At 68.8% G+C, this 55,139-nt stretch carries 51 protein-coding genes (2 of these 51 cut by a window edge); 34 read left to right on the forward strand and 17 right to left on the reverse strand.

All coding sequences use genetic code 11. The features are described from left to right. The 5 genes in view from PFX98_RS12210 to PFX98_RS12230 are tightly spaced (at most 20 nt apart) and all read left to right on the forward strand, a layout consistent with a single transcriptional unit that may run on beyond the window. Positions 1–231 carry the 3' end of a xanthine dehydrogenase family protein molybdopterin-binding subunit gene (locus PFX98_RS12210; RefSeq protein WP_285235480.1) on the forward strand. The gene continues 1,947 nt to the left of window position 1, outside the view, so 231 of the gene's 2,178 nt are visible here — the last part of the coding sequence; its start codon lies off the left edge, out of view; its stop codon occupies positions 229–231. A 20-nt stretch (positions 232–251) separates the two neighbouring features. Further along, complete coding sequence (locus PFX98_RS12215) at positions 252–1,211, forward strand: dihydrodipicolinate synthase family protein (RefSeq protein WP_285235481.1); 960 nt, start codon at positions 252–254, stop codon at positions 1,209–1,211. Positions 1,212–1,216: 5 nt separating this feature from the next. After that, positions 1,217–1,678 carry a (2Fe-2S)-binding protein gene (locus tag PFX98_RS12220; protein ID WP_285235482.1) on the forward strand — a complete coding sequence of 154 codons (462 nt, stop codon included), beginning with the start codon at positions 1,217–1,219 and terminating at the stop codon, positions 1,676–1,678. Further along, positions 1,671–2,486 carry an FAD binding domain-containing protein gene (locus PFX98_RS12225; protein WP_285235483.1) on the forward strand — a complete coding sequence of 272 codons (816 nt, stop codon included), beginning with the start codon at positions 1,671–1,673 and terminating at the stop codon, positions 2,484–2,486. Before PFX98_RS12220 ends, PFX98_RS12225 begins: the two co-directional genes overlap by 8 nt. Then, positions 2,483–3,307, forward strand: a complete 825-nt coding sequence (locus tag PFX98_RS12230) for an aspartate dehydrogenase (RefSeq protein ID WP_285235484.1) — start codon at positions 2,483–2,485, stop codon at positions 3,305–3,307. The genes PFX98_RS12225 and PFX98_RS12230 overlap by 4 nt, the downstream gene beginning before the upstream one ends. On the opposite strand, the gene PFX98_RS12235 is transcribed toward PFX98_RS12230, so the two are convergent. After that, complete coding sequence (locus PFX98_RS12235) at positions 3,276–4,289, reverse strand: LysR family transcriptional regulator (RefSeq protein WP_285235485.1); 1,014 nt, start codon at positions 4,287–4,289, stop codon at positions 3,276–3,278. The two genes, PFX98_RS12230 and PFX98_RS12235, sit on opposite strands and share 32 nt — an antisense overlap. Positions 4,290–4,618: 329 nt before the next feature. Here PFX98_RS12235 and PFX98_RS12240 point away from each other — a divergent pair, with 329 nt between their 5' ends. Both PFX98_RS12240 and PFX98_RS12245 read left to right on the forward strand, forming a co-directional pair. Further along, entirely contained in the window at positions 4,619–5,215 is a 597-nt protein-coding gene (locus PFX98_RS12240) for a 3-hydroxyanthranilate 3,4-dioxygenase (RefSeq protein ID WP_285235486.1), read from the forward strand. A 2-nt stretch (positions 5,216–5,217) separates the two neighbouring features. Continuing rightward, positions 5,218–5,784 (forward strand): SRPBCC family protein, encoded by a 567-nt coding sequence (locus tag PFX98_RS12245; protein WP_285235487.1) that lies wholly within the window; start codon positions 5,218–5,220, stop codon positions 5,782–5,784. On the opposite strand, the gene PFX98_RS12250 is transcribed toward PFX98_RS12245, so the two are convergent. After that, on the reverse strand, positions 5,775–6,629 hold the full coding sequence (locus tag PFX98_RS12250) for an AraC family transcriptional regulator (RefSeq protein WP_285235488.1): 855 nt from the start codon (positions 6,627–6,629) through the stop codon (positions 5,775–5,777). The genes PFX98_RS12245 and PFX98_RS12250 overlap by 10 nt on opposite strands. A 122-nt stretch (positions 6,630–6,751) precedes the next feature. On the opposite strand from PFX98_RS12250, the gene PFX98_RS12255 reads away from it, so the two are divergent. After that, positions 6,752–7,504 (forward strand): hypothetical protein, encoded by a 753-nt coding sequence (locus PFX98_RS12255; protein ID WP_285235489.1) that lies wholly within the window; start codon positions 6,752–6,754, stop codon positions 7,502–7,504. Positions 7,505–7,507: 3 nt separating this feature from the next. Here the strand turns inward: PFX98_RS12255 and PFX98_RS12260 are convergent, their stop codons facing one another. Both PFX98_RS12260 and PFX98_RS12265 read right to left on the reverse strand, forming a co-directional pair. Further along, entirely contained in the window at positions 7,508–8,188 is a 681-nt protein-coding gene (locus PFX98_RS12260) for an anti-sigma factor (RefSeq protein WP_285235490.1), read from the reverse strand. Next, complete coding sequence (locus tag PFX98_RS12265; protein ID WP_285235491.1) at positions 8,188–8,838, reverse strand: sigma-70 family RNA polymerase sigma factor; 651 nt, start codon at positions 8,836–8,838, stop codon at positions 8,188–8,190. Before PFX98_RS12265 ends, PFX98_RS12260 begins: the two co-directional genes overlap by 1 nt. Positions 8,839–8,975: 137 nt before the next feature. Between PFX98_RS12265 and PFX98_RS12270 the strand changes: the two genes are divergently transcribed. The 4 genes from PFX98_RS12270 to PFX98_RS12285 are packed head-to-tail and all read left to right on the forward strand — an operon-like array spanning position 8,976 to position 13,098. Beyond that, entirely contained in the window at positions 8,976–10,502 is a 1,527-nt protein-coding gene (locus tag PFX98_RS12270; RefSeq protein ID WP_285235492.1) for a DUF4331 domain-containing protein, read from the forward strand. 10 nt (positions 10,503–10,512) lie between these two features. Next, a complete protein-coding gene (locus tag PFX98_RS12275; RefSeq protein ID WP_285235493.1) occupies positions 10,513–10,779 on the forward strand; it encodes a hypothetical protein in 267 nt (88 codons plus the stop codon). Between the two features lie 7 nt (positions 10,780–10,786). Beyond that, a complete protein-coding gene (locus tag PFX98_RS12280) occupies positions 10,787–11,971 on the forward strand; it encodes a hypothetical protein (RefSeq protein WP_285235494.1) in 1,185 nt (394 codons plus the stop codon). Beyond that, positions 11,968–13,098: a HupE/UreJ family protein gene (locus PFX98_RS12285; protein ID WP_285235495.1), complete on the forward strand. Its 1,131-nt coding sequence runs from the start codon at positions 11,968–11,970 to the stop codon at positions 13,096–13,098. The genes PFX98_RS12280 and PFX98_RS12285 overlap by 4 nt, the downstream gene beginning before the upstream one ends. Here the strand turns inward: PFX98_RS12285 and PFX98_RS12290 are convergent. After that, positions 13,095–14,501, reverse strand: coding sequence for an aminotransferase-like domain-containing protein (locus PFX98_RS12290; RefSeq protein WP_285235496.1), 1,407 nt, complete (start codon positions 14,499–14,501; stop codon positions 13,095–13,097). The two genes, PFX98_RS12285 and PFX98_RS12290, sit on opposite strands and share 4 nt — an antisense overlap. A gap of 199 nt (positions 14,502–14,700) precedes the next feature. Here PFX98_RS12290 and PFX98_RS12295 point away from each other — a divergent pair, with 199 nt between their 5' ends. After that, positions 14,701–15,933, forward strand: coding sequence for an MFS transporter (locus tag PFX98_RS12295; protein WP_285235497.1), 1,233 nt, complete (start codon positions 14,701–14,703; stop codon positions 15,931–15,933). Positions 15,934–15,940: 7 nt separating this feature from the next. Here the strand turns inward: PFX98_RS12295 and cphA are convergent, their stop codons facing one another. Both cphA and PFX98_RS12305 read right to left on the reverse strand, forming a co-directional pair. Further along, positions 15,941–18,520: a cyanophycin synthetase gene (gene cphA, locus PFX98_RS12300; RefSeq protein ID WP_285235498.1), complete on the reverse strand. Its 2,580-nt coding sequence runs from the start codon at positions 18,518–18,520 to the stop codon at positions 15,941–15,943. Positions 18,521–18,546: 26 nt separating this feature from the next. Beyond that, entirely contained in the window at positions 18,547–20,718 is a 2,172-nt protein-coding gene (locus PFX98_RS12305; protein WP_285235499.1) for a cyanophycin synthetase, read from the reverse strand. Between the two features lie 205 nt (positions 20,719–20,923). Between PFX98_RS12305 and PFX98_RS12310 the strand changes: the two genes are divergently transcribed. From PFX98_RS12310 to PFX98_RS12350, 9 genes are all read left to right on the forward strand, one after another. Further along, positions 20,924–23,209 carry a cyanophycin metabolism-associated ABC transporter gene (locus PFX98_RS12310; protein WP_285235500.1) on the forward strand — a complete coding sequence of 762 codons (2,286 nt, stop codon included), beginning with the start codon at positions 20,924–20,926 and terminating at the stop codon, positions 23,207–23,209. A 2-nt stretch (positions 23,210–23,211) separates the two neighbouring features. Continuing rightward, complete coding sequence (locus PFX98_RS12315) at positions 23,212–23,688, forward strand: cyanophycin metabolism-associated DUF1854 family protein (RefSeq protein ID WP_425334686.1); 477 nt, start codon at positions 23,212–23,214, stop codon at positions 23,686–23,688. A gap of 98 nt (positions 23,689–23,786) precedes the next feature. Continuing rightward, positions 23,787–24,239 carry a PaaI family thioesterase gene (locus PFX98_RS12320; protein ID WP_285235502.1) on the forward strand — a complete coding sequence of 151 codons (453 nt, stop codon included), beginning with the start codon at positions 23,787–23,789 and terminating at the stop codon, positions 24,237–24,239. Positions 24,240–24,260: 21 nt separating this feature from the next. After that, positions 24,261–25,439 (forward strand): isovaleryl-CoA dehydrogenase, encoded by a 1,179-nt coding sequence (locus PFX98_RS12325; RefSeq protein ID WP_285235503.1) that lies wholly within the window; start codon positions 24,261–24,263, stop codon positions 25,437–25,439. Between the two features lie 35 nt (positions 25,440–25,474). Then, entirely contained in the window at positions 25,475–26,155 is a 681-nt protein-coding gene (gene can, locus PFX98_RS12330; RefSeq protein WP_285235504.1) for a carbonate dehydratase, read from the forward strand. Between the two features lie 19 nt (positions 26,156–26,174). Next, positions 26,175–27,980: a bifunctional isocitrate dehydrogenase kinase/phosphatase gene (aceK, locus tag PFX98_RS12335; protein ID WP_285235505.1), complete on the forward strand. Its 1,806-nt coding sequence runs from the start codon at positions 26,175–26,177 to the stop codon at positions 27,978–27,980. A gap of 23 nt (positions 27,981–28,003) precedes the next feature. After that, positions 28,004–29,182: an acetyl-CoA C-acyltransferase gene (locus tag PFX98_RS12340; protein ID WP_285235506.1), complete on the forward strand. Its 1,179-nt coding sequence runs from the start codon at positions 28,004–28,006 to the stop codon at positions 29,180–29,182. Next, positions 29,182–29,850 (forward strand): SDR family oxidoreductase, encoded by a 669-nt coding sequence (locus PFX98_RS12345; protein WP_285235507.1) that lies wholly within the window; start codon positions 29,182–29,184, stop codon positions 29,848–29,850. Before PFX98_RS12340 ends, PFX98_RS12345 begins: the two co-directional genes overlap by 1 nt. Positions 29,851–29,859: 9 nt before the next feature. Further along, complete coding sequence (locus PFX98_RS12350; protein WP_285235508.1) at positions 29,860–30,990, forward strand: acyl-CoA dehydrogenase family protein; 1,131 nt, start codon at positions 29,860–29,862, stop codon at positions 30,988–30,990. Positions 30,991–31,018: 28 nt separating this feature from the next. Here the strand turns inward: PFX98_RS12350 and PFX98_RS12355 are convergent, their stop codons facing one another. Together PFX98_RS12355 and PFX98_RS12360 are read right to left on the reverse strand one after the other, a co-directional pair. Then, positions 31,019–32,134, reverse strand: a complete 1,116-nt coding sequence (locus PFX98_RS12355; RefSeq protein WP_285235509.1) for a DNRLRE domain-containing protein — start codon at positions 32,132–32,134, stop codon at positions 31,019–31,021. Beyond that, positions 32,131–32,841, reverse strand: a complete 711-nt coding sequence (locus PFX98_RS12360; RefSeq protein ID WP_285235510.1) for a DVUA0089 family protein — start codon at positions 32,839–32,841, stop codon at positions 32,131–32,133. The genes PFX98_RS12355 and PFX98_RS12360 overlap by 4 nt, the downstream gene beginning before the upstream one ends. A gap of 181 nt (positions 32,842–33,022) precedes the next feature. Between PFX98_RS12360 and PFX98_RS12365 the strand changes: the two genes are divergently transcribed. Then, entirely contained in the window at positions 33,023–33,664 is a 642-nt protein-coding gene (locus tag PFX98_RS12365; RefSeq protein WP_285230808.1) for a 2-hydroxychromene-2-carboxylate isomerase, read from the forward strand. On the opposite strand, the gene PFX98_RS12370 is transcribed toward PFX98_RS12365, so the two are convergent. Further along, the gene (locus PFX98_RS12370) at positions 33,651–34,898 is read right to left on the reverse strand and encodes an MFS transporter (protein WP_285230809.1); all 1,248 of its coding nucleotides are present in this window, start codon (positions 34,896–34,898) and stop codon (positions 33,651–33,653) included. The two genes, PFX98_RS12365 and PFX98_RS12370, sit on opposite strands and share 14 nt — an antisense overlap. 59 nt (positions 34,899–34,957) lie before the next feature. On the opposite strand from PFX98_RS12370, the gene PFX98_RS12375 reads away from it, so the two are divergent. Further along, positions 34,958–35,956: a GlxA family transcriptional regulator gene (locus PFX98_RS12375; protein WP_285230810.1), complete on the forward strand. Its 999-nt coding sequence runs from the start codon at positions 34,958–34,960 to the stop codon at positions 35,954–35,956. Here PFX98_RS12375 and PFX98_RS12380 read toward each other — a convergent pair. After that, positions 35,953–39,516, reverse strand: coding sequence for an indolepyruvate ferredoxin oxidoreductase family protein (locus tag PFX98_RS12380; protein ID WP_285230811.1), 3,564 nt, complete (start codon positions 39,514–39,516; stop codon positions 35,953–35,955). The genes PFX98_RS12375 and PFX98_RS12380 overlap by 4 nt on opposite strands. 121 nt (positions 39,517–39,637) lie before the next feature. On the opposite strand from PFX98_RS12380, the gene PFX98_RS12385 reads away from it, so the two are divergent. The 5 genes from PFX98_RS12385 to infA all read left to right on the forward strand — a co-directional run bounded on the left by PFX98_RS12385 (position 39,638) and on the right by infA (position 43,153). Further along, the gene (locus PFX98_RS12385) at positions 39,638–40,108 is read left to right on the forward strand and encodes an Lrp/AsnC family transcriptional regulator (protein WP_285230812.1); all 471 of its coding nucleotides are present in this window, start codon (positions 39,638–39,640) and stop codon (positions 40,106–40,108) included. A 133-nt stretch (positions 40,109–40,241) separates the two neighbouring features. Next, positions 40,242–40,733, forward strand: coding sequence for a hypothetical protein (locus PFX98_RS12390; protein ID WP_285230813.1), 492 nt, complete (start codon positions 40,242–40,244; stop codon positions 40,731–40,733). A gap of 92 nt (positions 40,734–40,825) precedes the next feature. Beyond that, positions 40,826–41,995 carry a GGDEF domain-containing protein gene (locus PFX98_RS12395; protein WP_285230814.1) on the forward strand — a complete coding sequence of 390 codons (1,170 nt, stop codon included), beginning with the start codon at positions 40,826–40,828 and terminating at the stop codon, positions 41,993–41,995. Continuing rightward, positions 41,995–42,693 (forward strand): CBS domain-containing protein, encoded by a 699-nt coding sequence (locus PFX98_RS12400; RefSeq protein ID WP_285230815.1) that lies wholly within the window; start codon positions 41,995–41,997, stop codon positions 42,691–42,693. The genes PFX98_RS12395 and PFX98_RS12400 overlap by 1 nt, the downstream gene beginning before the upstream one ends. 199 nt (positions 42,694–42,892) lie before the next feature. Continuing rightward, positions 42,893–43,153 carry a translation initiation factor IF-1 gene (gene infA / locus PFX98_RS12405; RefSeq protein ID WP_285230816.1) on the forward strand — a complete coding sequence of 87 codons (261 nt, stop codon included), beginning with the start codon at positions 42,893–42,895 and terminating at the stop codon, positions 43,151–43,153. 12 nt (positions 43,154–43,165) lie between these two features. Here the strand turns inward: infA and PFX98_RS12410 are convergent, their stop codons facing one another. After that, on the reverse strand, positions 43,166–43,987 hold the full coding sequence (locus tag PFX98_RS12410) for a M90 family metallopeptidase (RefSeq protein ID WP_285230817.1): 822 nt from the start codon (positions 43,985–43,987) through the stop codon (positions 43,166–43,168). A 215-nt stretch (positions 43,988–44,202) separates the two neighbouring features. Here PFX98_RS12410 and PFX98_RS12415 point away from each other — a divergent pair, with 215 nt between their 5' ends. Continuing rightward, complete coding sequence (locus tag PFX98_RS12415; protein WP_285230818.1) at positions 44,203–45,246, forward strand: HD domain-containing phosphohydrolase; 1,044 nt, start codon at positions 44,203–44,205, stop codon at positions 45,244–45,246. A 35-nt stretch (positions 45,247–45,281) separates the two neighbouring features. Continuing rightward, positions 45,282–46,430: a YbfB/YjiJ family MFS transporter gene (locus PFX98_RS12420; protein WP_285230819.1), complete on the forward strand. Its 1,149-nt coding sequence runs from the start codon at positions 45,282–45,284 to the stop codon at positions 46,428–46,430. A 14-nt stretch (positions 46,431–46,444) separates the two neighbouring features. Here PFX98_RS12420 and PFX98_RS12425 read toward each other — a convergent pair whose 3' ends face one another. The 5 genes from PFX98_RS12425 to PFX98_RS12445 are packed head-to-tail and all read right to left on the reverse strand — an operon-like array spanning position 46,445 to position 51,761. Further along, positions 46,445–48,583 (reverse strand): 3-hydroxyacyl-CoA dehydrogenase NAD-binding domain-containing protein, encoded by a 2,139-nt coding sequence (locus PFX98_RS12425; RefSeq protein ID WP_285230820.1) that lies wholly within the window; start codon positions 48,581–48,583, stop codon positions 46,445–46,447. 5 nt (positions 48,584–48,588) lie between these two features. Beyond that, positions 48,589–49,794 (reverse strand): acetyl-CoA C-acetyltransferase, encoded by a 1,206-nt coding sequence (locus PFX98_RS12430; protein WP_285230821.1) that lies wholly within the window; start codon positions 49,792–49,794, stop codon positions 48,589–48,591. A gap of 19 nt (positions 49,795–49,813) precedes the next feature. Beyond that, positions 49,814–51,004 carry an acyl-CoA dehydrogenase family protein gene (locus PFX98_RS12435; RefSeq protein ID WP_285230822.1) on the reverse strand — a complete coding sequence of 397 codons (1,191 nt, stop codon included), beginning with the start codon at positions 51,002–51,004 and terminating at the stop codon, positions 49,814–49,816. Further along, a complete protein-coding gene (locus PFX98_RS12440) occupies positions 51,001–51,450 on the reverse strand; it encodes a MerR family transcriptional regulator (RefSeq protein ID WP_285230823.1) in 450 nt (149 codons plus the stop codon). Before PFX98_RS12440 ends, PFX98_RS12435 begins: the two co-directional genes overlap by 4 nt. Positions 51,451–51,461: 11 nt before the next feature. Continuing rightward, complete coding sequence (locus PFX98_RS12445; RefSeq protein WP_285230824.1) at positions 51,462–51,761, reverse strand: SCP2 sterol-binding domain-containing protein; 300 nt, start codon at positions 51,759–51,761, stop codon at positions 51,462–51,464. A 151-nt stretch (positions 51,762–51,912) separates the two neighbouring features. On the opposite strand from PFX98_RS12445, the gene PFX98_RS12450 reads away from it, so the two are divergent. The 3 genes in view from PFX98_RS12450 to PFX98_RS12460 are tightly spaced (at most 19 nt apart) and all read left to right on the forward strand, a layout consistent with a single transcriptional unit that may run on beyond the window. After that, positions 51,913–52,800 carry an SDR family oxidoreductase gene (locus PFX98_RS12450; RefSeq protein ID WP_285230825.1) on the forward strand — a complete coding sequence of 296 codons (888 nt, stop codon included), beginning with the start codon at positions 51,913–51,915 and terminating at the stop codon, positions 52,798–52,800. Continuing rightward, complete coding sequence (locus tag PFX98_RS12455; RefSeq protein WP_285230826.1) at positions 52,797–54,407, forward strand: acyl-CoA carboxylase subunit beta; 1,611 nt, start codon at positions 52,797–52,799, stop codon at positions 54,405–54,407. The genes PFX98_RS12450 and PFX98_RS12455 overlap by 4 nt, the downstream gene beginning before the upstream one ends. 19 nt (positions 54,408–54,426) lie before the next feature. Beyond that, positions 54,427–55,139, forward strand: the 5' portion of a protein-coding gene (locus tag PFX98_RS12460; protein ID WP_285230827.1) for an acyl-CoA dehydrogenase family protein. It continues 436 nt past the right edge of the window; only the first 713 of its 1,149 coding nucleotides appear in the window; its start codon is at positions 54,427–54,429; the stop codon falls past the right edge of the window.

Below are 55,139 nucleotides of genomic sequence, written 5' to 3' on the forward strand. Positions count from 1 at the left end.
GAGGACATGCCGCCACGCATCACGCTGGAGAGCCTGCCCACCCGCAGCGCCGCCAACGAGCTGGGCGCCAAGGGCGTGGGCGAGGCCGGCTGCATCGGCCTGCCGGCGGCCCTGCTGAATGCCGCGCATGACGCGCTCGCGCCACTGGGGGTGAGCCAGCTGGATTTCCCCTTGAGCGCCGCCGCGCTCTGGCGCGCGATGAATTCCTCCTCTTCTTCTTATTCTTCTTGACCGAACCGAGAGCTATCCCCATGGACTACAGCAAGCAAGACGCCAAGGCCTATGCCAAGGCGCATTTCACCGGCGTCTGGGCCGCCACGCTCACGCCCTTCAACGCCGACGGCTCGATGGACGAGGCCGGCTTTCGCGCCAACCTCGCGCATTGGTGCGGCACGCTGAAGCTGGGCGGCCTGTTCGTGTGCGGCAAGCAGGGCGAGTTCTTCTCGATGTCGCTTGCCGAGCGCAAGCGCAGCTTTGAGCTGGCCGCCGAGGTCGCCAAGGCCTGCGGCTCGCGCACGGTGATGTCCTGCTCGGACACCAACCTCGATACCGTGCTGGAGCTCGGCCGCCACGCCCAGGCCGTGGGCGCCGACTGGATCGTGGTGCACAGCCCGGTGCTGCATTTCGGCGCCGACACCGACGAGACCATCTATGAGTACTACCGCCACATCAGCGAGCAGCTGGACATTGGCATCGCGATGTGGAACCACCCCGATTGCGGCTACCTGATGAGCCCTGAGCTGTGCGCCCGCATTGCCGAGCTGCCGAACATCGTGGCCATCAAGTACAGCGTGCCGCGCCCCATGTACAGCGAGCTCAGCCGCCTGGTGGGCGACAAGATCCAGGTCAGCACCGCCAGCGAGGAAGAGTGGCTGGACAATATCGAGGAGCTGGGCTGGCGCCTCTACCTCTGCTCTACGCCGCCGCTGCTGCTGCAGACCGCGGCCGACCAACGCATCAACGAGTACACGCGCCTGGCCTTCGAGGGCCGTTTCAGCGAGGCACGCCGCCTGCGCGACAGCCTGGAGCCGGTGCGCGACGCCTTCCGCCTCAGCCGCCCCAAGGGCAAGCCCCAGGCCCACAGCAAGTACTGGCTGGAGCTGCTGGGCCAGGTGGGCGGCCCGGTGCGCCGCCCGCTGCTGCAACTCACCGAGGCCGAGAAGGCGCTCACGCGTGAGCAGTTCGCCAAGAGCGGCTTGAAGCTCGCTTGAACGCCATGCTGGAATTCCGCGTCAATGGCCGCCCCTGCCGGCTCGAACTCGGCAACGCCAGCCTGTTGGTGGACGCGCTGCGCGAGCCACTCGGGCTCACCGGCACCCACCAGGGCTGCGACACCGCGCAATGCGGCGCCTGCACCGTGCTGCTGAACGGCCGCGCGGTGAAGAGCTGCAATGTGCTGGCGCGCCAGGCCGAGGGCGCGGACGTGGGCACCATCGAAGGCCTGGCGGCGCCGGGCGAATGGCATGCGCTGCAGCTCGCCTTCTCGCGCCACCATGCCCTGCAATGCGGTTTCTGCACGCCCGGAATGCTGATGCGGGCCCTGGCCATGAAGGCCGAGGGTGTGCCGCCCGAGCCCGCGGCGGTGCGCCAGGCCCTGGCCGGCAATCTCTGCCGCTGCACCGGCTACGAGGGCATCGTGGCGGCGATCTGCGAATGGCTAGGTGCTGAGCATGCGTGAGTTCGAATACTGCCGCGCCCGCTCGGTGGACGAGGTCTTGCGCTGGCTGCGCGATGGCACGGACAGCAAGCTGCTGGCCGGCGGTCAGAGCCTCTTGGGGGCGATGAAGCTGGGCCTGATGGCGCCCGAGCGTCTGATCGATCTGCAAGGGCTGGCCGAGCTGCGCGGCTGCGCCGCCACCGCGGGGGGCGAGTTGCAGCTGGGCGCCATGCAAAGCCATGCCAGCCTGGCGCGCCATGCGCTGCTGCGCGGCCTGGTGCCAGGTCTTGCCCGGCTGGCCTCGCACATCGCCGACGAGCAGGTGCGCAGCCAGGGCACCTTGGGCGGCTCGCTGGCGAATGCCGACCCAGCCGCCTGCTGGCCGGCCGGCATGCTGGCGCTGGGCGCCACCCTGGTGACCGACCGCCGCGAGCTGCCGGCCGACGAGTTCTTCACCGGCTTCTTCAGCACCGCGCTGGAGCCCGACGAGCTGCTGTGCAGCGTGCGCCTGCGCCGGCCACGCCGCTTTGCCTACGCCAAGTTCGAGCAGGCCGCCTCGCGCTTTGCCCTGGTGGGTGTGGCGCTGGCGCAGTTCGACGACGGCGCGGTGCGCGTGGCGCTCACAGGCGGCGCGCACGGCGTGCAGCGCCTACCCGCTTTCGAGCAGGCCCTGGGCCAGCGCTTTGCCGCCGAGGCCTTGCAAGGCCTCAAGGTCGATGCCGCGCTGATGTCCAGCGATGTGCATGGCGAGGCCGATTACCGCGCCCACCTGGCCGGCGTGCTCGCCGCCCGGGTGGTGCAAGACGCTTTGACTTTGGAATCGACATGACCGTACACACGACACATGAAACCGCTGCGCCACTGCGCGTGGCCCTGATCGGCCTGGGCGCGATCGGCCGCGTGATCGCCAAGGAGCTGCTGGCCCGCCAGGGCGAGGGTGTGCAGCTGCTGGGCGCGCTGTGCCAGCACGAGAGCGAGGGGGCCGAGCTGGGCTTGCCGGTCGTCACTACGTTGGCGGCCTTGCTGGCCTTGCAGCCCGATCTGGTGGTGGAAGCGGCCGGCCATGGCGCGGTCAAGGCCTACGGGCCCGAGGTGCTGCGCGCGGGGCGCGATCTGCTGCTGGTCTCGGTGGGCGTACTCTCCGATGCGGCGCTGCTGGCCGAGCTGGAAGCGGCGGCACGCGCGTCGGGCCGCCAGCTGCTGCTGCCCTCCGGTGCGCTGGCGGGCCTGGACTATCTGCAGGCCGCCAAGCTGGCGGGGCTGAGCCGCGTTTGCCTGCGTTCGCGCAAGCCACCGCTGGCCTGGCGCGACACGCCGGCGGAGCTGCTGCTGGATCTGGCCAAGCTCAGCGAGCCGGTGGTGTTCTTCCGCGGTAGCGCGCGCGATGCCGCGCGCAGCTATCCCAAGAATGCCAATGTGGCCGCCACGCTGGCCCTGTGCACCTTGGGGCTAGACGAGACCCTGGTGGAGCTGGTGGCCGACCCGACCATCAGCGGCAACGAGCATGAGATCGAGGCCAGCGGCGCGGTGGGCGAGCTGCACCTGACGCTGCGCAACACCGCCTCGCCCGACAACCCCAAGACTTCGCTGGTCACGCCCTACAGCGTGATGCGCAGCATCATGGCGCGGCGCGCCGTGCTGAGCGTTTAGGCCGCTTGCCATGCGCCGCTTCGGCCACGCTCAGGTGCTCGCGCAGATGCTCGGCCATCGCGCGCGCGGCGGGCGAGAGCGAGCGCTGCTGCAGCTGCGCCAGCGAGACCTCGCGGGCCACGGCAGGCTCCTTCAGTGGCACGCCCACCAACTCGGCCAGGGCCGAGACCTTGAGCGCATAGGCCGGCAGGATGGCCACGCCCAGGCCGGCCGCGGCCATGGCCATGGCGGTGGCGATGTGCGTCACCTCCTGCGCCGGCTTGGGGCAACCGCCCAGCGGTGCGAAATGGCGATCCACCAGGGCGCGCAGGCCGCTGCCCTCGCGCAGCAGCAGCAGCGGCTGGTCCAGCAGATCCTTCCAGCGCAAAGCCTTGGCGGCGGCCAGCGGGTGCTCGCGATTGCAGATCGCCACCATCGCGTCGCGCAGCAGCGGCTCGGCCGTGATGTCGGGTTCGGCGGCGTCGAAGGTGGCCAGGGCCAGGTCCAGCTCGCCCAGGCGCAGCTGGGTCAGCAACTGGTCGGCGCTGGCGTCCAGCAGGCTCAGCTCGATCTCGGGGTAGCGCTCGGAAAAGCTGCGCAGCAGGCCCGGCATCAGGCTGGCCGCCAGCAGCGGCGTGGTGCCCAGGCGCACGCGGCCGCGGCGGCGTTCCGCCACATCGCGCAGATCACCGGCCACGCGGTCCAGATCGGCCAGCAGGCGCTGCACCGCCGGCATCAGCTCGCGGCCGGCCTCGGTGAGTTCGCTGCGGCGTGTGGTGCGGTCCAGCAGGCGCAGGCCCAGCTCGCTCTCCAGCGCGCGGATCAGCGCCGAAAGCGCCGACTGGCTCAGGAACAGCTGCTGCGCCGCACGCGTGAAGCTGCCCTCGCGCGCCACCGCATCGAAGCCGCGCAGCTGCTTCAGCGACACGTTCACCGGCCGCGCGCTGCGGCGCGGCAGCTTCATCAGCAACTCATCCTGCGGATCGCTCGGCTTCTTGGTCATGGGCGGCCGCATCTTAGAGCCTGTTCGCGGCCCCCAAGGGGGCGCGCAAGTGTTTTTGCGGCTGAGCCAGCTAGGCGCGGCGCGCAGCCAATAGCCGTCGCTATTGGCAAGCGGCGCAACAACGCTGGGCTGCCGCAAAAACACTTGCCCTTCGGGTTGAGACGAAATCGGGCGATCTGCCCGCCAAACCGTTTGCATGGGAGGCGAGCCCATGCGGCACGGTGTTGGCAGGCACCTCATCCCGATTGCGTCTCAACGCGCCCCCTTGGGGGCCGCGAGCAGGCTCTCACCCACCACAATCACCACAGCCTAGAAAGATCACCATCATCATGCTGAGCTACGGACGCCCCCTCAACTTCGCCCAATGGATCGCCGACCATGCCGCCGATCTCAAGCCCCCGGTGGGCAATCAGCAGATCTGGCAGAACGCCGATTTCATCTGCACCGTGGTGGGCGGCCCCAACCACCGCAGCGATTTCCACGACGACCCGCACGAGGAGTTCTTTCACCAGCTCAAGGGCAATGCCCACCTGATCCTGTGGGACCGCGGCCAGTTCGAGCGCGTAGACCTGCGCGAGGGCGACATCTTCCTGCTGCCCGCCCATGTGCAGCATTCGCCGCAGCGCCCCGAGCCGGGCAGCCTGTGCACGGTGATCGAACGCCAGCGTGCCGCTGGCGTGACCGATGCCTTCCAGTGGTACTGCGCGCATTGCGGCACGCTGATCCAGCGCCACGAGGTGCAGCTGCAAAGCATCGTCGGCGACCTGCCGCCGCTGTACCAGCGGTTCTACGCCAGCTCGGAGGCAGAGCGTCGCTGCACCAACTGCGGCGAGGTGCACCCGGGCCGCGCCTGGCGCGACTGGCACGCCGTGCTGGCGGCCAAGCATGGCCATGCCGCCGTGCCGGTGGCAGCACGGGAGGCCTGAGCATGAAGATCGAGAATCAACGCGAGCTGCCCTGCTCGCAGGCCGAAGCCTGGGCGGCGCTCAACGACGAGGCCATGCTGCAGGCCTGCATCCCCGGCTGCGAATCGCTCACGCGCGAGGGCGAGCAGCTGCAGCTGCTGGTGATGGCCGCGGTGGGCCCGGTGCGTGCGCGCTTCAAGGGCCAGCTGCAGATGCAGGACGTGGTGGCGCCGGTGTCCTACGCGATGCGCTTCGAGGGGCAGGGCGGCGTGGCCGGCTTCGGCAAGGGCCTGGCCCAGGTGAGGCTGAGCGTTATCGACGAGCAGCGCTGCCTGCTGCACTACAGCGCCGATGTGCAGATCGGCGGCAAGCTGGCCCAGATCGGTTCGCGCGTGGTGGACGCCGCGGCGCAGAAGATCATCGGCGACTTCTTTGCGCGCCTGGAGCAGGCGTTGCAGGCGCGACAGCCGCAGTTGCCGTTGCTGCCCGCGCCGGCAGCACCGCCGGCGGGCCTGCTCGCGCGGCTCTGGGCCTGGCTGCGTGTGCGCGTCGGCCTCGGGGCGCTGCCCTCGTCGCTCGATCAAGCCTGAGCCTGCAGCCAGGCGCGCGGTGCCTGGCCGGTCTTTTGTGCGAACAGGCGCGAGAGTGCCGAGGCATTGGCATAGCCCAGCTCGGCCGCGATTGCCTTGATCGAGCGGCCCTGCCGGAGCTGCGCCTGGGCAATGCCGAGCCGCCAGTGGGCCAGATACTCGGCCGGCGCCTCGCCCACCACCGCCTTGAAGCGCAGGGCAAAGGCGCTGCGCGACATGCCGGCCTGCTGCGCCATACGCTCGAGCGACCAGGCCTGGCCGGGGGCCTCGTGCAGGGCGGTGAGGGCGCGCGCCAGGCGTGGCTCGGCCAGGCCGCTGAGCAGACCCAGCGAGATGCCACCCTGCTCGGGGTGATCCAGCAGCCAGCGCAGCAGCTGCAGCAGCAGCACCTCGAACAAGCGGTCGGCCAGCAGGCGCTGGCCGCAGCGCAGCCGCTCGGTCTCGGCAAACAGCAGGGCCAGGGTGTGCTCCAGCCCGTCGACGCCGGCCAGCGGCAGGGCGATGCAGGCGGGCAGGGCGCGCACCAGCGGATGCGATTCGCCGCCCTCGAAATCCAGCGTGGCGCAGACGAAATCCGCACCCTCCATGGGCGCGTTATGAAAGTCATGCGCCAGCGGGCGCGGATAGAACAGCAGGCTGGGCTCGCGCAGCCGCAGCCTTGCCGGCGCCCCGCTGCCGCGGCGGTGCGTCACCACCATCTCGCCGCGCCGCATCACATGCAGAAAGCCTCGCCCCGGCTCGGCGGCGAAGTGCGTCACGCCGCACAAGGGGCCGTTGTGGAACAGATGGGCGCGCACCCTGAAGCGTTCCAGCAGGGCTGAGAGGCGGTCGATGGCTTCATTCATCTGGACGATTCGGTTTGTTTTGAAGACTTTGCGATACGTATCGTAGCGTTTGGGCCGAGACACTGGGCGGGTGCCGGGATGCAGGGGCATCCCACAAGGCCGAACTCAAAAGGAACTTTCGTATGCAGCGCTTCCACAGCATCAGCCTCGCCCTGTCCCTCACCGTGGCGGCCGCCCATGTCATGGCGCATGACGACACGCATGCCGGTGGCATCCGGAGCGAGCCCGGCCCGGCCGTCAAGCCGAGCTTCGACATCGTCCACACCCGAATCACGACCGAGGGTCGGGTGGCGGTGTTTCATATGGCCGTGTCCGGCCGGGCGGGCGCCAGCAAACCCGCCGCCAGCGGCAAGCTGGCCGGCAGCACGGTGTTCTCCTATGTTTGGCCCACCACGCTCGACCCGGCGGTGGTGGGCTTCGAGCCCAAGGCGGGCATCCTGGCCCTGGCGGTGACCGCGCACCCCGATTTCGATGACACGCCGCTCTTCGATGAGGACGGCGATGGCAAGGCCGGCAACGATGGCAGGCTCTGGCATTCGCATTGGGTGGTGTTGCAGCCCGACGCCGCCTGTGGCCAGGAGGGCGCGCTGAAGGTGGTGGACATTCCCGCAGGCGCCAAGCCGCGCCTGCCCAAGACCTGGCCCGGCCTGCCCATCCTGATCGACAGCCCGGGCTGGAGCCCGATCTTCAAGGGGCAGAGCCTGGAGGTGCGTGTGCCCTTCGACGACATCGGCGTGCTGGAGTCCGCCGGCTTCGACGGTGTGACGGCGGCGCTGCGCGTGAACGCCAGCGTGCACAACCCGCTGCTGTGCGTGGTTGATGTGTTCAAGGTGGCGTCGGGGCAGCTGAGCCTGCCCGGCAAGGTCGGGCGCTGAGGCTCAGACCCTGCCCGCTGAGACGATGGGCCCGGTGGGCGCGCCGGTGGGCGAGCCGCCGCCGGGCTCCAGGCTGACGGCAAAGGCAGCGGTGTTCTGCAGCAGCTTGGTGCGCAGCACGGTGGTGGCGCTGTTGCCGGCCACCAGGCCCAGCGAGCGCGGTGCGCCCTGCGCCGGCACGGCCCACAGCTCCAGCGCGCGGCCCTGCGCGAGCGTGAGCGGGCCCAGCGGCTTGAGCACCAGGGCCTGGCCATCGGCGCTGACGCTGGCCACGAAGCCGGCCTTCACCAGATCCGCGCCCTCGGCGGTGCTGTTCATCACGATCACCAGCGGCGGCTGCACCGGCTGGGGCTGGTTCAGCAACAGCAGGGCGGTGAGCGCCAGCGCGCTGGCGGTGCCGCTGAAGCCCTGCCACAGGCTCAGGCGCTGCCACCAGCGCGGCGCAGGTTGCGGCGCGCCGAACAGGCGGCGCTGGATGGCGGGCCAGAGCTGCGCGGGCGGCTGCACCGCGGCCACCGGGCTGGCCAGGGCCTGCAGGCGCAGCTGCCAGCGCGCCACTTCGCGGGCCAGCGCGGGGTGGGCCGGCAACAGCTGTTCGAAACGGCGGCGCGCGGGTCCGCGCAGCGTGCCCAGCGCGTATTCGGCGGCGAGCTTCTCGGCCAGGCGGGGGCGGCTGTAATCCATCAGGCGGACTCCCCGGAGGTGCCCGTGCCGAGCAGGCCGGCGGCGCGGTCCAGGCACAGCTTGAGGCTTTGCAAGCCGCGGCGCACCCAGCTCTTCACCGTGCCCAGGGGCTGGGTCAGGTGCTCGGCCACCTCGGCATGGCTGAAGCCCTGGTAATAGGCCAGCGCCAGGCTGGAGCGTTGCTCGCCGCTGAGCCCCTGCATGCAGCGCTCCAGCGCATGCGAGCGCGTGGCCTGCTCCAGCAGATCCAGCGGGCCGGCCTGCTCCGAGGCCAGCTTCTCCAGCAGATCCTCTGCTTCGTCGCCCTCATCGCCCGTGCCCGGGCTGCCGTAGCGGCTCACGGTGGCGGGCTCGGTGGCGCGGCGGCGCAGGCTGTCGATGGCGCGGTTGCGCGCGATGCTGGTGAGCCAGGTGAGCGGCTGGCTTTGCTGGGCCTGGTAGCCCGCGGCTGCGCGCCAGATGTTCACATAGACCTCCTGCAACACCTCCTCGGCCTGGCCGCGGTCGCTGTTGACGCGCAGCACCACGCCAAACAGCGGGCCGCTGGTGGCGCGGTAGAGGGCCTCGAAGGCGGCGCGGTCGCCCAGGGCGATGCGGGCAAGCAGGGCGGCAAGCTCCTGGCTGCGTGCGGTGGGGGTGGTGGTGCTCATGGAATGGGCTACGCAGGCCGGCGCCGCTTGGATGCAAGCCCGACCAATGCGCAGGGTGGGCTGCGTCCGCTCGGGCAGCGCCGGCGTAAAGGCCTGCAGTGGGCGAAGCAGTCGCTCACCCCATCAAGGAGACCCAGATGCAACAAGCACTTCCCACCCTGCGTTTGCTGAGCTTCAGCGCCGCCATGCTGGCCGCCACCGCGGCCCTGGCCTCCAGCCACCGCGAGGCGCCCTTCATCACCACCGTGCCCAAGGTGGATGCCAGCGACTTCTATATGTTCATGAGCTATGAACAGGGCCGTGGCGACTACGTGACCCTGATCGCCAACTACCTGCCGCTGCAGGATGCCTATGGTGGCCCCAACTATTTCTCGCTCGACCCGAACGCGCTCTACGAGATCCATCTCGACACCAATGGCGATGCCAAGGAAGACCTGACCTTCCAGTTCCGCTTCAAGAACAAGCTCAACAGCATTGCGCTCGCCATCGGCGACAAGAACGTGCCCATCCCCTTGATACAGGCAGGCGCCATCAGCGAGCCGCGTGCCGCGGCGCTGAACGTGAACGAGAGCTACACCCTGGACATCGTGCGTGGCGACCGCCGCAGCGGCCAGCGCCAGTCCGTCACCAATGCCAGCAATGGCGCGGCCAGCTTCGACAAGCCGGTGGACAACATCGGCAAGAAGACCATCGCCAACTACGAGGCCTATGCGGCCAAGCACATCTACCCCGTCAACATCCCCGGCTGCGCCATGCCCGGCAAGGTCTTCGTGGGCCAGCGCAAGGATCCCTTCGCCGTCAACCTCGGCACCATCTTTGACCTGGTGAACGCGCCGGTCTCGGTGATCACCGATCCGACCCTGATCGGCGCCGTGCCCAACCAGCTGGACGACAAGAACGTCACCACCCTGGCCCTGGAAGTGCACAAGAGCTGCCTGGCCAGCGCCAACGAGCCGGTGATCGGCGGCTGGACCACCGCCAGCCTGCGCCAGGCACGCGTGCTCGACCCATCGCCCAAGCCCGGCCACCAGAACACCGACAAGGCCGGTGGCGCCTGGGTGCAGGTCTCGCGGCTGGGCATGCCCCTGGTGAACGAGGTGGTGATCGGCCTGCCGGACAAGGACCGCTTCAACAGCTCCAAGCCCAAGGATGACGCGCAGTTCGCCAATTACGTCACCAACCCGACCCTGCCGGCCCTGATCGAGACGGTGCTGTCCATTCCCGGCACGGCGCCCAAGAACCTGCCGCGTACCGATCTGGTGACGGCCTTCCTCACCGGCATCAAAGGCGTGAACCAGCCCGCCCATGTGGTGGCCTCGGAGATGCTGCGCCTCAACACCAATATCGCGCCGGTGCCGTTTGCGCAGCAGAACCGGCTGGGCATCGTCGGCAACATCCTGGCCGGCGGCAAGGACAACGCCGGCTTCCCGAACGGCCGCCGCCCCAAGGACGATGTGGTGGACGTGGCCCTGGTGGCGGTGATGGGTGGGCTTTGCATGGCCAACGGCGACAACGATGCGCTCGGCTTCGGCGCCAGCTGCAAGCCCGCCAACGTGCCGCTGGGCGCCACCTCGCTGAAGCTGCACGACGCGGTGGACCAGGCCACGGTGCCGTTGCTGGGCAGCTTCCCTTACCTCTACACGCCCGTTGGCGGCACCAACTGAGGAGGGCGCCATGAAGCAGCAATCCATTCACGTCCTGGCCCTGCTCGCCAGCGGCCTGCTGGCCGCCTGCGGCGGCAGCGACGAAGCGGCAGCACCCCCGCCCCCACCGGTGCTGCTCACCGAGGTGCCTGAGAGCGCACTGGCCTCCCCTGGCGCCTACACCCAGTTCACGCTGGGCCAGAGCCAGGCGGCGAGCGAGAGCGATGAGCCGCTGACGGCCGACAAGCTGAGCATGCCGCCCGCCAGCGAAAGCGACGAACCCCTCGCGGTCAGCTGAGGTGGCGATGCGCAGACTGCCGAGCCTCCTCGTCCTGCTGCTGCTTTTCAGTCTGCGCGGCCTGGCCAGCCCCTATACGCCGCAGGCGGATGAGGAGGTGCTGGAGCAGTTGCCGCGGCGCCTGGCGGCCGTGCCACGCCAGGGCCTGGCGCTGCCGCAGGCGCTGGGCCTGGCGCAGGCGGCCTTGCAGCGTGCGCGGCAGGAGGGCGACCCGCGCGAACTGGGCCGGGCCCAGGCGCTGCTGGCACCCTGGTGGCACCTGCCCGCGCCGCCGCCGGCGGTGCGCCTGCTGCGTGCCAGCATGCTGCAGACCCAACATCGCTTCGATGCCGCCCTGCAGGATCTGGATGCGCTGCTGGCGGGTGCTTCCACGCCGCTGGCGCTGCGCGCCCAGGCCGAGCTGACGCGCGCCGCCCTGCTGCAGCTGCGCGGCCGCTGGCCCGAGGCGCGCAGCGCCTGCACGCGCCTGGCCGGGCTCAGCTATGCGGCCCTGGGGGCAGCTGTGCAGGTGCACGGCCGCGTCTGCCTGGCCGAGCTGGACAGCCTGCAGGGCCGCAACGAGAGCGCTGCCGCGGCGCTGGCCCAACTGGCCCGCTACCCGCAGGCGCCCACGGCCTGGATCCTTTTGTTGCGCGCCGAACTGGCCGAGCGCCGTGGCCTGGCCGAAGCGGAGGCGCTGTACCGCCAGGCCCTGCAGGCCGAGCCTTCCATCTACACGCGCGCCGCCCTGGCCGACTGGCTGCTGGCGCGCCGCCGCTGGGCCGAGGCCGCCGCGCTGGTGCTGGCCCACCAGTCCAACCAGGCCGAACAGGCCGAGCTGGTGCGCCTGCCCGATGCCCTGCTGCTGCGCCTGGCGATTGCCTGGCGCGCCGGCGGCGATGCGCGCGCCAGCGAGGCGGCCGCGCAGCTGCAAGAGCGCTTCGAGGCCGCCGCCCTGCGCGGCGACGGCAGCGCCCATGCGCGCGAACGGGCCCGCTACGCCCTCGATGTGCGGCCCGATGCCGGCGCGGCCCTGCAGCAGGCGATCGCCAACTGGGCCCTGCAGCGCGAGCCAGCCGATGCCTGGCTGCTGTGGCGCGCGGCGCAGTTGCCGGCTGCGCCCAAACCATTGGCGGCGCAGGCGCGGCAGGCATTCGAGCAGTTCCGGCGTGAGAGCGGCATGCAGGATGCGCGCTGGAGCGCTGCCTCATGAAGCGGGCGCTGATGGTGTCGTTGCTGCTGCTGTGCGCCGGCGCCGCCCAGGCCCACAAGGCCAGCGATGCCTATCTGATCTTGGAGGCCGATGCCACGGGGCTCAGCGAGCGCGTCGACATCGCGCTGCGCGATCTGGACCGCGAGCTGCAGCTGGACGCGGATGGCAACGGCCAGCTGAGCTGGGGCGAGCTGAGGGCGCGCGCCGGGGAGATCGACCAGCTGGCCCGGCAGGGCCTGGACATGACGCTGACGGATGCCGATGGCGGCCGCTGCGCGCCGCAAGCCCTGGCCCCGCTGCAGATCGAAACCCGCAGCGATGGCCGTTACGCCGTGCTGCAGCGGCGTTGGCAATGCCGCGCCCCCGCGCAAGACCTGACCCTCAGCTACCGCCTCTTTGCCGCCAGCGACCCCACGCACCGCGGCGTGCTGATCCTGCGCGGGCCCGCCGGCGCGGCGCAGACCCTGGTGCTGGCCCCCGATGGCCACGCCACGCCACTGCGCCTAGGTGCAGCGCACAGCCTGCTGAGCGTGCTGCGCGATGGTGTGCACCATATCTGGATCGGCCTGGACCACATCCTCTTCCTGCTCGCGTTGCTGCTGCCGGCGGTGCTGGTGCGGGAGGGGAATCATTGGCGGCCCGCCAAGCAGCTGCGGCCTGTGCTGCTGGATGTGCTGGGGGTGGTGAGCGCCTTCACGCTGGCGCACAGCATCACGCTGGCGCTGGCCGCCTTCGAGATCCTGAGCCCGCCCTCGCGCTGGGTCGAGTCGCTGATCGCCGCCTCGGTGCTGCTGGCGACGCTGAACAATCTCTGGCCGCTGCTGCTGCATGGCCGCTGGAGGCTGACCTTTGCCTTCGGCCTGGTGCACGGCTTCGGCTTTGCCAGCGCGCTCAGGGAGCTGGGCCTGCGGCGCGAGGCCCTGGCCGGGCCGCTGCTGATGTTCAACCTGGGTGTGGAGCTCGGCCAGCTCGCCGTGGTGGCGGGCTTCATGGGCCTGGTATGGGGCCTGCGGCGCCGGCCCGGCTACCCGCGTTGGGTGCTGGGCGGTGGCTCGCTGCTGATTGCCCTGCTGGCCCTGGTCTGGCTGCTGGAGCGTGTGTTTGATTTGCAGTTGCTGGGGCGCTAAGCCTGCAGCTGCTGAGCCAGTTCACCCAGCAAGCGCAGGCCTTGCGCGCGCTGCGCGTCCAGCGGGTGTGCGGCGCTCAGGCGCAGGCAATGGTCGAACTGGGTGCCCATGCTGAACACGGCGCCGGGCATGAAGTTGTATCCATGCTGGCGTGCGCGCTCCAGCAGCACGCAGGCGTTCAAGTGACCAGGTAGCTCGACCCACAGCACATAGCCGCCCGCACCCGTGCTGACGCGCGTGCCCGCGGGGAAATGTGCCCGCACGGCCTGCTCGTAGGCCTGCAGCTGCGCCGCCAGGGTGCGGCGCAGGCGGCGCAGATGGGTGTCGAAGGCCCCGCTGGCCATGAAGGCGGCAAGCACCGCGTCGCTGCTGCTGGGCAGCAACTCGCCATGCACGGCTCGCGCGGCGCGCAGCTGCAGGTGGTGGCGTGCGCTGGCGATATAGCCCAGGTTGTAGCCGGGGCCTGTGATGCAGGCCAGGCTGCCGCAATAGAGCACGCGGTCGTCGGTGTCGAAGGCCTTCACCGGCGCGGGGCGCTGTGTGCCGCGGTAGAGCTCGCCCATCATGTCGCACTCAATCAGCGGTAGCTGGTGCTGCGCCAGCAGCGCCGCCAGTGACTGCTTGGCGGCATCGTCCAGGGAGCCACCGGTCGCGCGGTAGAAGCTGGGCTCGGCCAAGCAGGCGGCAATCGCTTGCGTTTGCAGCGCGGCGGCCAGCGCCGGGACGGCCAGGCCACCGTCGTCAGCCGCGGGCAGCTCCAGCGCGCGCAGGCCCATGCTGGCGATCAGTTCCAGGGCGCGCAAGGGCGCCGGTGTGCCCAGCGCCACCAGATCGCCGGGCTGGGTGAGCAGGCGTAGGCAGAGCTGCAAGGATTCGCCCTCGCCCTGGGTGACGACGACGTCTTCGGCGCCGAACTGGCATCCCATGCGTGGCGCGCGCCGCGCCAGTTGTTCGCGCAAGGCCGTGCTGCCGTAGGCCGAGCCGGTGGCCAGCAGACCGCGCTGACTGCGCAGTTGCTGGCCCAACAGGCGTGCCAGGGTCGGCAGCGGCAGCAGTGATGCGGGCAGGCCCAGGTGGCCAAGCGACAGCAGTCCGGGCTGCGAGGCGGCCAGTTCCATCAAGCGTTTGCGGCGGCCCTCCAGTGCGATGGCCTCGGCCGCCGGCGCGCTGCGGGCCATGGGCAGCGCGGCACTGGCGAAGAAGCCGCGCCGCGGTCGCGCTTCGATCAGGCCGGCGTCTTCCAGCTCATGCAGGGCGTGCGTGACGGTGGCCAAGCTGGCTGCATGTGCGCTGCACAACTGCCGCACCGAGGGCAGCTGGCTGCCCGGCGGGTAGCAGCCTGAGCGTAGATCCTGGGCGAGCTGCAGGGCCAGGCTGCGGTAACGATGGGGGCGGAGGGTCAATGCAAGGCTCTTGGCAAGGACCGACACGATAGCAGCGTCGTGGCCTGGCCTGTATCCATCGCGACGTGCAATGCCTGACGCTGTTTCTCACGGCCCGCGCTTCCTAGACTGCGCCGCTTGCACAGACATGAGGGAGTGAACGCCGATGCTGCAGTTCTGGGGCCGCGTACAGGCTTGCGCCGTGCCGGTGCGCTTATTGATGTTGAGCGAGATGCTGGGCCTGCTGGCCAGCGCCGTGGGGCAGGTGGCGCTGGCTTGGTGGATTGCGCAGCGTGGCGGGGCGGCGGATCTGAGCCGCTATGGCGCCTTGGTGGCGGCTTGCACGCTGCTGGCCATGCCCTTGCTTTCGCCGCTGGGCGACCGCTTGCCCAAGCGCCGCCTGATACGCCTGGGCAAGCTGCTTCTGCTGCTGGATGCTCTGGCGCTGTGGCTGCTGGCCTGTAGCGACGGCTACAGCCTGGCCCTGCTGGGTGCCTGCAGCCTGCTGTCGATCCTGGCCAACGCCGCGCTGCTGCCGGCCCAGGCCAGCATCCTGCCGGAGTTGGTGCAGGCCGCGCAGTTGCCTGAGGCGATACGCCTGCGCCGCGGCTCGCAAGCCCTGGGCGGCTTGCTCGGACCGGGCCTGGGTGGCGCCGCACTGGCCCTGGGCGATGTGCGCCTTGCCCTGGGGCTGAACGTCGTGATGTTTGCGATCGCGGCCCTGGCCGGCTTTTGCCTGGCGGAGCCCAGCTACCCGTCGGCATCAGCGCCACGTGCCGGATGGTTTGTCGAGCTGCGCGCTGGCCTGCGCGCCAAATGGGGCGTGCCGCTGGATCGCTGGTGGACGCTCACGGGGGCGCTGATGATGGTGTTCCTGCTGCCCGCCACCGGCATGCTGCTGCCGCTGCGCGTGCAGGCCCTGGGTCTTTCGGCGCTCTGGTTCGGCGCCTGTGGTGCGGCCTTGTCGCTGGGGCTGCTGTTGGGCGTGGCGGGCCTGGCCGATCTGCTGATCGAGAGCCTGGACCGCGTGCGTGCGATGGCGGCCGCGCTAGCCCTGTGCGGCCTGGCCGTGGCGGGCATCGGCCTGTGCGCCTGGCCGCCGGGCCTGCCGCTGCTGTTCGCGGCCATCGGTCTGGGCATGTCGGTCACGCAGCTGGTAGGGCAGACGCACCGCACGTTGGCCATACCCGAGGCTTTTCGCGCGCGCATGGCGGCCGGCCAGCTGGCGTTGGCCCAGCTCGCAGCTGCCTTGGCGCCGCTGCTGGCCGGCGCCCTGCTGCAGCGCTGGGCGGTGGCGAGCGTCTATCTGCTGCTGGCCGCCGGCTTCGGGCTCAGCGGCTTGCTGCTCTTGCTGGTGCCCGGGCTGCGACCCTTTCTGCGCCTGGACCACGAGCGCGCACGCGGCTGGTACGGGCGGCGCTACCCGGAGGCGTTTGCGCCACCCAGTCCGTGATCCCGACTCAGCCCGCGCTGATGCGCTGCGCCAGATGCGCCAGCGCCTCTTCCACCTGGTCCACCAGCACCAGGCAGAGGTCGCCCGGTTGCAGGCGCGCCAGCGCGGTGTCGATGGCGATGAACTCGCCGCGGATCTCGTCGACGTGGCTCACGCGCTTGGCGCCTTCCAGACCCTGGCGCAACAGCGCCAGCACCTCGCCGTCCTCGCGGCCGCGCTGGCAGGCGTCCTGGAACAGCAGCACGTCGTCGAAGGCATCGCCGAGGATCTGGGTCTGGATGCGGATGTCCTCGTCGCGGCGGTCGCCGGCACCCGAGATCACCACCGAGCGCTTCTTGGCCGGCATGGCCTGCACGGCGGCAACCAGGGCGCGCATCGCATCGCCGTTGTGGCCGTAGTCGGCGATCACGGTGGCGCCGCGGTAGTCCATCACATTGAAGCGGCCGGGCGCGTTGTCGGCATCGTTGGCAAAGCTGCCGACGCCGCGGCGGATGGTGTCCCAGTCCAGCCCCACGCCCCAGGCCGCCGCCACCGAGGCCATGGCGTTCTCGACCTGGAAGCCGATGCTGCCGTGGCGGGTGATGGGGATGTCGCGCAGCGGGATGCTTTCGCGCCAGGAGCCCTGCGCGGCCACCAATTGATCGCCATCCACATAGACGCAGCGCTTGCCCTGGGCACGGTGGGTGGCCATCAGCGGGTGGTGGCGGTCGGCGGCGAAATAGATGATCTGGCCCGGGCAGACGCTGGCCATATTGGCCACCACCGGGTCGGCGGCGTTCAGCACCGCATAGCCGCTGGGTGCCACGTTCTGCACGATCACGCGCTTCACCAGGGCCAGCTCTTCCACGGTGTTGAGGAAGTTCATGCCCAGGTGGTCGCCCTCGCCGAGGTTGGTGACCACCGCCACCTGGCAGCGGTCGAAGCCCAGGCCCTCGCGCAGCACGCCGCCGCGCGCGGTCTCGAACACGGCCGCTTCGACGTCGGGGTGCATCAGCACATTGCGCGCGCTCTTGGGGCCCGAGCAATCGCCGCTGTCGATCTGGCGGCCGTCCACATAGACGCCGTCGGTATTCGTCATGCCCACGCGCAGGCCCATGGTGGCGAACAGATGGGCGATCAGGCGCGAGGTGGTGGTCTTGCCATTCGTGCCGGTGACGGCCACCACCGGGATGCGGCCGTCTTCGCTCTTCTGGCCATGGCCGTAGAGGTGGCTGATGATGGCCTCGCCGACATTGCGGCCCTTGCCATAGCTGGGCGAGAGATGCATGCGCAGGCCGGGCGCGGCATTCACCTCGACGATGCCGCCGCTCTGCTCCTCCAGCGGGCGCAGCACGCTCTCGGCCACCACGTCGACGCCGCAGACATGCAGGCCCACCACCTGGGCGGCGGCCACGGCGCGTGCCGCCACATCGGGATGCACATCGTCGGTCACATCGGTGGCGGTGCCGCCGGTGGAGAGGTTGGCGTTGTTGCGCAGGATCACGCGGCGGCCCTTCTCGGGCACGGATTCGGGGGTCAGGTCTTGCTGGACGAGGCGCGCCACGGCGATGTCGTCGAAGCGGATCTTGGTGAGCGAGGTGGCATGGCCGTCGCCGCGCTTGGGGTCGGCGTTGACCTTGTCGACCAGCTGCTTGACGGTGTGCACGCCGTCGCCGATCACATGCGGGGGATCGCGGCGCGCGGCGGCGATCAGCTTGTCGCCGATCACCAGCAGGCGGTAGTCGCTGCCGGGCAGGAACTTCTCCACCATCACCTGGCCGATCTCGTCGGCGGCCTTGTAGGCCTCATCGAGTTGCTGGCGCGTCGTCACGTTGACGGTCACGCCCTTGCCCTGGTTGCCGTCCACCGGCTTCACCACCACCGGCAGGCCGATCTCTTCGGCCACCGCCCAAGCCTCGTCGGGCGTGTCCACCGGCGCACCGATGGGCACCGGCACGCCGGCCGATTGCAGCAGGCGCTTGGAGAGATCCTTGTCCTGGGCGATCGACTCGCTCACCGCGCTGGTGGCGTCGACCTCGGCGGCCCAGATGCGGCGCTGCTTGGCGCCCCAGCCGAACTGCACCAGGCTGCCCTGGGTGAGGCGGCGGAAGGGCACGCCGCGCTTCACCGCGGCATCGACGATGGAGCCAGTGGAGGGGCCCAGGCGCACGTCTTCGTCAAGCTCGCGCAGCTTGGCCAGCACGGCCTCGCTGTCAAACGTGCCGCCGTCCATGGCGGCGCTAACCAGGCGCACGGCCTGCTCGAAGGCCAGGCGGCCCACGTCTTCCTCGCTGTACTCGACCACCACCTGGTAGGTGCCCTCTTCGGAGGTCACATGGGTGTGGCTGAAGGTCACCGGGCAGCCGGCCTGGGCCTGCAGAGCCAGGGTGGCCTGCTCCAGCACATGGGCCAGCGAGATCGCGACGCGCTGGGCGCTGGCCGGCCGCAGGGCACCGATGCTGGGGAAGAGGGCGCGCAGGCGGGCCTCGAAGCCGGCCATGTCGGTGATGGAGCGTTCGGCTTCGTTGCACATCACCACCGCCTCGATGGCGGTGTGACGGCTCCACATATTGGGGCCACGCAGGGCTCGGGTGCGAGAGACTTCCATGGTGCTCGGTCTTCTATGTGGGTTGCTTATTGGGCGAGTTCGGGCACGAAGGTGTCCAGGCCGGCCGAGATCAGTTCGGGGGAGATGTTGAGGGCCCAGGCGGTGGCCACGGCGGCCAGCAGGGTGGCCGCATCGGTGGCCTGGCCGGCGGCGGCGAAGCGCTTCATCAGGGCCTCGATATTGGCGCCCGAGGTTTCGGAGGCGCCTTGCGCCAGCACCGCGGCGCCGCCCTGCAGGAAGACCGCGCGGCCGCCCTTGTCGCGGTGGGCGGCGAGGGCGTCGCTGTCGAGCGCGTAGAACACCACCTCGCCATCGCAGAGCTCGGCCATTTCCACCAGCTGCGGGTCGGCGGCGTTCAGCACCGCAGCGCCGTCGGACAGCACCACGTCGATCTGGGTGCGCAGCACCTTGAAGAGCTGGTCGTGGGTGCGGATGTCGTGCTCGTCCAGCTGGCCCAGTGCGGCGGTGTCGGTAACCACGCCGACCTGGCAGCGGTCATAGGCCAGGCCGTCGGTGAGGATGGTGGCGGCGCTGTTCTGCACCACCACGGCGTCCACGCCGCGGTTCATCAGCAGACGGTGGGCGGCATCCCAGCGCGCGCTGGGCTTCTTCTCGACCCGGCGGGTGCCGAGGAAGAGGCCGTCGTTGCAGGCCAGGCCCACATGGCGGCCGTTCAGGTGCAGCAGCCAGGCCACCAGGCGGGTAATGTGCTGGCCGCCTGCAGAGGCGGTCACGCCGACGATGGGGATGCGGCCGTTCTCGTCCTCGGCGAAGAGGTGGTCGATGATGGCCTGACCGACCGGCTGGGGCATGCCCTCGGCGGGCTTCAGGTGCATCAGGAGGCCGGGGCCGGCGTTCACCTCGACGATGGCGCCGCCGGTTTCCGAGAGCGGCCTGGAGATGTCTTCGCTCACCAGATCGACGCCGGCGATGTCCAGCCCGATGGTGCGTGCCGCCAGCGAGACCACATGGGCCACCTCGGGGTGGACCTGGGCGGTGCAGTCGATCGCCACATTGCCGTTGCGCTGGATCAGCACGCGCTGTCCGGTCGCCGGCACGGCATCGGGGGTCAGGTCTTGACGCTGCAGGTCGAGCAGGATGACGGCATCCTCGGGCACGTCGATGCGATTCAGCGGGAAGTCTTCGGTGAGGCCACGGCGCGGGTCGGTGTTGATCTGCTGATCCACCAGTTGCACGACCGTGTGCTTGCCGTCGCCGGTGATCCAGGCCTCGTCGCCACGCGCGGCGGCCACCACCGATCCGCCCACCACCAACAGGCGGTGCTCGTTGCCGGGGATGTTGCGCTCCACCAGCACCTCGGAGCCATTGCGCTCGGCCAGCTCGAAGGCGGCGCGCACATCGGCCTCGCGTTTCAGGTCCAGGGTGACGCCGCGGCCGTGGTTGCCGTCGGAGGGCTTCACCACCACCGGCAGACCCAGGTCCTGGGCGGCTTCCCAGGCCTCGTCGGCGTTCTTCACCGCCTGGCCCTCGGGCACCGGCACGCCCACCGACTTGAGCAGGCTCTTGGTGAGGTCCTTGTCGCGCGCAATGCCTTCGGCGATCGCGCTGGTCATGTCGGTCTCGGCCGTCCAGATGCGGCGCTGGCGCGCGCCATGGCCCAGCTGCACGAGGTTGCCGTCGTTCAGGCGGATATGGGGGATGCGGCGATCCGTCGCCGCAGCGACGATCGCCGCGGTGCTGGGGCCGAGGTAGCAATCGTCCACCTTGTCGCGCACGCGGGCGACAGCGGCGCTCACGTCAAAGGCCTCGGCGTTGATGGCGGCCATCAGCAGCGCATGGCCCTCGGCCAGGGCGGCACGCGCCACCTGCTCGTCGCGGGCGCGGAACACCATGCGGTAGACGCCGGTGGCGGAGGTGCTGCGGGTCTGGCCGAAGCCGGTGGGCATGCCCGACAGGTTCAGCAACTCGATCACCACATGCTCCAGCACATGGCCCATCCAGGTGCCCTCGGTGAGGCGCTGCATGAAGCCGCCGCGCTCGCCCACGCCGCAATGGTGCTCGATCAGGGCCGGCAGCTGATGGGTGAGGCGATCGTTGAAACCCGGCAGCAGGTTGGAGGGGAAGTCCTCCAGCTTGCCCAGATCCAACCAGACTTCGAGGACCGGGCGGTAGGTCCACATATTGGGACCCCGCAAATAGTTGACGCGCAAAAGCTTGATGTCGTCGTGTCTGCTCATGGGTGAGGGGCCTGGGTCGGGGCTTTGCAAGGGCTGGGAAAAAGGCAAGGCGCAATTGTGCGCTCAACCGGGGGTGAGTTTGGCGGCGGGGGTGTTAGCGCCTGCTTCTGATACGCGCCGGTGCTGGCCAGCGTCCTTCTGAGTGAAAATCAGCGCTCAAACACAGCAACATGGCCCTCTCGGGGCGAAGTTGGCACAACACAAAATGCAGCATCACCATCCCGACGGCGCGCCGGACCAGCATCCGGAATTGGCTACCTTGCAGGCGCGTCTCACGAGAGACGAGAACGTTGTAGCCCCGCTGGAGGTTGACCTGGACGCGCAGCTGCGCTTTGCGCGCAGCTTGTTAGTGCTCACCAACAAACGCCTGCTGGCCTGGGATGCGGGCACGCGCCAATGGTCGGAATGGGCGCTGCACCCGGGCCTGGCGATGAAGATTTCGGACCATGCCGGGGTCGGTTGCCTGGAACTTGTGGATCAAACGCAACGCCTGGCCCAGTGGCGCTTCACCTTGCAGATCAATTTGCAGGCGCAGCGCTGGCAGGAGGCTTTCGAGCGCCGTGACGAGCCCGAGCGCGCCCAGGCCGAGGAGCTGGAGTTCTGCCCCAGCTGCCACGCTCCCTTGCCGCCGCCGCCCGACAACGAGGAATGCCCCACCTGCGCGCGCGAGCTGCACACGCCGCCCTCCACCTGGGTGTTGCTGCGTCTGTGGCGCTTTGCGCGGCCCTACCAGGGTCAGCTCTTGCTGGGTTTTCTGCTCATGTTGGGCGCCACCGGCGCCACCCTGGTCGGCCCCTATCTGTACCGGCCGCTGATGGACGAGGTGCTGATCCCCTTCCAGCAGGGCCACAAGATCGACCCCTGGCTGGTGGCCCTGTACCTGAGCGGCCTGCTGGGCGCGGGCCTGGTGTCCTGGATCCTGGGCTGGGCCAAGACCTATATCCTGGCGCTGGTCTCCGAGCGCATCGCCGCCGACCTGCGCACCAACACCTTCGAGCACCTGCTGAGCCTCTCGCTGGAGTACTTCAGCAACAAGCGCACCGGCGACCTGATGTCGCGCATCGGCTCCGAGACCGACCGCATCAGCGTGTTCCTCTCCCTGCATGCGCTGGACTTCATCACCGACGTGCTGATGCTGGCGATGACGGCCATCATCCTGTTCTCCATCAACCATTGGCTGGCGCTGGCCACCCTGGTGCCGCTGCCCTTCATCGCCTGGATGATCCACCTGGTGCGCGATCGCCTGCGCACCGGCTTCGAGAAGATCGACCGGGTCTGGGGCGAGGTCACCAGCGTGCTGGCCGACACCATTCCCGGCATCCGTGTGGTCAAGGCCTTTGCCCAGGAGCGGCGCGAGGCCAAGCGCTTCAAGGACGCCAACCAGAACAATCTGCAGGTCAATGACCGGCTCAACAAGACCTGGAGCCTGTTCGGCCCCACCGTCTCGCTGCTCACCGAGATGGGCCTGCTGGTGGTCTGGGCCTTCGGCATCTACCTGGTCTCCAAGCAGGACATCACGGTCGGTGTGCTGACCTCCTTCCTGGCCTATATCGGCCGCTTCTATGGCCGCATGGATTCGATGAGCCGCATCGTCTCGGTGACGCAGAAGGCCGCCGCCGGCGCCAAGCGCATCTTCGACATCCTCGACCATCAATCGAATGTGCCGGAGCCCGTCAACCCGACCAAGCTGGAGCAGGTCAGGGGCGGCATCCAGATGCAGGACATCGGTTTCCGCTACGGCAACCGCGCCGTCATCCGCGGCCTGAGCCTAGACATCCAGCCGGGCGAGATGATCGGCCTGGTGGGCCACAGCGGCTCGGGCAAGAGCACGCTGGTGAACCTGATCTGCCGCTTCTACGACGTCACCGAGGGTTCGATCAAGGTGGACGGCGTGGACCTGCGCCGCATCGGCGTGGCCGACTACCGCCAGCACATCGGCCTGGTGCTGCAGGAGCCCTTCCTGTTCTTCGGCACGATTGCCGAGAACATCGCCTACGGCAAGCCCGAGGCCACGCGCGAGGAGATCGTGGCCGCGGCGCGCGCCGCCCATGCGCATGAATTCATCCTGCGCCTGCCGCAGGGCTACGACTCGCTGGTGGGCGAGCGCGGCCAGGGCCTCTCGGGCGGCGAGCGCCAGCGCATCTCGATTGCGCGCGCGCTGCTGATCAACCCGCGCCTGCTGATCCTCGACGAAGCCACCTCCTCGGTGGACACCGAGACCGAGAAGGAGATCCAGAAGGCGCTGGACAATCTGGTGCAGGGCCGCACCACCATCGCCATTGCCCACCGCCTCTCGACGCTGCGCAAGGCCGATCGCCTGGTGGTGATGGACCGCGGCCAGGTGGTGGAAGTGGGCCCGCACGACGAGTTGATGGCCAAGCAGGGTGCCTACTGGCGCCTCTACGAGGCACAGGCGCGCCGCATGGACGAGGGCGAGCCCGAGCCTATCACCCTGCCCAACCCCAGCGCCCACACGGCGGAGGCCGCATGAGCATGACGACGACTCCCCCTTACCAGCAACTCGCCCGCAACGCCTATGGGCGCCTGGTGCTGATCGATGCCGAGGGTGTCGAGCATGTGGGCGTGAACCCGGTGCGCGCCCACCCGATCTCGGCGCCCGACGAGGGCGTCTCCCTGGTCGGGCCGGACGGCCATGAGCTGGCCTGGATTGACCGCCTCTCGGCCCTGCCCAAGGCCGAGCGCGAGCTGCTGGAGAGCGAATTCGCCGCCCGCGAGTTCACCCCCACGGTGACGCGGCTGAAAAAGGTTTCGACCTTCTCCACCCCCAGCCTCTGGACGGTGGAGACCGACCGCGGCGAGGCCAGCTTCATCCTCAAGACCGAGGAAGACATCCGCCGCCTGGGCGAGGGGCGTCTGCTCATCACCACCAGCCACGGACTGCAATTCATGGTGCAGGATCGCTTCGCGCTGGATCGTGGCTCCAAGAAGCTGCTGGAACGCTTCCTCTGATAAGTGCTTAGGTAATTCTGCAGGGGGCGCCGGACGCTGCTGAGCCCTTACAATTGACGTTTACGTAAACGTAAGTCAACCCAAGCAGGAGCCGACCCATGCAAGCAGCGGATCAGCATTACGCCCAGCGGGTGCGCGATTCCTTCGCCCTGCAGGCGGTGATGCACAAGACGCTGGGCGCGGAGTTGGGCGCGGTGGAGGCTGGCAGGGTGGTGATCACCATGGCGCACAAGCCCGAGTTGTGCCAGCAGCACGGCTTCCTGCATGCCGGCATCGTGTCCACGGCGCTGGACTCGGCCTGCGGCTATGCCGCCTACAGCCTGATGCCGGCCGATGCGGCGGTGTTGACGATCGAATTCAAGATCAATCTGCTTGCGCCGGCGCGCGGGCCGCTGTTCCGCTTCGAGGGCCAGGTGGCCAAGGCCGGTCGTACCATCAGCGTGGTCGAGGGCCGTGCCTATGGTTTCGAGGCCGGCGGCGAAGAAAAATTGGTGGCGACCATGAGCGCCACCGTGATGACGGTTCTGGGCCGCGACGGCCTCAAACATTGATTGAAAAGTAGGAGACAAACCATGAATCTGCCCGGCCTGAACTTCCAACTCGGCGAAGACATCGACGCGCTGCGCGACACCGTGCGCGCCTTTGCCGACGCCGAGATCGCCCCGCGTGCCGCGGCGATCGACCACAGCGACCAGTTCCCCATGGATCTGTGGCGCAAGATGGGCGAGCTGGGTATCCTGGGCGTGACCGTGTCCGAGGAGTACGGCGGCGCCAATATGGGCTATCTGGCGCATATGGTGGCGATGGAGGAGATCAGCCGCGGTTCGGCCTCGGTGGGCCTGTCCTACGGCGCGCACAGCAACCTCTGTGTGAACCAGATCAACCGCAACGGCAATGCGGCGCAGAAGGCCAAGTACCTGCCCAAGCTGATCAGCGGCGAGCATGTGGGCGCGCTGGCGATGAGCGAGCCGGGCGCCGGCTCCGACGTTATCAGCATGAAGCTCAAGGCCGAGGACAAGGGTGGGGTTTACCTGCTTAACGGCAACAAGATGTGGATCACCAACGGCCCCGACGCCGACACCCTGGTGGTCTACGCCAAGACCGAGCCCGAGCTGGGTGCGCGCGGCGTCACCGCCTTCCTGATCGAGAAGGGCATGAAGGGTTTCTCGATCGCGCAGAAGCTCGACAAGCTGGGCATGCGCGGCAGCCATACCGGCGAGCTGGTGTTCCAGAACGTCGAGGTGCCGGCCGAGAACGTGCTGGGTGCGGTGAACGGCGGCGCCAAGGTGCTGATGTCGGGCCTGGACTATGAGCGTGCCGTGCTCACCGGCGGCCCGCTGGGCATCATGCAAAGCGTGATGGACAACGTCATCCCCTACATCCACGACCGCAAGCAGTTCGGCCAGAGCATCGGCGAGTTCCAGCTCATCCAGGGCAAGGTGGCGGACATGTACACCGTGCTGCAGGCCGGCCGCAGCTTTGCCTACACGGTGGCCAAGAACCTCGACCTGCTGGGCAGCGAGCATGTGCGCCAGGTGCGCAAGGACTGCGCCTCGGTGATCCTCTGGACCGCCGAAAAGGCAACCTGGATGGCCGGCGAGGGCGTGCAGATCTTTGGCGGCAACGGCTATATCAACGAATACCCGCTGGGCCGCCTGTGGCGCGATGCCAAGCTGTATGAAATCGGCGCCGGCACCTCGGAGATCCGCCGCATGCTGATCGGCCGCGAGCTGTTCGCGGAGACCATGTAAGCACAGCGACCCGCCGCCACCGCGACAATGCCGCCATGAGTACTGAACTTCAAGAACTGCTGGACAGCAACAAGCATTGGGCCGCCGAGACCGAGGCGCGCGAACCCGGGTTTTTCTCGCGCCTGCTCAAGCAGCAGACGCCGCAATACCTGTGGATAGGCTGCGCCGACAGCCGCGTGCCGGCGAATGAGCTGGTGAACCTGCTGCCGGGCGAGCTGTTCGTGCACCGCAATGTTGCCAATGTGGTGGTGCACTCGGACCTCAACTGCCTCTCGGTGATGCAGTTCGCGGTGGACGCGCTGAAGGTCAAGCACATCATCGTGGTGGGCCATTCCAACTGCGGCGGCGTGCGTGCGGCCCTGTTGGACATGCGCACCGGCCTGGTGGACAACTGGCTGCGCCATGTGCAGGACGTGCGCAACCACCATCACGAATGGCTGGACAGCATCGACGCCAACCAGCGCGTCAACGCCCTGTGCGAGCTGAACGTGCTGGAGCAGGCCCGCAATGCCTGCCAGACCACGGTGGTGCAGGACGCCTGGGCGCGCGGCCAGGAGGTGGTGGTGCATGGCTGGGTCTATGGCCTGCACAACGGCCTGCTGGAGGATCTGCGCATCACGGTGGCCGCCGCGGACCAATTGGCCGCGGCCTTCCAGAAAGCCTTGAGTGCCGTCAAGGCCCGCTACGAGCGGGCCCGGATAAGCTCGGCGGACTGACCCTCAGCACAGAGCCGCGATGTTCCCCCAGAAGCTCACCGACTCGCGCGCCTTCGAGATCGCGCAGACCATGCTCGGTGGCTTCAATCGCCATTACCGCCTGTTCCGCGCCACCTCGGCCGCGGCCAAACAGCGCTTCGAGCGCGGCGACTGGCATGGCCAGCAGCGGGCCCAGCGCGAGCGCATCGAGTTCTACGACAAGCGCGTGGACGAGGGCATCGCGCTGCTGGAGGAGCGCTTCCAGGCCAGCCGGCTGGAGATGGAGGTCTGGCAGCAGGTCAAGCTGCACTACATCGGCCTGCTCACCAACCACCACCAGCCCGAGCTGGCCGAGACCTTCTTCAACTCGGTGTGCACGCGCATCCTGCACCACAGCTATTTCCACAACGATTTCATCTTTGTGCGGCCGGCCGTCTCCACCGAATACATCGAGAACGAAGAGCCCGCCGCCAAGCCCACCTTCCGCTGCTACTACCCGACGCGCGAGACCATGCACGAGACCATGGTGCGCATCGTCAACAACTTCCAGCTCGAGCGCGAGTTCGAGGATCTGGGTCGCGACGCCGACCATGTGCTGAGCGCGGTGCAGCGCGAGTTGGGCCTGTTCCGCTGGCGTACCAATTTCCAGATCCAGGTGCTCTCGTCGCTGTTCTATCGCAACAAGGGCGCCTACCTGGTGGGCAAGATCATCAACGGCTTCACCGAGACGCCGTTCGCCCTGCCGATCCTGCACAACGAGCGCGGTCTGCTGCAGATCGATGCGGCGCTGTTCGGCGAGGACGAGTTGCTGATGCTGTTCAGCTTTGCGCGTGCCTACTTCATGGTGGATATGGAGGTGCCCAGCGCCTACGTGCAGTTCCTGCGCTCGATGATGCCCCGCAAGCCGCGCGCCGAGCTCTACAGCGCGATCGGCCTGCAGAAGCACGGCAAGAACCTGTTCTACCGCGACTTCCTCTACCACCTGCGCCACAGCAGCGACAAGTTCCGCATCGCGCCCGGCATCAAGGGCATGGTGATGCTGGTGTTCGACCTGCCCAGCTACCCCTTCGTCTTCAAGCTCATCAAGGACTTCTTCCCGGCACAGAAGGAGACCTCGCGCGAGCTCATCCAGAGCAAGTACCTGCTGGTGAAGCAGCACGACCGGGTGGGCCGCATGGCCGACACGCTGGAGTACAGCAACGTCGCCTTCCCGCGCTACCGCTTCGAGGAAGAGCTGATCGCCGAGCTGAAGGCGTTCTGCCCCAGCCTGCTGGAAGAGCAGGGCGATGACCTGGTGCTCAAGCATGTCTACATCGAGCGCCGCATGGTGCCGCTCAACATCTACATCCAGGAAGCCACGCCGCAGCAGCTGGAGCATGCGGTGATCGAGTACGGCAATGCCATCAAGGACCTGGTGGCCGCCAACATCTTCCCCGGTGACATGCTGTGGAAGAACTTCGGCGTCACACGCCACGGCAAGGTCGTGTTCTACGACTACGACGAGATCGAATACCTGACCGACTGCAACTTCCGCCGTGTGCCCGCGCCGCGCAACGAGGAGGAAGAAATGTCGGGCGAGATCTGGTACCGGGTGGGGCCGCGCGACGTCTTTCCCGAAACCTTCGGCCCCTTTCTGTTGGGCCACCCGGGTGTGCGCGAGGTCTTCATGCGCCACCACGCCGATCTTCTCGACGCCGAGTTCTGGCAGGGCCACAAGCAGCGCATCCTGGCCGGCCATGTGCACGACGTCTTCCCCTATGAGGCGCACAAGCGCTTCTATGCCAGGCATGGCAAGGCACTACCGGTGCTGGCCGAGCCCGAGCATCGCGAACTGCCGATCCAGTAAGTCTTTTTTGTAGGAGAACTCTCATGTCCGACTCCATCGTCATCGTCTCCGCCGCCCGCACGCCCATCGGTGGCCTGCTGGGTGATTTCTCGGGCCTGCAGGCCTGGGAGCTGGCCGCCGTGGCCATCAAGGCCGCGGTCGAGCGTGCCGGCGTGCCCGGCGACGCCATCCAGGAAGCCTTCATCGGCAACTGCCTGATGGCCGGCCAGGGCCAGGCCCCGGCACGCCAAGCCGTGCTCAAGGCCGGCCTGCCGCAATCGGTGGGCGCGGTGACGCTGTCCAAGATGTGCGGCGCCGGCATGCGCGCCACCATGTTTGCGCACGACACCCTGAAGGCCGAGAGCGCCGACATCCTGATCGCCGGCGGCATGGAATCGATGACCAATGCGCCCCACCTGATGTTCGCGCGCAAGGGCGTGAAGTACGGCGCCGCGCAGATGTATGACCATATGGCCCTGGACGGCCTGGAAGACGCTTACGAGCGCGGCAAGGCCATGGGCGTGTTCGCCGAGCAATGCGTGGCCAAGTACGCGTTCACGCGCGAGGCGCAGGACGCCTTCGCGATCGCCTCCACCGAGCGTGCCAAGCGCGCCAACACCGACGGCAGCTTCACCTGGGAAATCGCCCCGGTGACGGTGGCCGGCCGCGCCGGTGACACCGTGTTCGACAAGGACGAGCAGCCCTTCAAGGCCAAGCTCGACAAGATCGCCGGCCTCAAGCCCGCCTTCAAGAAGGACGGCACCATCACCGCCGCCACCTCGTCCAGCATCTCCGACGGCGCCGCCGCGATGGTGCTGATGCGCGAGAGCACCGCCGCCAAGCTGGGCCTGGCCCCGGTGGCGCGCATCGTCGGCACGGCCGTGCACGCGAATGCGCCGGAATGGTTCACCACCGCCCCGGTGGGCGCGATCCAGAAGCTGCTGGCCAAGAACGGCTGGGATGCCAAGAGCGTGGATCTGTGGGAAGTCAACGAAGCGTTTGCCGCCGTCACGATGGCGGCGATGGCCGAGTTCAAGCTGCCGCACGAGATCGTCAACGTGAACGGTGGCGCCTGCGCGCTGGGCCACCCGATCGGTGCCTCGGGCGCCCGCATCATCGTCACCCTGCTGGGCGCGCTGAAGCACCGCGGCCTGAAGCGCGGCGTGGCGGCGCTGTGCATCGGCGGCGGCGAAGCGACTGCGGTCGGCGTGGAACTGCTCTGATGAGCAAGGCCCTGGTCATCGGCGCTTCGCGGGGCATAGGCCTCGAGTTCGTGCGCCAGTACCGCGCCGCCGGTGCCCAGGTGGTGGCCACGGCCCGCAGCGAGGAGGGCCTGGCGCGCCTGCGCGAGCTGGGCGCCAGCGCGCTCCGGCTCGATGTGGCCGACACGGCCAGCGCTGCCGGCCTGGCTTGGCAGATCGACGGCCACCAGTTCGACGAGGTCGTCATCGTGGCCGGTGTCTACGGGCCGCGCATCGCCGGCCTGCAGACGCCCAGCGAGGCCGACTTTGATGCGGTGATGCACACCAATGTGCTGGGGCCCATGCGCGTGCTGCCGCAGCTGAGCGAGGCACTCGCGCCGGGCGCCAGGCTGGCCATCATCTCCTCGCGCATGGGCTCCATCGGCCTGCGCAGCAGCGGCAGCGGCTGGCTCTATCGCGCCTCCAAGGCGGCGGTGAATTCGGTGCTCAAGGACGCCTCGCTGCTGCTGCAGGACCAGGCCATCTGCATCAGCCTGCACCCCGGCTGGGTGCGCACCGAGATGGGCGGCGAAGGCGCCGACATCGATGTGGCCACCAGCGTGGCCGGCATGCGCACCGTGCTGGCCACCCTCAAGCCCGCCCACAACGGCGGCTTTTTCAATTACGACGGCCAAGCCCTGGCCTGGTGAGACGACCCTATGCTTTTGAGTGACGACCATCGCGCGGTGCAAGACGCCGTGCGCGCCTTTGTGCAGGACCAGATTGCCCCCAAGGCAGCCGAATGGGACAAGAGCCACCATTTCCCGGCCGCCGAACTCAAGGGCCTGGCGGAGCTGGGTTGCTATGGCGTGGCCGTGCCCACCGAGTACGACGGCGCGGGCCTGGACTATCTGGCGCTTGCCATCATCCTGGAAGAGATCGGCGCCGGCGACGGCGCCACCTCCACCGTGGTGAGCGTCAACAACTGCCCGGTCTGTTCGATCCTGATGGCCTTCGCCAACGAGGAACAGAAGCAGCGCTTCCTCAAGCCCCTGGCGCGCGGTGAGATGCTGGGCGCCTTCTGCCTCACCGAGCCGCATGTGGGTTCGGAGGCGGGCGGGCTCAAGACCACCGCGGTGCGTGACGGCGATCACTATGTGCTCAACGGCGTCAAGCAGTTCATCACCAGCGGCAAGAACGGCGACGTGGCCATCGTGATGGCCGTCACCGACAAGGCCGCCGGCAAGAAGGGCATCAGCGCCTTCCTCGTGCCCACCAACACGCCCGGTTATGTGGTGGCGCGCATCGAGGACAAGATGGGCCAGCATGCCAGCGACACGGCGCAGATCCTGTTCGAGAACTGCCGCATCCCGGCCGCCAATCTGCTGGGCGAGGAGGGCCAGGGCCTGAAGATCGCGCTCTCGGGTCTGGAGGGCGGCCGCATCGGCATTGCCTCGCAGGCGGTGGGCATGGCGCGCGCGGCCTTCGAGGCGGCGCTCAAGTACAGCAAGGAGCGCAGCTCCTTCGGCCAGCCCATCTTCAACCACCAGGCGATCCAGTTCAAGCTCGCCGACATGGCCACCCAGATCGAGGCCGCGCGCCAGTTGATCTGGCATGCCGCCAGCCTCAAGGACGCCGGCCAGCCCTGTCTCAAGCAGGCGGCGATGGCCAAACTCTTTGCCACCGAGATGGCCGAGCGCGTCTGCTCGGACGCCATCCAGGTGCATGGCGGCTACGGCTATGTGAGCGACTTCCCGGTCGAGCGCATCTACCGCGATGTGCGCGTGTGCCAGATCTACGAGGGCACCTCCGAAGTGCAGAAGATCCTCATCGGCCGCGCCCTGGGCTGAAGGGCTTCAGGGGGCGGGGCCGTGGCGCTCAGTTGCTGACCATGGCCCAGCCGGTGCTCCAGTCGTCGGTGGTGGTGTTGAGCGTGTTGGCGCCGCTGTTCTGGCGCACGCAGGGGCCGATCACCCAGCTGCCTGCACCGGGCACAAAGCTGGTGCTGACGGCCGCCAGCGCGTGCACGTTCGCCGTCACCGGAATCACCTTGTAGCCGACGCCGGGTGACTGCACGGTTGTGCCGCCGCTGGACCGATAGCAGATGTCGACGCGCACGCTGTTGCTGGCGGTCGGCACGAAGGTCCATGAGCCGCTGGCGGAGATGCGCTGGCCGGCCGTCGTCGTCAAGCTGACGCTCGGCCCGATGGCGGTATAGGCCGTGTTGCTGAGCACGGTCTGCGTCGTCTGGCCGTTCCAGGCGCCGATGCTGACCACCCCCGTGGGCCCCTGCGGCCCGGTGGCGCCTACCGGGCCCTGCGCTCCGGCCTGCCCCTGCGCGCCGGTCGGCCCCGGCAGGCCCATGGGCCCCTGCGGCCCCGTCGCACCGGCCGGACCCATCGGGCCGATCGGCCCCTGGTCGGACAGCGTGATGTCCAGCCGCGCCACATGCGCCGTGGCGGTGTTCTCCTTGCTGTCGAAGAAGGCCACCGTGGCCGGTGCCGCGAGCGCGGGCGTCAGGGCCAGGCCGTAGTTGGAGCCCGGGTTGTTGACCCATTGCTTGACCAGGGCCGTGAGGTCCACGTTGATGAACTGGTTGGCCGTGGAGACCGGCACGCCGGATGCCGTCGGCGCGCCCAGCACCGGGGCCGTTGCGCTGGTCACGGTGGCCTCGCTCCAGGCCGAGAAGGCCGGCGTCACATCGATCGCGCCGGCGCTGCCAACGCGGTTGACGTAGAGCAGCAGGCGGGCCGACACCACCTTGGCCGCGGTGGTGGCGGCCGGCAGCGTCGACAGGTCGAAGCGCAGCAGGCCCAGCGCGCCCGCCCCGACGTTGAGCGTCGTCACGGCACCGAAATTGGCCGCCGGCATGGCGCTGCTGATGTGCGCGTCCGCGGCCAGCGGGGCATCGAGCGCGTGGGCGCTGAGGCTGAACAGGGCGCATGCGATCGCGGCGGCGATCGGGCTGGGCAGCGGCTTGCAGGTGGTGCTCATGACGGCTCCTGGTGAAGAAGGGCGAGGGCGGGGGTGGATCCTGCGGCTGGGCCGCGCCGGCGACGCCGCAGCGCCGCCAGCAACGCCAGGCCGGCCGCCAGCAAGGCGCCGGCGCCCGGTTCGGGCACGGCGCTGACCTCGCCATCCAGGCGCAGGTCCAGCGCCCAGTGGCCGCTGCGCTGCGTGCCGTCGACCTGGATGAAGTGCAGGCTCGGGTCGTCCGGCAGGCCCGCGTACTGCGCCGTGTAATGCGGCTGCCCGCTCATCGAGAAGCCGTCGGCCAACTGCCCGACCGGGTTGTTGCCATCCTGCGAGAGCACCAACAGGTATTGCCCGGCCGGCGCACCCGGCAGGCTGTAGCTCGCATCCCAGCAGAAGCTGATGCCGCAGGTATTGGACGAGCCGACATTGCCGCCGATCTGGCTGCCCGTGGCGTCGAACAGCGTCAGCACCGGCGCAAAGCCGCCCGGCGCGATCGTCTCACCGGCGGCGTTGCTGCCGCCCGAATAGGACAGGGTCAGCAGCTGGAGCTCGCCCGGCGCGGGCAGCAGGATGTTGAAGACCGCGAGCTGATCGTCGCTGCTGAAGCTGCCGCTGAAGGAGAAGCTGGTGGCTCGCGCCGGCCCGGCGAGCAAGGCCAGGCTCAGCAGCAGGGCGCTCATGGCGCCCATGGCCGCGGTGGCGGAAGGTCTGCGTGGCTTGTACATGGCGTCCATCTCCTCGCTGCCCCGTGCCGAGGGCGACACAGGTGGCGCAATGTGGCACTTCGCGCGCCGGCTGGATACCGCTAACTTGCATGGTGGCGGCCGGCAATGGGCGTAGAGTTGGGGCTCATCGCGGCCTTGTGCGCCGCCAGCCAGCGTAGGTCACGCCTTGCCAGAAGCCGCCTTGCCAGCATCGTCCGGGCTCGCCCGACAGCATGCGCCGATCCAGTTCTACTTCGACTTCTCCTCGCCCTATTCCTACATCGCGTCGGAGTGGATCGACGCCGTGGCGGCGCGCCATGGCCGGCGCGTGCAATGGCACGCCATCCTGCTGGGCGTGCTGTTCCAGGCGGCGGAGTTGAAACCGCCGGTCGCCTATCCGCTCAAGCGCGACTACGCGCTGCGCGACTTCGAGCGTTCGGCGCATTTCGCCGGCCTGCCCTATCGGCAGCCCGGCGCCTTCCCGATTGCCACACAGCATGCCGCCCGCGTGTTCTGGTGGCTGCACGAGAGCCAGGGGCACGATGCCGCGGTGGCCTGGGCCCATGCCGGGCTGCGCGCCTATTTCACGCGCGGCGTGGCGCTCAACGACGTGGTGGCGCTCAAGGCCCTGGCGGGCGAGAGCGGGCTGGATGCCGCTGCCGCCGAGGCGGCCTGGGGCGATGAGCGCTGGAAGCAGCGACTCAAGGCCGAGAACGAGGCCGCGCTGGCGGCCGGCGTGTTCGGCGCACCCTACTGCATCGTCGACGGCGAGCCCTTCTGGGGCCAGGACCGCCAGGCGCAGATCGAGCGCTGGCTGGCCAGCGGGCCGTTCAAGCGCGTCTGAGACGCGTCTTCGTCAGGTCCAGGGTCAGGTCTTGCCGCCGCTGCAGCCACAGCGCGCTGCCCGCGGCCAGGGCCAGCAGGGGCCAGATCAGGCCGTTGACATGGCCCCAGCCCCAGCCGTCGAAGACCCAGCCCGAGGCCATCGCAGCGATGGCGACGATGGCGGCGACCAGGAACTCGTTGGCGGCCTGGGCGCGTGTGCGGTCGGCCAGGCTGTCGTGTGCAAAGGTCTCGGCCAGCAGCGCACTGCCACCCACGAACATGAAGTTCCAGCCGGCGCCATTGAGCATCAGGGCCAGGCCGAACTGCCAGGCGCTCTGGCCGCTCAAGGCCACCAGGCTGCCACCGGCCATGGCCGCGCTGCCCAGCCACAGCGCCCGCGTCACACCCCAGCGGGCGATCAATCGGCCGCTGAAGAAGCCGGGCGCGTACATGCTCATCAAATGCCACTGGATCACGCCGGCGGCCACCGTCACCGGCAGGCCGCAGCCCACCACCGCCAAAGGCGTTGCCGTCATCACGAACATCATGCTGGCGGCACCCACGGCGCAGCCGCATGCCGCCACCAGAAAGGCCGGGCGGTGCAGCAGTTGCAGCAGCGGTGTGGGCGCGCCCGCGGCGAGCACCGGGGCCGCCGTGCCGCCGCGCAGCCGGCTCAGCACCAGGATGGAGAGCAGGGCCAGCGCCACCACCGCGAGATACGAGCCGGCAAAGCTGTGGCCCGGCACCGCCTCGCGTGCCAGCGCCGCCAGGGTGGGGCCCAGCACGGCCGCCAGCACGCCGCCGCCGGTCACCCAGCCGATGGCCTGGGCCTTGAAGGTGGCGCTTGCTGCCTCGGTGGCCGCGAAGCGGTAGAACTGCGCGCTGGCCGCAAAAGCGCCGAGCGCCAGATTCGCGGTGCAGAACAGCAGGAAGTCATTGCGCACGATGGCCCAACTGGCCAGGGCACCGCCGCAGGCGCCGGCCAGGGCCCCCAGCTGGAACACGCGCGGCCGGCCCCAGCGCCGAGCCAGCAGCGAGACCGGGACGGTGCTCAGCGCCGTGGCCACCGTCACCAGCGCATAGGGCAGGGTGGCCAGCGCGCGGCTCGGTGCCAGCATGCTGCCCACCAGGCCGGTGAGCGTGAGGCCGATGGCCGAGGCGCACACGAACAGGGCCTGGCACAGCACCAGCAGGGCGACGCGGCGCTCGCTGGCTTGCAACAGGGTGAAGCGGAAGGCGTTGGGGGTTTTCATGCGCCCAGCTTAGTTGGGGCTATGCTGGCAGAACTGACGCAATGACCGCAAAAACTGCCATGCCAGAGAAAACCAAGACGGTGCTGCTGGTGGCCTACGAGGGCTGCCAGTCGCTGGACGTGACCGGGCCCTGGGAGGTCTTCAGCAAGGCCAATCAATTTGCCCAGGTGGCCGGGCAGGCAGCGCCGCCCTATCTCGTCGTGCTGGCTTCGCCCGAGGGTGGCATGGTGCGCTGCAATTCCGGCCTGCAGCTGGGCCCCAGCACCGCGCTGGCGGCGCTACGCGGCCCGCTCGACACCGTGCTGGTGGTGGGCGGCAACGATGGTGATCTGGAGGGGCGCGATTGGGCCGCCAGCCTGCTGCCCTGGCTGCGCAAAAAGGCGCCGCAGGTGCGGCGCATGGGCAGTGTCTGCACGGGGGCGTTTGCGCTCGCGGCGGCGGGGCTCTTCGACGAGCGCCGCGTCACCACGCACTGGCGGTTCTGCGAGCAGCTGGCGCGCATGTACCCGCGCCTGCGCCTGGAGCCCGACGCGATCTTCGTGGCCGACCCGCCCTTCTACAGCTCGGCCGGCATCTCGGCCGGCATCGACCTGGCCCTGGCCCTGGTGGAGGCCGATCTGGGCCAGCCGATCGCGCTCGCGGTGGCGCGCCATCTGGTGCTTTATCTGCGCCGCCCGGGCGGCCAGTCACAGTACTCTGCCGGCCTGCAGGCCCAGGCGCAGGCCGGCGGCGACCGCCTGGCCGACTTGCTGCTGTGGATGGTGGAGCACCCCGAGCGCGACCTCAGCGTGGCGGCCCTGGCCGAACGCGCCAGCATGAGCGAGCGCCATTTCGCGCGCCTCTTTCTGGCCGAGACCGGCCAGACCCCGGCGCGCTTTGTCGAGGCCTTGCGGCTGGAGCGCGCCAAAACCCATCTGGAGCGCAGCGTCTGGCCGCTCGAGCGCGTCGCGCAAAAAGCCGGCTTCGGCTCGGTGGACAGCCTGCAGCGCAGCCTGCGCCGGCATGCGGGTATCACGCCGGAGCAGTATCGGCAGCGGTTCTCGAGGCAGGGGGCTTAGAGCTCCGCCACGCCCTTCACGCGCTGCGGCATCGCCACCACCTGCGCCACCGGTTCGGCCGCGCGGCCATGGAAGCGATCCAGCAGGTCCTTCCACTGCGCGCGCACTGTCACCACATTGGCCAGCTTGACATGGCCGTAGCCGCGGATGGTCTCGGGCAGGCGGGCCAGCTTGACGGCCAGCTCCAGCTTGTCCGCGCTGAGGTGCTTGAGCAGTTCGTCGACCAGGGCCTCGTAGTCGGCAATCAGCTGGCGCTCCATGCGGCGCTCCTCGGTCTTGCCGAAGAGGTCCAGCATGCCGCCGCGCAAGCCCTTCAGCTTGGCCAGCACCTGGAAGGCCTTGAAGGTCCAGCTGCCCAGTTCCAGCTTCTTGGCCTTGCCATCGGGGCCAGGTTTTGACAGCAGGGGTGGGGCCATGTGGAAGGACAGCGAATCCCAGTTCTCGAACTGTTCCTTCATCGCCTTCTCGAACTTGCCATCGGTGTAGAGGCGCGCCACCTCGTACTCGTCCTTGATGGCCAGCAGCTTGGCGTAGTAGCGTGCCACCGCCTTGCTGAGGCGTTCGGCCTTGCCGGCTTCGCCCAGTTCGGCTTCGGCCTTGCGCACGCGTTCCACCAGGCGCAGGTAGCGCTCGGCATAGGCGCGGTCCTGGTAGTCGCTGAGGAAGGCGGCGCGGCGTGCGATCAGGCCGTCCTCGCCGTCGAGCTTGTCGAAGTTCAGCACCTGCACCAGGCCCTGCGGTGTGCCGGCCAGGCGACGCAAGGCCTCGGGCGCGGCGATGGCCAGGCGGCCCAGCGCGAAGGCGGTCTTGTTGCCCTCCACGGCCACGCCATTGAGCTCGATGGCGCGCATCAGCGCGGCCTCGCTCAGGGGGATCAGGCCACGCTGCCAGCAGGCTCCCAGCATGATGATGTTGCTGGGCATGGTGTCGCCCATCAGCTGCTGGGCAATCGCCTGGGCATCCACGGTGGCGAGCAGCTCGGCCTGGCCGCCCACCGCATGCTGCATCTTGGCCAAGAGGCCGCCGGCATGCAGGCTGGCATCGGGGTTGCGCACAAAGCCGGCCGTGGGCAGCTCATGCGTGTTGGCCAGGATCACGGTGCGGCCGGGCTTGACGGTGCCCAGCGCGTCGGGCGAGGCGCCCACCACCATATCGCAGGCCAAGAGCACATCGGCCTGCTGGGTGTCGATGCGCACCTGGTTGAGCAGGTCCTGCGTCGGCGCCACGCGCACGAAGGACAGCACCGAGCCGCCCTTTTGCGCAAAGCCCATGAAGTCCAGCACCGAGGCCTGCTTGCCTTCCAGATGGGCCGCCATCGAGACGAGTGCGCCCACCGTCACCACGCCGGTGCCGCCCACGCCGGTCACCAGCAGGTCGAAGGGGCCGGTCCAGTCCCAGGCCGCGGGGCTGCCGATGGCGGCGAGTTCGCGTGCCAGGTCTTGCGGGCTGTAGCTGGCGCCGGCGCGCTTCTTCAGCTGGGCACCATGGACCGAGACGAAGCTGGGGCAGAAGCCGTTGACGCAGGAGAAATCCTTGTTGCACGAGCTCTGCTCGATGGCACGCTTGCGGCCCCAGTCGGTCTCTACCGGCACCACCGAGAGGCAGTTGCTGGCCTGGCCGCAATCGCCGCAGCCCTCGCACACCGCCTCGTTGATGAAGATGCGCTTGGGCGGGTCGTAGAACTCCTTCTTCTTCCGCCGGCGGCGCTTCTCGGCGGCGCAGGTCTGGTCGTAGATCAGCACCGTCACGCCCTCGATCTCGCGCAGCTCGCGCTGCACCTGGTCGAGCTCGCTGCGGTCGTGGAAGGTGGTGCCGGCCGGGAAGAGACCATGGTGGCCGTCGTACTTGCCAATCTCGTCGGAGAGCACCACCAGGCGCTTCACGCCCTCGGCCTCCACCTGGCGCGCGATCTGCGGCACGCTGGTCGAGCCGTCCACCGGCTGGCCGCCGGTCATTGCCACGGCGTCGTTGTAGAGGATCTTGTAGGTGATATTGGTCTTGGCGGCGATGGCCTGGCGGATCGCCAGATAACCGCTGTGGTAGTAGGTGCCGTCGCCGAGGTTCTGGAACACATGCTTCTCGGTGGTGAAGCGGCTGTGCGCGGCCCAGTCCACGCCCTCGGCGCCCATCTGGATCAGGCCCGAGGTGCCGCGCTCCATCCAGCTGGCCATGAAGTGGCAGCCGATGCCGGCCAGGGCGCGCGAGCCCTCGGGCAGCTTGGTGGAGGTGTTGTGCGGGCAGCCCGAGCAGAAATAGGGCTGGCGGCGCACGCCATCGGCCTCGTTGCTGAGCAGGCAGGGGGTGAGGAAGTCCACCACCAGATGGCGGCGGTCCAGCGCCGGATTCAGGCGGGCCAGCCAGTCGGCCACCGTGTTCATGATGCGCGAGGGGCGCAGTTCGCCAAGTGCCGAGAGCACGGCGGCGCCATGTTCATCGGTCTTGCCGATCACGCGCGGGCGCTGGGCGTCGGGCAGGTGGTAAAGCAGCTCCTTGATCTGGCGCTCCACCACCGGGCCTTTCTCCTCGATCACCAGCATGTCGGTGAGCCCCTGGGCGAACTCGGCCATGCGGCTGGTCTCCAGCGGAAACACCAGGCCCACCTTGTAGACGCGCACGCCGGCCGCGGCCAGCGCATTCGGGTCCAGATCGAGGCGGCGCAGCACCTCCATGAAGTCGTAATGCGCCTTGCCGACGGTGACGATGCCCAGCGTGGCGCGCGGGCTCACCACGATGTGCTTGTCGATGCTGTTGAGCTTGGCGAAGGCGCGCACCGCGTCGAGCTTGTGCGCCAGCCGGGTCTCCAGCTCCAGCGAGGGCAGGTCCACCGTGCGGATGTGCAGGTTGGTGGGGGGCACGTGGTCGACCGGCAGCTCGAAGTCCAGCGGCACGCTGTCCAGGTCCACCGTCATGCCCGACTCCACCACCTCGGAGATCGCCTTGAAGCCGACCCAGGCGCCGGAGAAGCGGCTCAGCGCCCAGCCGTAGAGGCCGAACTCCAGGTACTCGGCCACATTGGCAGGGTGCACGATGGGCATGCTCCAGGCCTGCAGGGCCTGGTCGCTCTGGTGCGGCGTGGAGGAGGAGACGCAGCCATGGTCGTCGCCGCACACCACCAGCACGCCACCCTGGGTGGACGTGCCATAGACATTGCCATGCTTGAGCGCATCGCCCGAGCGGTCCACGCCCGGGCCCTTGCCGTACCACATGGCAAACACGCCGTCGACGGTGCGCTTGGGATCCAGCGCCACGCGCTGCACGCCCAGGCAGGCGGTGGCGGCCAGGTCTTCGTTGATGGCGGGCAGGAAGTTGATCTGCGCCGCGTCTAGGAACTTCTTGGCCTTCCAGAGTTGCTGGTCCACCATGCCCAGCGGCGAGCCGCGGTAGCCGGAGACGAAACCGGCCGTCTTCAGCCCGGCGCGCTCGTCCAGTGCCTTTTGCGCCAGCAGCAGGCGTACCAGGGCCTGGGTGCCGGTGAGGAAGACCTGGCCCGAGCGCGCGCCCAGGTTGTCGGAGAGCTTGTAGTCGCGCAGCGCGGGGCTGGCTTGCTCGAGGGTGGACATGGGCCGGTCTCCTGATGTTCTGTTCAGGGGGCAGATTCTTGGTCAGGCAGCCGAGAGTTTGTTACTTGCATCGCTACTGTCAAGGCTGCTGATGAGAGAATTCCTCTCAAAGGTGGTTGAAATGGAAAACGAACGTTTTGATCGGGCCACGCGCCTCATCCTTGAGGCCCTGCAGGCCGACGGGCGCCAGAGCACCCAGCAGCTGGCCGACAAGGTCGGCCTCTCGGCCACGCCGGTGTGGCGGCGCATCAAGGAGCTGGAAGAGAGCGGGGTGATCCGCCGCCACGTGGCCCTGGTGGACCGCGAGAAGCTGGGCCTGTCGATCTGCGTGCTGGCGAACGTGAGCCTGGTGCGGCACAGCGAGGGCGCGGTGGAGCAGTTCGAGCAGCTGGTGCAGAGCAGCCGCGAAATCATCGAATGCCACGGCATCACCGGCGAGGCCGACTATGTCATCAAGGTGGTGGTGCCCGATATGAAGGCCTACGACCAGTTTCTGCAGAGCCGCATCTTCAAGGTGCCGGGCGTGGCCAGCGTGCGCAGCAACGTGGTGTTGCGCGAGGTGAAGTACGAGACCGCCCTGCCGGTTGATTGATAAAGGCGCATAGCGGTTAAAGTCCGCTCCGGTCTTGCCGAAAACCTGCGTATGGGCGGGGCCTCAATACCGCTGGTGCCTGTATCGCACCCCGGACTTCCCGCCCCGCAGCCTCCTATTTGAGGAGCTCATCATGGTCACTTCCATTCCGAGTACCAGCGCCGCGAACCCAGCCGCCGCCGCCAGCGCACCGACCCAGCGTCCTCATGCCGACGAGGCCCTGAAGCGTCAGGAAGCCGCGACCCATAACAAGCCCGTCACCGAGGATGACACCACGGTGGTGCAGATCTCCCAGCAGGGTGCCAAGCTGGCCGAGCAGGCCGTGGCCGGCCAGCCCGCCAAGACCGCCCCGGCCCAGCCCGCCGCCGAAACCGGCGCGACCGGCGCGACCGACGTGACCGGCACGGCCGCGCAGGCCAGCAGCAACAAGCCCGAGGCCGCCTTCGAGCCCGCCGATGGCAACAAGGACGGCCGCGTCACCGAGTTCGAGCAGCAGGCCTACGACTTCAAGCATCCCAAGTCCCTGGCCGAGCTGATCGCCGAGGAAAAGGCCGCCGCCGCGAATGGCCTCAGCGCCGGACTCAAGGCCTACGAGGAAGTGGCGCGTTCGGGCCGCAGCGCCTGAGAGCGTAAACACGCGCTGAGCGCGCCGACACCGGCGCCGATGGCGCCCATGCCGTGACATGAGCCGCCGATGTCACGTGCATAGAATGGGCCATGCCCTTGGACATGCCGACCCTCTTCCTGGTGGTGACCGTCGTGGCCTTCGTGATGGCGGGGTGGGTAGGCGTCATGGCCTGGGGGCAACGCCGCAGCGAGGCGCTGTGGTCCTGGGCCGCCGTTATGTGCGCCTTTGCCGTCAGCAATGTGCTCTACGGCTTTCGCGGCGTGATCGGTGACTTCTGGTCGGTGGTGCTGGGCAACGGCGTACTCTCGCTGGCCTTCGCGCTCATGCTGCTGTCGCTGTGGCGCTTCCAGGGCATCCGGCCCAGGCCGCTGCTGATGGGTTTGCCGGTGCTGCTGGCGCTGGGCCTGTATGCCTTGTTCATCGATGCCTACCGGATCCGCGTGATCGTGGGTGGCACGCTGTTCCCCGCGCAGCTGGGTCTGGTGCTGCAGGTCTTGCTGAGTCGTCGCCGGCCCGTGCTGGGGCGCGGGCGCTGGATGCTGGTGACGGGTGCGGCGGTGCTGGGCACCATCCTGCTGTTGCGCGCCCTGGGCATGCTGCTGGGCTGGCTGGATGCCGGCGATGCGCTGGCCAACTACCGCTGGCAGGCCATGCTGGTGCTGGTCGCGATGGTGGCGGTGCTGAGCTTCGGCCTGGGCTTTGTCTACATGAATCTCGAGCGTGCCGAGCGGCGCAGCTTCGAACTCGCGATGCGCGATGTGCTCACCGGGCTGGCGAACCGGCGCGCCATCCTGGACCTGCTGCGCAGCAGCGTGGCGCGGGCGCGGCGCCAGGGGCAATGGCTCTCGGTGCTGATGGTGGACATCGATCACTTCAAGGCCGTCAACGACAACCACGGCCACCAGGCTGGCGACGCGGTGCTGCGCCAGGTGGCGCAGACCCTGGCCAGCCGGCTGCGCGCGCAGGACCAGATCGGCCGCTTCGGCGGCGAGGAATTCCTCGTGCTGCTGCCCGACACGCAGGCCGAGGGCGCCCGCGTGCTGGCCGATGCGCTGCGTCAGGCGGTGCAGCACACCTTCACCCCATGGGGCGGCCAGCAGATCGCCGTCACCATCAGCGTCGGTGTCTGTGGCCATCCGCTGAGCGAGGCGGACAGCCCGGAGTCGCTCATCGCGGCGGCCGACCGCGCCATGTACCAGGCCAAGCGCCTGGGCCGCAACCGCGTGGAGCAGGTGGGCGAAGAAAGCGAGGCGGGCTGATGTTCACGGTCTACGGCCTCAATGGGCGCGTCTACAGCGGCAGCCTGGATGGCGTGCGCGAGCTGGCGCCGGTGCAGGCGGTAGCGCGGGTGCGCGCGGCGGCGGCGATCGGGCGCAACGAGCAGGCCTTGCTGCCCTCCATCGTGCGCGGCCTGCCGGTGCCCGGCAACGACTACGGCCGGCTTGGTCGCGGCGGCGAGCGCGCGCCGCGCCAGGCCCTGGCCGCCTATGCCCAGACCCAGCAGGGGCAGGCCGAGCGCCAGGCCCTCAGCCTGGTGCAGGAATTGATGAGCCGGGAGGTGCTGTCGGTGCCGGTGGGGGCGAGCGTGGCCGAGGCCTGGAGCCTGCTGGCCCAGCGCGGCTATGGGCAGGCGCCGGTGCTGGATGCGCGCCAGCGGCTGGTGGGGCTGATTTCGCGCGCCGATCTGCTGCCGCTGCGCGCCTTCGACACCCCCGAGGTGTTCGAGCCGCAGCTGTGGAAGGATCGTCTCGCGCTGCCGGTGGCGGCGCTGATGTGGACGCCCATCCCCAGCGCCCATCTCGACACGCCCTTGCGCGAGGTGGCGCAGCTGCTGCTGGACCTGCGCCTGCCGGGCCTGCCGGTGGTGGGCGAGGGCGGCGGCGTGGAGGGCTTTCTGTCGCGCAGCGATCTGCTGCGCGCCATCACGCGCCAGCCGCCGCTGGACCTGTGGAGCTGAGCCGGTCGCCCGCCATATAAGGCATAAACCTTGCTTTCAAGCGCGATTTCCCTTACATTAGGGCGCTGCCGCTGCGGACATTCTGTGTTGCAGCGGTTTTGTTTTGCGCGCTTCACTCTGGTTGTGCCCGGATGGACAGCGTCTTATCACCCAGCCCAGCCTGCAGATCGCGGGTACAGGGCGATACCGGAGTTACACCATGGCCAAAGAAGAACTGATTGAAATGCAAGGCATGGTGGACGAGGTCCTGCCGGACACGCGTTTCCGCGTCACCCTGGACAACGGCCACCAACTGGTTGCCTACACCGCCGGCAAGATGAAGAAGCACCACATCCGCATCCTCGCGGGTGACAAGGTGTCGCTGGAACTCTCGCCCTACGACCTCAGCAAGGGCCGCATCACCTTCCGTCACATCGAGCGTTCGGGTGGCGGCGGTGCGCCGCGTCCGCAGCGTCGCTGATCGCTTTGATCTTTACTGCCAGCTGAGCGGATTGAGCCGGTAATAGCGGCTCAGCTCAGCGTACAGCGCGGGATGCCAGCCGGCCAGCTCGGCCGGCCGCTCGAAGAAGACCTCGCTGGCCACAGCGAAGAACTCGGCCGGATCGGTGGCGCCATAGTCGCTCATCAGGCTCGGGACCCCGGCCTCGGCGCGTGCGCGCAAGGCATCAAACTCCCCCTGCATCACCGCCGACCAGCGCGCATAGGCCGCCTTGCTGGCCAGCAGGGGTGCGCCATTGGCATGGCCTTTTTCCTGGTCCAGCTGGTGGGCGAATTCGTGGATCACCACGTTCTGCCCGTCGCCCGGCTCGGCCGCGCCGGCCACCACATCCTGCCAGGACAGCACCACCTGCCCCTGGCTCCATGATTCCCCCGACAGCACCTGGCGCTGCTCCATCTGCACGCCCGCGGCACCGGTGTGCACCCGCTGCACCGCAAAGGCGCCTGGATAGACCAGGATCTGCGAGAGCCGCGGGTAGAAGCCGCGCTCGGCCCCCAGCAGCGGCAGGCACGCCTGGGCCGCGATGGTGACGCGCACCTCGTCGCTGATGACGAAGCCGGCGCAGCCGATGAACTGCTTCTCGGCCAGAAAGACCTGCATCAGCCCCTTGAGCCTGAGCTGCAGATCGGCCGGCAGGCGCTGCACATAGGGCACGCGCCGACGCAGGATGCGCCGCCAGGCGGCGGGAAAGCTCTGCCGTGCCAGGCGGGCGCGGCGGCGGGCCTGCCAGCGCGGCGCCAGCACGATGCCGGCAATCAGCAGCATGGCCAGCATGAATACCAGGAACAAGGCCATGCGCTTGCCTTTCGTTGAGGTCAGGTGGGGCAGATGTGCGCACAGCGCCGTAATTCAAGCCCAGCCCCCTCGCCCAAGGGATGCCTTTGTGCGGCCAGCAAACGCACAATCAGTTACACGGGCCATCCAGACCGCGTCGGCGTCAGCGCCGACCCGTACCACCGTGCCGGATCGTGGTGCGTCAGCGGCTCAAGACTTGCGTCGGAATCATTCGTTTGAATATCGTTCTCGTTGATGACAATCCGGTCAATCTGGCCCTGCTGGGCGAGCTGGTCAAGCAGCTCGATGCGGGTCAGGCGCATGCCTTCAGCGATGCCGACGCCGCCCTGCAGTGGTGCCTGCAGCAGGACCCCGATCTCGTCATCGTCGACTACATGATGCCCGGCCTGAATGGCCTGGAATTCATCAAGCGGCTGCGCGCCGAATCCTCGCGCGCCGACGTGCCGCTCCTGATGGTGACCGCCAACGCCGAGGTGCAGGTGCGCTACGACGCGCTGCAGTCGGGCGCCAACGACTTTCTCACCAAGCCGCTGGACCCGGTCGAGTTCCTGGCCCGCTCGCGCAATATGCTGGCGCTGCGGCGCGGCCAGCTGGCCCTGGCGATGCGCGCGAGCTGGCTGGCCGAGGAGGTGCGGCGTGCCACGCAGGAGATCGTCGAGCGCGAGCGCGACACCATCTTCCGCCTCTCGCGCGCCGCCGAATACCGCGACCCCGACACCGGCAGCCATGTGATGCGCATGGCGCATTACTCCAAGCTGATCGCGCGCCGCCTGGGCCTCACCAGCGACGACCAGGACATCTTGTTCCGCGCCGCGCCCATGCACGACATCGGCAAGGTGGGCATCCCCGACCAGGTGCTGCTCAAGCCCGGCCGGCTCGATCAGCCCGAGCTCGAGGTGATGCGCGACCATGCCCGCATCGGCCACGAGATCCTGCAGGGCAGCCCCTCGCCGGTGCTGCAGCAGGCCGCGGTGGTGGCGCTGAGCCACCACGAGAAGTTCGACGGCAGCGGCTACCCCCATGGCCTGGCGGGCAAGAAGATCCCGCTGCAGGGCCGCATCGTCGCGGTGGCCGATGTCTTCGATGCCCTCACCACCGAGCGCCCCTACAAGCGCCCCTGGAGCCTGGAGAAGGCGCGCGGCTATCTGGAGGAATCCTCCGGCTCGCATTTCGATCCGGACTGCGTGGATGCCTTCCTGGGTGCCTGGGACGAGGTGCTGGCGATCCACGAACGCTTCCAGCCTGTCGCCCAGGTGTAAGCGCGGCAGGGGGCAGGGCTGCTAGTCTGGCGGCCATGCGTCCTCTTCAGCCCTGGCAGGTCTCCGTCGCCGGCATTTGCTCCCTGGTGCTTTGCATCGGCCTGGCGCGCTTTGCCTACACCCCCTTGCTGCCGCTGATGCAGGCCCAGGCCGGCCTCAGCGATGCCGCGGCCGGCGGCCTGGCGGCTTTCAACTACATGGGCTATATGGCCGGCGCGCTGCTGGCCTCCTGGATGGACGATGCGCGCTGGCGCCACCGCCTCTTCAGCGCCGGCCTGCCGCTGGCCATCCTCAGCGCCGTGGCGATGGCCTGGACGCAGCAATGGTGGGCCTGGGCCTTGCTGCGCTTTCTGGGCGGCCTGAGCGGCGCGGCCGGCATGCTGCTGGGTACCGGCCTGGTGCTGAACTGGCTGATGCGTGCCGGCCACCGGCCCGAACTGGGCGTGCACTTCATCGGCCTGGGCCTGGGCATCGTGGTGTCGGCCCTGGGGGCGATGTTGCTGTCGGCCCTGCAGCTCGATTGGGCGCAGCAATGGTGGGGCATGAGCCTGCTGTGCCTGCCCTTTCTGTGGCCGGCCTGGCGCTGGCGGCCACCGGTGCCGCCGGCCGCGCCGGCCCACCAGGCCGCCACGGCCGCGCCACCACGGCGTTGGGCCCTGCTGATGATGGCCATGTATTTCTGCGCCGGCTGGGGCTTTGTGATCAGCGCCACCTTCACCGTCGCCATCGTCGAGCGCCAGCCGCTGCTGGCCGGGCGCGGGCCGCTCGCCTGGCTGCTGGTGGGCCTGGCCGCGGTGCCCGCGGTGTTCCTGTGGGACCGCGTCGCGCGGCGCATCTCCGAATTGCCGGCCCTGTTGCTGGCGCTGGGCCTGCAGGTGATCTCGGTGCTGCTGCCCGCGCTCTCCGACGGCCTGCCCGCCGCCCTGGCCGGTGCCTTGCTCTACGGTGCCACCTTCATCGGCATCGTCAGCCTCACGCTCGCAGTGGTGGGGCGCCGCGCGCCGGCCAACCCCGGCAAGGCGATGGCGAGGTTGACGCTCAGCTACGGGGTGGCGCAGATCAGCGCGCCGGCGCTCAGCGGCCTGATGGTGCAGGCCAGCGGCAGCTTCAAGACCCCGCTGCTCCTGACGGCCGCGGTGCTGCTGCTGGGCATGGCGCTGCTGGGGGCCTTGCTGCGCGACTGAGCGCTGCCTAGGTTCTACTGCTCCGCGAAGCGCTCCCCGCGCTCGGCCATCTCCACCAGGATCTGCGCCGGCGCAAAACGCTCGCCATGGGCCGCGGCCAGTGCGCGCGCGCGGGCGACAAAGGCGGGCAGCCCATAGGCGTTGATGAATTGCAGCGCACCGCCCTGGAAGGGCGCAAAGCCCCAGCCGAAGATGGAGCCGATATTGGCGTCGGCCACCGAACGCAACACGCCCTCCTGCAGGCAGCGCGCGGCCTCGTTGGCCTGGGCAAACATCAGCCGGTCGATGAGTTCGCGCTGGGCGGGCTGCTGCGCGGCCACGGGGTGGAGCTGGGCGAGTCCGGGCCAGAGCTGCTTGTCTCCGTCGGCCCAGTCGTAAAAGCCCTTGCCGACCTTCTTGCCCACGCGCCCCAGCTCGCACAGCTGGCGCAGCACCGCTTCGCCCGGATGCTCGTGGTAGGGCTTGCCCTCGGCCGCCAGATCCTTGCGGGTCTGGTCGGCCACATGCACGCCCAGGCTCAGGCTGACCTCGTCCTGCAGCGCCAGCGGCGGCATCGGCATGCCGGCCTGCAGACCGGCCGCCTCGATGGAGCGCGGATGCACGCCCTCCTTGAGCAGGGCGATGCCCTCCATCACATAGGTGGCGAACACGCGGCTGGTGTAGAAGCCGCGCGAGTCGTTCACCACGATGGGGGTCTTGGCGATCTGCTGCACATAGTCGAAGCCGCGCGCCAGCGTCTCCGGCGAGGTCTCCTTGCCGACGATGATTTCCACCAGCGGCATCTTGTCCACCGGCGAGAAGAAATGCAGGCCCAGGAACTGCGCCGGCCGCACGCTGGCCTGGGCCAGGCCAGTGATGGGCAGGGTGGAGGTGTTGGAGGCGAACACGGCGCCGCTGCCGATCACGGCCTCGGCCTTGCGCGTTACATCGGCCTTGATGGCGCGGTCCTCGAACACCGCCTCGATCACCAGATCGCAGCCGGCCAGGTCCTGGTAGTCGGTGGTCGGCTGGATCAGCGCCAGCAGCGCCTCGCGCTGCTCGGCCGTGCTGCGGCCCTTCTTCACCGCCTTGTCCAGCAGCTCCTGCGCATAGCGCTTGCCCTTCTCGGCGGCCTCCTGCGTGCTGTCCAGCAGCAGCACCTGCATGCCGGCCTTGGCCGAGACATAGGCAATACCCGAGCCCATCATGCCCGCGCCCAGGATGCCCAGCTTCTTCACCTTGTTCACGGGCACGCCGGCGGGCCTGGACGCGCCCTTCTTGATCGCGTTCAGCTGGTACCAGAGCGTACCGATCATGTTCTTCGAGGCCTGGCTGGTCACGCAGGCGGCAAAGTAGCGCGACTCGATCTCCAGCGCGCGGTCGATGTCGGTGAGCCCGCCCTCGAACACGCTGGACATGATGTGGGTCAGCGCCGGGTAGTTGCCGTAGCTCTTGGCCGAGGCCATCGAGGGCGCGATCGAGAACAGCTGGGCGGTGGCGGGCGAGCGCGAGTCGCCGCCCGGATAACGGAACTTGGGCGCGTCCCAGGGCTGCACCGGCTTCTTGTTGACCGCGATCCAGGCGCGTGCCTTGGCCAGGGCCTCGTCGCGGCTGGCGGCGAGTTCGTTCACCAGGCCGCTGGCGAGGGCTTGGGGCGCGCGCACCTCGCTGCCTTCGCCCATCCACTGCAGGGCCTGCTGCATGCCCACCAGGCGCGGCAGGCGCTGCGTGCCGCCGCCGCCCGGCAGCAGGCCCAGCTTTACCTCGGGCAGGCCCAGCTTGGCCTTGCCGTCATCGATGACGATGCGCCAATGGCAGCCCATCGCGATCTCCAGCCCGCCGCCCAGGCACATGCCGTTGATGACAGCCACCACCGGCTTGCCGCAGCGCTCCAGCCGGCGTATGAAGCCCTTGAGCTGCATCGACGCGTCGAAGGCCTCCTGCGCGTTTGTGAGCGCGCGCAGCCGGTCGACATCGGCGCCGGCCAGGAAGTCGCGCTTGCCCGAGGCCAGGATCAGACCGGTGACCGAGGCGTCCTGTTCCAGCAGATCGGCCAGACCCGCCAGCGGCTGGGCCAGTGCCTCGTTCAGCACATTCATCGAATGGCCGGGCAGGTCCATGGTGGCCAGCACCACGCCGTCGTCGCCCTTTTCAATGCGCAAGGCTGTCGTCATGATGTTCAAACCCTCTCGATGATGGTGGCGATGCCCATGCCGCCGCCCACACACAGGGTGGCGCAGCCGGTGCTGAGGTTGCGGCTTTCGAGCTCGTCTAGCAGGGTGCCGAGGATGATGCAGCCGGTGGCGCCCAGCGGGTGGCCCATGGCGATCGAACCGCCGTTCACGTTCACACGCTCCAGCGAGACGCCCAGGTCGCGCGCCGTCTTCATCGGCACCACCGCAAAGGCCTCGTTGATTTCCCACAAGTCGATGTCGGCGGCCTGCATGCCGGCCTGCTTGAGCGCCTTGCGGCAGGCGGGCGTGGGCCCGGTGAGCATGATGGTGGGCTCGGAGCCGATCACCGCGGCAGCGCGTATGCGCGCGCGCGGCTTCAGCCCGGCGGCCGCACCGCCGGCCTGGCTGCCCACCAGCATCAGCGCGGCGCCATCGACGATGCCCGAGGAATTGCCGGCGTGGTGGATATGCGGGATGCGCTCCAGCGTGGTGTATTTGCGCAGCGCGGTGGCGTCGAAACCCATCTGCCCCATCATGGCGAAGGAGGGGTCCAGCTTGGCCAGGGTCTCCAGCGTGGTGGCCGGGCGTATGGTCTCGTCGTGCTCCAGCAGGGTGAGGCCGGCGATGTCGCGCACCGGCACGATGGAGCGCGCGAAGTGCCCGGCCGCACGCGCCGCCGCGGCGCGCTGGTGCGACTGCACCGCGAAGGCGTCCACATCGGCGCGGCGAAATCCTTCCAGCGCCGCGATCAGATCGGCGCTGATGCCCTGCGGGATGAAGCCCAGGGCCTCATTGACGCGCGGGTCCATGAACCAGGCGCCGCCATCGCTGCCCATGGTCCAGCGGCTCATCGATTCCACGCCGCCCGCCACCACCAGCTGCTCGAAGCCGCTTGCCACCTTGGCGGCGGCGAGGTTGATGCTTTCCAGCCCCGAGGCGCAGAAGCGCGACTGCGTCACGCCGGCCACGCTCTCGGCCCAGCCGGCGTCCAGCACCGCGGTGCGCGCGATGTCGGCGCCCTGCTCGCCCACCGGGGTCACGCAGCCCAGCACCACATCGTCCACCAGGGCGGTGTCCAGATGCTGGCGCTGCTGCAGGGCCTGCAGCAGGCCGCGCAGCAGCCACACCGGGCTCACCTGGTGCAGGCGGCCATCCTTCTTGCCCTTGCCGCGCGGGGTGCGTACATGATCAAACAGGTATGCGTCGAACATTGTTGTCTCCTGGCGCCACTCACATGAAGCGGGACGCGAGCTCTTTCATGATCTCGTTGGTGCCGCCATAGATGCGCGCCACGCGGGCGTCGGCGTACAGCTCGGCGATCGGGTACTCCATCATGTAGCCATAGCCGCCGAAAAGCTGCAGGCATTCGTCCATCACCTTGCAGGCCAGGTCGGTGCTCCAGGCCTTGGCCAGGGCGGCGCGCGCGGCGTCGAGCTCGCCCTTCAGATGCGCGTCCATGCAGGCGTCCACAAAGGCGCGCGCGGCCAACACCTGGCTCTGCACCTCGGCCAGCTTGAAGCGGGTGTTCTGGAAGTCCCAGACCGATTTGCCGAAGGCCTTGCGCTCCTTGGTATAGGCCAGGGTCTCGCTGAGCGCGCGCTCCATCGCGCCGACGGCGGTCACCGCGATGATGAGGCGCTCCTGCGGCAGCTCCTGCATCAGCTGGATGAAGCCCTGGCCCTCGCCCTCGCCGGGCGCGGCATGGGCGCCGCCCAACAGATTGGCCACCGGCACGCGCACCTCGTCGAAGAACAGCTCCGAGGTGTCCTGCGCCTTCATGCCGATCTTGTCGAGGTTGCGGCCGCGGCGGTAGCCGGGCACCAGGCTGCCATCTTCGTTTTCCACCTCAACCACCAGCAGCGAGATGCCCTTGGCCGCGGCGCTCTTGTCGGTCTTGCAGACCACCACCACCAGATTGGCGTTCTGGCCATTCGTGATGAAGACCTTCTGGCCCGACAGCACGTACTCATCGCCTTCGCGGCGCGCCACCGTGCGCACGCTCTGCAGGTCGGATCCGGTGCCGGGTTCGGTCATCGCGATCGCGCCGACCAGTTCGCCGCGGGCCATGCGCGGCAACCAGCGTGCTTTTTGCTCCTCGTTGCCGTAATGCAGGATGTAGGGGCCGACGATGGCCGAGTGCAGGCCGCCGCCGAAGCCGCTCAGATTCGCCTTGGCCTGTTCCAGCAGGATCACCGCCTCGTGGCCGAAGTCGCCACCGCCGCCGCCATAGGCCTCGGGGATGCCGGTGCACAGCAGGCCGTTGGCGCCCGCTTCCAGCCAGGTGTCGCGGCCCATCATGCCGCCCTCGCGCCATTCGGCCGCGCGCGGCACCCAGCGCTCCTTGAAGAAGCGCGCCACGCTGTCCTGCAGCATGCGGTGCTCGTCGTTCATCCAGCTGGAGGGGAAGAGGGGCAGACTCATGTCGATTTCTCCGCGGTGAGCTGGGCGCGCACCGTCTCGTTGATCAGGCGCAGCTCGGCCAGGGTGGCGTCGATGTGCGCGCGCTTTTGCTCCAGCTCGGCAATCGCCGCGCCGGTGCGCTCCAGCGTCCACTGCAATTGCTTGGCGCGGCCCTCGCCATGCGAACCATAGAGGTCCAGGTAATGCTTGATCTCCTCCAGCGAGGAGCCGATGGCCTTGGCGCGCAGGATGATCTTCAGCCGTGCGCGGTCGCGCTGGGTGTAGACGCGCGCGCCATTGACGCGCCGCGGCGCCAGCAGGCCCTTGTCTTCGTAGAAGCGTATCGCCCGCGGCGTCAGCTCGAACTCGTCGCAGAGCTGGGTGATGCCGTAGAGCTGCTCCTGCGGTGCGCTGTTGCTGCTTTCCAGCATCTCCAGCGCGGCGGCCTTGGCGCGCGAATTCATCATCAGCGCGGGCCTCAGCCGACCACGCGCTGCAGCTTCATCGCCACGCCCATGTCGCCGCTGACCTTGATCTTGCCCATCATGAAGGCATTCATGGGGTTGAGCTCGCCGCTCAGCAGGGCGATCAGGTTCTCGCGCGTGATGGCCACGGTGCAGTCGGCCTCGCGATCCTCGTTGCTGACGCTGTTGGGGATGCTCTTGCCGTCGATCACGGCCACGCCATCGGCGCCCAGGTCGAACTTGAGGACGGCGTTGAGGCCGCTCTCGGCGCCTACTTTGCCGCGCAGGGCTTCGGTGATGGCTTGCAGATCCATGGTCAAGACTCCGGGTCGGATTGGGATGTTCAGCATGCTAGGCCGATTGCCTGCCGTTCGCCTGATGGTAATCACCAATATGAAAGCAGGGTGACGTTAACGGAAGCTGTCGGTCATTCGCGTGATGAGCAACGGATGGTGAGGCAGCGGCATGAGTCAGGCAGATGGAACGGGGGCGGGGCGCTACGACAGCGTGTTCCGTCCGGGCTTGTTCAAGGGGCAGCGCATCTGGGTCACCGGTGCCGGCTCGGGCATCGGCCGCTGCACCGCCCATGAGCTGGCGGCGCTGGGGGCCACCGTGATCCTCTCGGGCCGCAGCGCCGACAAGCTCGAGCGCGTGGCGGCAGAGATACGCGAGGACGGCGGCCAATGCGACTGGCGCGCCTTCGACATCCGCGAGGAGGAGGCCGTCAAGGCCAACATCGCCGCGGTGCTGGCGCAGCATGGCCCGGTCACCGGCCTGGTGAACAACGCCGGCGGCCAGTTCCCCGCGCCGCTGATGGCCATCTCCAAGCGCGGTTTCGAGGCCGTGGTGGGCAACAACCTCACCGGCGGCTTTCTGATGATGCGCGAACTTTTCAACCAGAGCCTGCAGCAGCATGGCGGCGCGGTGGTCAATATGACGGCGGACTTCCGCAACGGCATGCCCGGCATGGCGCACAGCGGCGCGGCGCGCGCGGGCATGAGCAACCTCACCATGAGCGCCGCCTTCGAGTGGGCCCATGCCGGCGTGCGCGTCAACGCGGTGGCGCCCGGCTGGGTGGCCTCCAGCGGCATGGACAGCTATGGGCCGGCGATCCAGCTGCTGATACGCCAGCTCAAGAACCATGTGCCGCTGCGCCGCCTGGCCAGCGAGGCCGAGATCTCGGCGGCCATCGTGTTCCTGCTCTCGCCGGCCGCCGCCTTCATCACCGGCGTGACCTTGCAGATCGATGGCGCGGCCTCGCTGGGCAATCCGATGTTCCCGAATCTGGACCATGCCGGCACCACACCGTTCAACGGCTTCCACCGTGCCGCCACCCCCGAGGTGCTGAAGTGAGCGTGCTCGCGAGCCGCCTCAATCCCAAGTCCAAGGCCTTCGCCGCCAATGCCGAGGCCATGCAGGCCAAGCTGGCCGAGCTGCGCGCGCTGGAGGCCAAGGTGATCGCCGAATCGGCGTCCAAGCGCGACAAGTTCGAGGCGCGGGGTCAGCTCCTGCCGCGCGAGCGCGTGGCGCGCCTGCTGGACCGGGGCTCGGGCTTTCTGGAGCTCTCGTCGCTGGCGGGCTTGGGGCTGCACGACGACGACGGCAAGAAGAGCGTGCTGGGCGGCGGCTCCATCGTCGGCATCGGCGTGGTGGCCGGCAAGCGCGTGCTGATCTCGGCCAGCGACAGCGCCATCAAGGGCGGCACCGTCGCGCCGATGGGCCTGAAGAAGGCCTTGCGCGCCCAGGAGATCGCGCGCGAGAACAAGCTGCCGCTGATCTATCTGGTGGAGAGCGGCGGCGCCAACCTGATGTACCAGAGCGAGATGTTCGTGGAGGGCGGGCGCAGCTTTGCCAACCAGGCGCGGCTCTCGGCCGCCGGCATTCCGCAGATCGCGGTGGTGCATGGCTCGTCCACCGCGGGCGGCGCCTATCTGCCGGGCCTGGCGGACTATGTGGTGCTGGTGCGCGAGCGCTCCAGCATCTACCTGGCCGGCCCGCCGCTGGTGAAGGCCGCCATCGGCGAAGACGCCACCGACGAGGAGCTGGGCGGCAGCGAGCTGCATGCCAGCGTCACCGGCCTGGGCGAGTACCTCACCGAGAACGACGCCCATGCGCTGGCGCTGACGCGCGAGCTGATGGACAAGCTCAACTGGCCCAGCGTGCCGGTGCAGGCTCCCGGCCCCGCGCCCTTGCATGACGCCGACGAGCTGCTGGGCGTGGTGCCGGCCGACGAGCGCGAGCCCTACGATGCGCGCGAGGTGATCGCGCGCATCGTCGACGGCTCGGACTTCCTCGAGTTCAAGGCCGCGTACGGCAGCGAGACCCTGTGCGGCCATGCCCGCATCGAGGGCCAGCTGGTGGGCATCCTGGCCAACAACGGGGCGATCCAGCCGCAGGGTTCCACCAAGGCGGCGCAGTTCATCCAGCTCTGCGACCAGAGCGGTACGCCGCTGGTGTTTCTGCAGAACACCACCGGCTATATGGTGGGCCGCGAGGCCGAGCGCCAGGGCGCCATCAAGCATGGTTCCAAGATGATCCAGGCGGTGGCGAATGCGCGCGTGCCGAAGTTCACTTTTCTGTTGGGCGGCTCGTTCGGCGCCGGCAACTACGGCATGTGCGGGCGCGGCTTCGACCCGCGCTTCATCTTCAGCTGGCCCAGCGCGCGCACCTCGGTGATGGGCGGGGCCCAGGCCGCCAAGGTGATGGACATCATCAACCGCGCCAAGCTCGAGCGCATGGGCGCGCCGGTCAACGACGAAGCCCTGGCCGCCATGAGCGACCAGCTGCGCCAGCGCATCGAGCGCGAATCCAGCGTGCTCTTTGGTACCGCACGCTTGTGGGACGACGGCGTGATCGACCCGCGCGACACGCGCCGCGTGCTGGCCCTGGGCCTGGCGCTGGCACGCGAGGCCGAGGCGCACCCCCTGCGGCCAAACGCCTTTGGCGTGGCCCGATTCTGAACAACAGAGGAGACCCGAGATGCAATTCAGCGCAGAACACCGTGCCCTGTCCGACACGGTCACGAAGTTTGTCGAGAAGGAGCTCAACCCCCATGTGCCCGCGTGGGAGAAGGCCGAGCAGTTCCCGGCCCACGAGGTCTTCAAGAAGCTGGGCAATCTGGGCCTGCTGGGCCTGAAATATCCCGAGGAATTCGGCGGTGCGGGCCTGGACTTCAGCTACTCGATGGTGATGGCCGAGGCCTTGGGCACCTGCTACTGCGCCGGCGTGCCCATGGGCATCGGGGTGCACACCGATATGTGCACCCCGGCGCTGGCGCGCTTCGGCTCGGACGAGCTGCGGCGCGAGTTCCTCGCGCCCTCGATCGCCGGCGATCTGGTCGGTTGCCTGGGCGTCTCCGAGGCCGGCGGCGGCTCGGACGTGGCCGCCATCAAGACCAGCGCGAAGAAGGACGGCGGCGACTATGTGATCAACGGCAGCAAGATGTGGATCACCAACGGCATGCAGGCCGATTGGTGCTGCCTGCTGGTCAACACCAGCGATGGCCCGGTGCACAAGAACAAGAGCCTGATCGTCGTGCCCATGGACCTGCCGGGCATCACGCGCCAGAAGATCCACAAGATCGGCATGGACGCCTCCGACACCGCCCAGCTCTTCTTCGACAACGTGCGTGTGCCGCAGCGCAACCTGATCGGCCAGGAGGGCATGGGCTTCATGTTCCAGATGATGCAGTT

The sequence above is a fragment of the Paucibacter sediminis genome, from assembly GCF_030254645.1.
Lineage (GTDB): Bacteria > Pseudomonadota > Gammaproteobacteria > Burkholderiales > Burkholderiaceae_C > Paucibacter_B > Paucibacter_B sediminis.

Excerpts from the sequence above, each read along its gene's own strand:
- PFX98_RS12230 (WP_285235484.1), top strand. The coding sequence starts at position 2,483 with ATGACCGTACACACGACACATGAAACCGCTGCGCCACTGCGCGTGGCC.
- PFX98_RS12240 (WP_285235486.1), top strand. The coding sequence starts at position 4,619 with ATGCTGAGCTACGGACGCCCCCTCAACTTCGCCCAATGGATCGCCGAC.
- PFX98_RS12280 (WP_285235494.1), top strand. The coding sequence starts at position 10,787 with ATGCGCAGACTGCCGAGCCTCCTCGTCCTGCTGCTGCTTTTCAGTCTG.
- PFX98_RS12450 (WP_285230825.1), top strand. The coding sequence starts at position 51,913 with ATGAGTCAGGCAGATGGAACGGGGGCGGGGCGCTACGACAGCGTGTTC.
- PFX98_RS12350 (WP_285235508.1), top strand. The coding sequence starts at position 29,860 with ATGCTTTTGAGTGACGACCATCGCGCGGTGCAAGACGCCGTGCGCGCC.
- PFX98_RS12345 (WP_285235507.1), top strand. The coding sequence starts at position 29,182 with ATGAGCAAGGCCCTGGTCATCGGCGCTTCGCGGGGCATAGGCCTCGAG.
- PFX98_RS12445 (WP_285230824.1), bottom strand. The coding sequence starts at position 51,761 with ATGGATCTGCAAGCCATCACCGAAGCCCTGCGCGGCAAAGTAGGCGCC.
- PFX98_RS12380 (WP_285230811.1), bottom strand. The coding sequence starts at position 39,516 with ATGTCCACCCTCGAGCAAGCCAGCCCCGCGCTGCGCGACTACAAGCTC.
- PFX98_RS12425 (WP_285230820.1), bottom strand. The coding sequence starts at position 48,583 with ATGACGACAGCCTTGCGCATTGAAAAGGGCGACGACGGCGTGGTGCTG.
- PFX98_RS12260 (WP_285235490.1), bottom strand. The coding sequence starts at position 8,188 with ATGGATTACAGCCGCCCCCGCCTGGCCGAGAAGCTCGCCGCCGAATAC.
- PFX98_RS12390 (WP_285230813.1), top strand. The coding sequence starts at position 40,242 with ATGGTCACTTCCATTCCGAGTACCAGCGCCGCGAACCCAGCCGCCGCC.
- PFX98_RS12375 (WP_285230810.1), top strand. The coding sequence starts at position 34,958 with ATGCCAGAGAAAACCAAGACGGTGCTGCTGGTGGCCTACGAGGGCTGC.
- PFX98_RS12340 (WP_285235506.1), top strand. The coding sequence starts at position 28,004 with ATGTCCGACTCCATCGTCATCGTCTCCGCCGCCCGCACGCCCATCGGT.
- PFX98_RS12250 (WP_285235488.1), bottom strand. The coding sequence starts at position 6,629 with ATGAATGAAGCCATCGACCGCCTCTCAGCCCTGCTGGAACGCTTCAGG.
- PFX98_RS12215 (WP_285235481.1), top strand. The coding sequence starts at position 252 with ATGGACTACAGCAAGCAAGACGCCAAGGCCTATGCCAAGGCGCATTTC.
- PFX98_RS12270 (WP_285235492.1), top strand. The coding sequence starts at position 8,976 with ATGCAACAAGCACTTCCCACCCTGCGTTTGCTGAGCTTCAGCGCCGCC.
- PFX98_RS12325 (WP_285235503.1), top strand. The coding sequence starts at position 24,261 with ATGAATCTGCCCGGCCTGAACTTCCAACTCGGCGAAGACATCGACGCG.
- PFX98_RS12245 (WP_285235487.1), top strand. The coding sequence starts at position 5,218 with ATGAAGATCGAGAATCAACGCGAGCTGCCCTGCTCGCAGGCCGAAGCC.
- PFX98_RS12235 (WP_285235485.1), bottom strand. The coding sequence starts at position 4,289 with ATGACCAAGAAGCCGAGCGATCCGCAGGATGAGTTGCTGATGAAGCTG.
- PFX98_RS12320 (WP_285235502.1), top strand. The coding sequence starts at position 23,787 with ATGCAAGCAGCGGATCAGCATTACGCCCAGCGGGTGCGCGATTCCTTC.
- PFX98_RS12295 (WP_285235497.1), top strand. The coding sequence starts at position 14,701 with ATGTTGAGCGAGATGCTGGGCCTGCTGGCCAGCGCCGTGGGGCAGGTG.
- PFX98_RS12275 (WP_285235493.1), top strand. The coding sequence starts at position 10,513 with ATGAAGCAGCAATCCATTCACGTCCTGGCCCTGCTCGCCAGCGGCCTG.
- PFX98_RS12385 (WP_285230812.1), top strand. The coding sequence starts at position 39,638 with ATGGAAAACGAACGTTTTGATCGGGCCACGCGCCTCATCCTTGAGGCC.
- PFX98_RS12430 (WP_285230821.1), bottom strand. The coding sequence starts at position 49,794 with ATGTTCGACGCATACCTGTTTGATCATGTACGCACCCCGCGCGGCAAG.
- PFX98_RS12370 (WP_285230809.1), bottom strand. The coding sequence starts at position 34,898 with ATGAAAACCCCCAACGCCTTCCGCTTCACCCTGTTGCAAGCCAGCGAG.
- PFX98_RS12400 (WP_285230815.1), top strand. The coding sequence starts at position 41,995 with ATGTTCACGGTCTACGGCCTCAATGGGCGCGTCTACAGCGGCAGCCTG.
- PFX98_RS12395 (WP_285230814.1), top strand. The coding sequence starts at position 40,826 with ATGCCCTTGGACATGCCGACCCTCTTCCTGGTGGTGACCGTCGTGGCC.
- PFX98_RS12315 (WP_425334686.1), top strand. The coding sequence starts at position 23,212 with ATGACGACGACTCCCCCTTACCAGCAACTCGCCCGCAACGCCTATGGG.
- PFX98_RS12360 (WP_285235510.1), bottom strand. The coding sequence starts at position 32,841 with ATGTACAAGCCACGCAGACCTTCCGCCACCGCGGCCATGGGCGCCATG.
- PFX98_RS12420 (WP_285230819.1), top strand. The coding sequence starts at position 45,282 with ATGCGTCCTCTTCAGCCCTGGCAGGTCTCCGTCGCCGGCATTTGCTCC.
- PFX98_RS12285 (WP_285235495.1), top strand. The coding sequence starts at position 11,968 with ATGAAGCGGGCGCTGATGGTGTCGTTGCTGCTGCTGTGCGCCGGCGCC.
- PFX98_RS12440 (WP_285230823.1), bottom strand. The coding sequence starts at position 51,450 with ATGATGAATTCGCGCGCCAAGGCCGCCGCGCTGGAGATGCTGGAAAGC.
- aceK (WP_285235505.1), top strand. The coding sequence starts at position 26,175 with ATGTTCCCCCAGAAGCTCACCGACTCGCGCGCCTTCGAGATCGCGCAG.
- infA (WP_285230816.1), top strand. The coding sequence starts at position 42,893 with ATGGCCAAAGAAGAACTGATTGAAATGCAAGGCATGGTGGACGAGGTC.
- PFX98_RS12435 (WP_285230822.1), bottom strand. The coding sequence starts at position 51,004 with ATGAGTCTGCCCCTCTTCCCCTCCAGCTGGATGAACGACGAGCACCGC.
- cphA (WP_285235498.1), bottom strand. The coding sequence starts at position 18,520 with ATGGAAGTCTCTCGCACCCGAGCCCTGCGTGGCCCCAATATGTGGAGC.
- PFX98_RS12265 (WP_285235491.1), bottom strand. The coding sequence starts at position 8,838 with ATGAGCACCACCACCCCCACCGCACGCAGCCAGGAGCTTGCCGCCCTG.
- PFX98_RS12305 (WP_285235499.1), bottom strand. The coding sequence starts at position 20,718 with ATGAGCAGACACGACGACATCAAGCTTTTGCGCGTCAACTATTTGCGG.
- PFX98_RS12410 (WP_285230817.1), bottom strand. The coding sequence starts at position 43,987 with ATGGCCTTGTTCCTGGTATTCATGCTGGCCATGCTGCTGATTGCCGGC.
- PFX98_RS12355 (WP_285235509.1), bottom strand. The coding sequence starts at position 32,134 with ATGAGCACCACCTGCAAGCCGCTGCCCAGCCCGATCGCCGCCGCGATC.
- can (WP_285235504.1), top strand. The coding sequence starts at position 25,475 with ATGAGTACTGAACTTCAAGAACTGCTGGACAGCAACAAGCATTGGGCC.
- PFX98_RS12310 (WP_285235500.1), top strand. The coding sequence starts at position 20,924 with ATGCAGCATCACCATCCCGACGGCGCGCCGGACCAGCATCCGGAATTG.
- PFX98_RS12220 (WP_285235482.1), top strand. The coding sequence starts at position 1,217 with ATGCTGGAATTCCGCGTCAATGGCCGCCCCTGCCGGCTCGAACTCGGC.
- PFX98_RS12255 (WP_285235489.1), top strand. The coding sequence starts at position 6,752 with ATGCAGCGCTTCCACAGCATCAGCCTCGCCCTGTCCCTCACCGTGGCG.
- PFX98_RS12225 (WP_285235483.1), top strand. The coding sequence starts at position 1,671 with ATGCGTGAGTTCGAATACTGCCGCGCCCGCTCGGTGGACGAGGTCTTG.